At 73.4% G+C, this 53365-nt stretch carries 21 protein-coding genes (1 of these 21 running past the window's edge); 11 read left to right on the top strand and 10 right to left on the bottom strand.

The window, feature by feature from the left end; all coding sequences use genetic code 11:
* Positions 1–88 precede the first annotated feature (88 nt).
* The 7 genes from AB0I77_RS34500 to AB0I77_RS34470 all read right to left on the bottom strand — a co-directional run bounded on the left by AB0I77_RS34500 (position 89) and on the right by AB0I77_RS34470 (position 38643).
* Positions 89–568, bottom strand: a complete 480-nt coding sequence (locus AB0I77_RS34500) for a nuclear transport factor 2 family protein (protein ID WP_363286709.1) — start codon at positions 566–568, stop codon at positions 89–91.
* Positions 569–595: 27 nt separating this feature from the next.
* The gene (locus AB0I77_RS34495; RefSeq protein ID WP_363286708.1) at positions 596–1813 is read right to left on the bottom strand and encodes a cytochrome P450; all 1218 of its coding nucleotides are present in this window, start codon (positions 1811–1813) and stop codon (positions 596–598) included.
* A gap of 71 nt (positions 1814–1884) precedes the next feature.
* Positions 1885–8142, bottom strand: a complete 6258-nt coding sequence (locus AB0I77_RS34490; RefSeq protein WP_363286707.1) for a type I polyketide synthase — start codon at positions 8140–8142, stop codon at positions 1885–1887.
* Between the two features lie 36 nt (positions 8143–8178).
* The gene (locus tag AB0I77_RS34485; RefSeq protein ID WP_363286706.1) at positions 8179–13962 is read right to left on the bottom strand and encodes an SDR family NAD(P)-dependent oxidoreductase; all 5784 of its coding nucleotides are present in this window, start codon (positions 13960–13962) and stop codon (positions 8179–8181) included.
* Positions 13959–18743, bottom strand: a complete 4785-nt coding sequence (locus AB0I77_RS34480; protein WP_363286704.1) for an SDR family NAD(P)-dependent oxidoreductase — start codon at positions 18741–18743, stop codon at positions 13959–13961. Before AB0I77_RS34480 ends, AB0I77_RS34485 begins: the two co-directional genes overlap by 4 nt.
* 29 nt (positions 18744–18772) lie before the next feature.
* Positions 18773–30754: an SDR family NAD(P)-dependent oxidoreductase gene (locus AB0I77_RS34475; protein WP_363286703.1), complete on the bottom strand. Its 11982-nt coding sequence runs from the start codon at positions 30752–30754 to the stop codon at positions 18773–18775.
* Between the two features lie 65 nt (positions 30755–30819).
* Positions 30820–38643 (bottom strand): type I polyketide synthase, encoded by a 7824-nt coding sequence (locus AB0I77_RS34470; protein ID WP_363286702.1) that lies wholly within the window; start codon positions 38641–38643, stop codon positions 30820–30822.
* A 381-nt stretch (positions 38644–39024) separates the two neighbouring features.
* On the opposite strand from AB0I77_RS34470, the gene AB0I77_RS34465 reads away from it, so the two are divergent.
* Positions 39025–39870, top strand: coding sequence for a methyltransferase domain-containing protein (locus tag AB0I77_RS34465; RefSeq protein ID WP_363286701.1), 846 nt, complete (start codon positions 39025–39027; stop codon positions 39868–39870).
* A 25-nt stretch (positions 39871–39895) separates the two neighbouring features.
* On the opposite strand, the gene AB0I77_RS34460 is transcribed toward AB0I77_RS34465, so the two are convergent.
* The 3 genes from AB0I77_RS34460 to AB0I77_RS34450 form a co-directional block, all read right to left on the bottom strand.
* Entirely contained in the window at positions 39896–40858 is a 963-nt protein-coding gene (locus AB0I77_RS34460; protein WP_363286700.1) for a LysR family transcriptional regulator, read from the bottom strand.
* A 172-nt stretch (positions 40859–41030) separates the two neighbouring features.
* A complete protein-coding gene (locus tag AB0I77_RS34455; RefSeq protein WP_363286699.1) occupies positions 41031–41687 on the bottom strand; it encodes a hypothetical protein in 657 nt (218 codons plus the stop codon).
* Complete coding sequence (locus AB0I77_RS34450) at positions 41684–42523, bottom strand: TauD/TfdA family dioxygenase (protein WP_363286698.1); 840 nt, start codon at positions 42521–42523, stop codon at positions 41684–41686. The genes AB0I77_RS34455 and AB0I77_RS34450 overlap by 4 nt, the downstream gene beginning before the upstream one ends.
* Before the next feature lie 491 nt (positions 42524–43014).
* Between AB0I77_RS34450 and AB0I77_RS34445 the strand changes: the two genes are divergently transcribed.
* From AB0I77_RS34445 to AB0I77_RS34400, 10 genes are all read left to right on the top strand, one after another.
* Complete coding sequence (locus AB0I77_RS34445; RefSeq protein WP_363286697.1) at positions 43015–44322, top strand: TrpB-like pyridoxal phosphate-dependent enzyme; 1308 nt, start codon at positions 43015–43017, stop codon at positions 44320–44322.
* Positions 44303–45364: a beta-ribofuranosylaminobenzene 5'-phosphate synthase family protein gene (locus tag AB0I77_RS34440; RefSeq protein WP_363286696.1), complete on the top strand. Its 1062-nt coding sequence runs from the start codon at positions 44303–44305 to the stop codon at positions 45362–45364. The genes AB0I77_RS34445 and AB0I77_RS34440 overlap by 20 nt, the downstream gene beginning before the upstream one ends.
* Positions 45365–45374: 10 nt before the next feature.
* The gene (gene hemW / locus AB0I77_RS34435; protein ID WP_363286695.1) at positions 45375–46682 is read left to right on the top strand and encodes a radical SAM family heme chaperone HemW; all 1308 of its coding nucleotides are present in this window, start codon (positions 45375–45377) and stop codon (positions 46680–46682) included.
* Entirely contained in the window at positions 46679–47584 is a 906-nt protein-coding gene (locus AB0I77_RS34430) for a PfkB family carbohydrate kinase (RefSeq protein ID WP_363286694.1), read from the top strand. Before hemW ends, AB0I77_RS34430 begins: the two co-directional genes overlap by 4 nt.
* Positions 47585–47828: 244 nt before the next feature.
* Complete coding sequence (locus AB0I77_RS34425; RefSeq protein ID WP_363286693.1) at positions 47829–48908, top strand: hypothetical protein; 1080 nt, start codon at positions 47829–47831, stop codon at positions 48906–48908.
* 216 nt (positions 48909–49124) lie between these two features.
* The gene (locus AB0I77_RS34420) at positions 49125–49514 is read left to right on the top strand and encodes a hypothetical protein (protein WP_363286692.1); all 390 of its coding nucleotides are present in this window, start codon (positions 49125–49127) and stop codon (positions 49512–49514) included.
* 54 nt (positions 49515–49568) lie between these two features.
* Positions 49569–50579, top strand: a complete 1011-nt coding sequence (locus tag AB0I77_RS34415; protein ID WP_363286691.1) for a beta-ketoacyl-ACP synthase III — start codon at positions 49569–49571, stop codon at positions 50577–50579.
* A gap of 18 nt (positions 50580–50597) precedes the next feature.
* A complete protein-coding gene (locus AB0I77_RS34410) occupies positions 50598–51476 on the top strand; it encodes an AfsA-related hotdog domain-containing protein (protein WP_363286690.1) in 879 nt (292 codons plus the stop codon).
* The gene (locus AB0I77_RS34405) at positions 51473–52153 is read left to right on the top strand and encodes an isoprenylcysteine carboxylmethyltransferase family protein (protein WP_363286689.1); all 681 of its coding nucleotides are present in this window, start codon (positions 51473–51475) and stop codon (positions 52151–52153) included. Before AB0I77_RS34410 ends, AB0I77_RS34405 begins: the two co-directional genes overlap by 4 nt.
* 94 nt (positions 52154–52247) lie before the next feature.
* On the top strand, positions 52248–53365 hold the 5' portion of the coding sequence (locus AB0I77_RS34400) for a PEP/pyruvate-binding domain-containing protein (RefSeq protein WP_363286688.1). 1570 nt of this gene lie beyond the right edge of the window; only the first 1118 of its 2688 coding nucleotides appear in the window; it begins with the start codon at positions 52248–52250; its stop codon lies off the right edge, out of view.

The raw sequence follows: 53365 nt of genomic DNA, 5'->3' as shown, positions 1-53365 counted from the left end.
GTGTGCGGGTGGGGGGGCCGGGGGGGCCGGTCGGGGCTGGGGGGGGGCGGCCGCGGCCGGCGCCCCCCCCCCGCTCCCCTGTGTGCGCTCAGTGCTGTCCTTGCTCCGGCCGGCCGGCCTTCGACTGCCGTTCCGCCGCGAGGTCCAGGATGTTCCGGTTCCCCTCGGTCCAGAGGATGGTCATCGCCAGCTCATTGATGCGCCAGCCGGTGTCGGCGCGCACAAGGTGGAAGCGGTAGGTCCCGCCGATGCGCCACAGGGGGGAGCCCATGGGGTTGTCGAGGCGGTGCGTCGCTTGGAACGAGGTGGTGCAGAGCGCGGTGTCACCCTCGAACGACACCAGATGATTGGTCATCAGGTGGTGGGAGGCGTCGTAGCCGCCGAGCACCGCTTTCCAGGAGTCGACGAGTTCCCCCGCGGTCACCGTGGTCGGTGAGCCGCCGAGCAGACTGGTGTAGTCCAGCAGGACCTTGGGGGTGAACAGGGTGACGGCTTGGTCCCATTCGTGCCGGTCGCTGTGCCATCCCATGCGGTCACAGATCTCGATGACGGCGTTGCGGTCGTCCATACGTGGTTCCTTACCTGTCCAGAGCGGCTACCAGGTGACGGGGAGGTCGTGCAGTCCCTCCAGCGTCATACCGACCTTCATGGAGACCTCGTCCATCGGCACCGCGAGCCGCAGCGTGGGGATCCGCTTGAACAGGGTGCCGAAGAGGATCTCCAGCTCGGCCCTGGCCAGGTTCTCGCCCAGGCACCTGTGCGGTCCGTGGCCGAAGCCCAGGTGGCCCTGGGTGTCCCGGTGGATGTCGAAGGTGTCGGCGTCGTCGAAGACCGCGGCGTCGCGGTTGGCCGCGGCGGTGGACAGGATGACCCCGTCGCCCTCCTTGATGGTCCGGCCCGCCACCTCCACGTCGGCGGTCGCGACCCGCAGCGTCGTCAGGTCGGCGATGGACAGGAACCGCATCAGCTCCTCCACCGCACCGGGCAGCAGCTCCGGGTTCTCGCGTATCTCGGCGAGCTGGTCCGGGTGCTGGAGCAGGGTCAGGGTGCCCAGGCCGATCATGCTGGTGGTCGTCTCCTGGCCGCCGATCAGAAGGGCGACCATGAGCTTCGACACCTCGATCGAGGTCAGCTCACCGGTGTTCAGCCGGTCCGTGATGAGCGTGCTCAGCAGGTCGTCACCCAGGTTCTTCTGCTTGGCGTCCACCACCTGTACCAGGTAGTCGAGCAGTTCCTGGCCGGCCGCCACCGCCTGTTCCAGGTCCGGTGCCTGCATGATGCCCTGGGCGTGCACCTCGAACAGCTCGTGCTCTTCGTAGGAGATGCCGAGCATCCTGCAGATCACTCGCGACGGCAGCGGCCTGCCCAGCACCGCGATCAGGTCGACGGGGGCCTCGAGCTCGAGCAGTTCGTCGATCAGCTCGTCGGCCATCCGCTGGATCATCGGACGTAACCGCTCCACCTGCTTGGCGGTGAAGCGCGGCAGCAGCATGCGGCGGCGCGCCTTGTGGCGATCCCCGTCCAGCCCGAACAGCTCCTGGGTGAACTCCGGGAAGTTCTTCTCCCGTTCGGCGAGAATCGGGAATGCGGGATTGTCGTGGTCGGAGGAGAACATCGCGGCGTCGGCGAACATCGCTCGCGCCTCCGTGTGCTGGGTCACCAGCCACGCGGTGCTGCCGTCGAAGAGCCGCACCTCGGACAGCGGGCCCTGCTCGGCCAGCTCGGCGTACTCGGTCGGCGGGTGGTAGGGGCAGCCTCGCTTCATCGGGTACTCGTGCAGTTCGGGGTTGGTCACGGTCGGTTGTTCGGTCATGTCGGAGAACCTCTCTCGTCTCTTCGGTTGCTGTTGCTGCCTCTGTGGTGACGGTGGTGGGCGGGGCGAGGTCAGTCCAGTGGAGCGGTGGGCCGGGTCGTGAGCCAGTCATGGACGGCCAGCGCGGCTGTGGCGGCGTTGTCCTCCACGATCGTGAAGTGATCGCCGGGTACCTCCCGGACGGCCATCGGGAACGCCGGTTTCCGTTTCCAGGCCTCGGCCGGCACCTCGGGCCCGCCCGGCACGGACGGCAGCGCGGAGGTGGCCTGGACCAGCAGGTGGGGCGCGCGGGTCGGAGCCGGAGCGAACTCGGTGAACAGCCGCAGATAGGCGCCCATCGCGGTCCACCGCACATGGTCGATCCGGCCGAACGCCTCTTCGCGGTCGAACATGCCCCGGGTCAGCGCCGGCTGGATCAGTGGGAGTTGGCTGTCGGCGAAGTACGTGTCCAGCAGCACGACGCCGGCCGGCTGGTGGCCCGTCCGCTCCAGGTGGACCGCTACCGCGTTGGCCAGCCAGCCCCCGGAGGAGTAGCCGACCAGGACGTACGGTTCTCCAGCCGCGTGCCGCAGCACCGTTCGGGCCTGCGACTCCACCATGGCGTCGAAGTCGGCGGGCAGCGGCTCGCCTTCGATGAAGCCCGGCACCTGGAGCGCCGACACTCCGCGGACACCCGTGAGCGCCGTGCCGAAGTGGGCGTACTGGAGCGGGCTCGACGAGGCCCCGACCGTCGGGAAGCAGAGCAGGACGGGGCGTTCGGGGCCGCTCGCCAGCCGCACCGGCTCCCGGTCGGTGTCGTCCCCGGCCGCGAACGTGGGCCGGAGCCGGGAGGCGGCCGACAGGAACGCGTTGCCCTCGTGGATCCGGTCCTGGGCGACGGCCGCCCGGTACAGGACGTCGATCGTGTCCTGCGGCCGAGGCGTGTCGTCGGCCCCGGCGGCCGGGGCTTCATCCAGCAGGTCGTCGAGCCGCTCGGCGAGCCCGGCCGGGGTGCGGCTGTCGAACACCACGGTGGAGGGCAGCCGCAGGCCGATCGCCCCGCCGAGGGCGTTGCGCAGCTCCACGGCGGTCAGCGAGTCGAATCCGGACTCCAGGAACGGTCCCGAGGCGTCCAGGGCCTCGGGGTCGGTGTGCCCCAGGACGCTCGCGGCGTGGGTGAGCACCAGGCCGAGGAGTTCCGTGCGGCGCTCCTCGCCGTGCAGGTCCGCCAGCCGCTGCCGGGCCGGCACGGAGGCGGGAGCGGGCGGTGGAGCGGGCACGAGCCCGGCGAGCAGCGGTGGTACGTCCGTGCGCTCCGCGGCGCCGCGGAGCGCGGCGGTGTCCATCCGCATGAGGACCACCGCGGGCTCGTCGCCGGACCGGGCCGCGTCGAACAGGTCCAGGGCTTCCGCGGCGGAGAACGCGCGCACCCCGTTCCGGGCGAGCCGGGCGAGGCCGTCCGCACCCAGGGCGCCGGTCATGCCGCCGTCGCCGTCCGCCCACGGGCCCCAGGCCAGCGATACGGCCGGCAGTCCGCGGGCGGTGCGGTACCGGGCGAGCGCATCCAGGAAGGCGTTGGCCGCGGCGTAGTTGGCCTGGCCGCCGGCGCCGAGGACCCCGGCCGCGGAGGAGAACAGCACGAATCCGGCGAGGCCGGCGTCCTGGGTCAGCTCGTGCAGGTGCCAGGCCGAATCCAGCTTGGCCCGCAGCACGATGTCCACCTGCTCCGGGGTGATCGACGTCAGCACGCCGTCGTCGATCACCCCGGCCGCGTGCACGACCAGGGTCAGCGGATGCGCGGCGGGGAGGCCGGCGAGGAGTTTCGCCAGCGCCTGCCGGTCGCCCACGTCACAGGCGGCCACGGTGGCCTCCGCGCCCAGCTCGCGCAACTCCTTGACCAGTTCGGCGCTGCCTTCGGCGGCCGGGCCGCGGCGGCTGACCAGAAGCAGACGGCTGGCGCCGTGCCGCTCCGCCAACCGGCGGGCGACCTGCCGCCCGAGGCCGCCGGTGCCGCCGGTGATCAGCACGGTTCCCCGCGGGTCGAACGCGGGCTCCGGATCCGTGCGGAGGGCCGGCATCCGGGCGAGCCGGGGCACGAGGAGCCGACCGGCGCGGACCGCCAACTGCGGTTCGCCGGTGGCGAGCGCGGCGGCCAGGACGTCCGCGGAGGCGTCGAGGCCGTCCAGATCGATGAGCGCGAACCGGTCCGGATGCTCCGTCTGCGCGGATCGGACCAGGCCCCACACAGCGGCGTGAGCCGGACTCGGCACGTCGTCCGCCGCCTGCGCGGCCACCGCCCCCGTGGTCACGAACACCAGCCGTGCCCCCACTGCCCGGGGCTCACCGAGCCACCGCCGCATCGCATCCAGCGTGGTGTGCACGGCCTGGTGACTCGCCTCCACGACGGTCCCGCGGTGCGGGTCCACGAGGACGACGACCGTGTCCGGCGCCGACCCGTCAGCCAGGTCGCCGTCGGCCCCGTTCCCGTCGGCGGCTCCGGTCTGTGTGGTCACGGTGAGGGGGCCCGCCAGGAGGGCCTCCACCGGGTCCGGGTGGTGGCTCACCCGGTGGCCCTGGGATTTCAGAGCCGTGGTGAGGCCGGTGGGGATCGGGCCGACCAGCGCGCAGTGCCGGACCGGTGCCGTCCGGCGCGCGGCGAGTTCCGTCCAGTCGACACGGAGGACGGCGTCGTGCCGGGCCCCTTGCGCCGCCCGGATCTGCTCGCGGGAGATGGGCCGCAGCGCCAGGTCACGGACGGCGACGACCGGGCGGCCGTCCGGGTCCCAGGCGGTCACCGCCAGACTGCCGGCGCCGGCCGGGGCCAGCCGGACCCGCAGGGCCCGCGCCCCGGTGGCGCGCAGCGTCACGCCGCTCCAGGAGAACGGTACGACCGCCCCGTCCCCGCTCTCCGTCGGCCCACCAGCACCAGCACCGGCGCTGTGCAGTGCCGCGTCGAGCAGCGCCGGATGCAGCCCGAACCGGACGGGCCCGTCGATGTGTTCCTCGGGCAAGGACACCTCGGCGAACACGTCAGCGCCGTCCCGCCAGGCCCTCCGCACGCCCCGGAACACCGGCCCGTAGCCCAGGCCGGCGGCGCCGAGCGCCTCGTAGAGACCGGCCACCGGGACGTCGACCGCGCCCGCGGGCGGCCACACCGCCGGTGACTGAGGCTGCTCGTCGCCGGCGGCCGTGAGGAGCCCGGTGGCATGCCGGGTCCAGGGGGCCGCCGCGGACGCGTCCTCCGGCCGCGAGTGAATGCTCACCGGCCGGCGCGCGGTGTTGTCCGGCGCGCCCACCACCACCCCGACCTGCACGGCACCGTCTCCTGGCAACACCAGTGGCGCCTCCAGGGTGAGTTCCTCGATGTCGGGCCGGTCCGTCTCGCGGCCCGCCGTCAGTGCCAGCTCCACCAGCGCCGCGCCCGGCAGCACGGGGGCGCCGAGCACCGTGTGGTCGGCGAGCCAGGGCAGCTCCGCCGTCGACAGCCGGCCGGTGAACAGGGTTCCTTCGCCCGTCGGCAGCTCCGCGGCGGCGCCCAGCACCGGGTGTGTCACGGCCCGCTGGCCGGCCAGGTGCGGCTGTCCCGCCCCTCCCTCGGCGGTCGGGTCGAGCCAGAAGCGGCGGCGCTGGAAGGGATAGGTGGGCAGGTCGACCAGGTGTGGTCCGGGGTCCGGCAGACACTCCCCCCAGTCCACCGGCACACCCCGCACGTACAGCCGGGACACGGCCGTGACGAGCGTCTCCTCCTCCGGCCGTCCCGCCCGGACCGTCGAGGTCACCGTCCCGCCGTCGTTCTCGGGGAGGCAGCCGTCCACCATGGGGGCGAGCGCCGCGTCCGGTCCCACCTCCAGGAACGTGTCGACGCCGCGGTCCCGGAGGGTGCGGACGGCGTCGAGGAACCGCACCGCGTGCCGCGCGTGCCGCGTCCAGTAGTCCGGGGAGCGCAACTCCTGTGCCGTGACCTCCTGCCCGGACAGGGTGGACACCACCGGGATGCGCGGCGCCCGGAAATCCAGCCCCCCGGCGACCTCGCGGAACTCCGCCAGCATCCCGTCCATATGAGGGGAGTGGAACGCGTGGCTCACTCGCAGCCGCCGGGTCTTGCGCCCCCGCCCCGCCAGCTCGTCGGCGATCAGGAGGACCTCCTCCTCGTCACCACTGACCACCACCGCCGACGGCCCGTTGACCGCGGCGAGGGCGGCCCGGCCGTCGAGGTTCGCCAGGAGCGGCAGCACTTCCTCCTCGCTCGCCTGCACCGCCACCATTGCCCCGCCAGGGGGCAGTTGCTGCATCAGCCGGCCGCGCTCGGTCACCAGCTGCGCGGCGTCCGCCAGCGACAGGACCCCGGCGACATGGACAGCGGCCAGCTCGCCGATCGAGTGGCCGGCGACGAAGTCCGGCCGCACACCCCATCGCTCCAGCAACCGGAACAGCGCCACCTCGAAAGCGAACAGCGCCGGCTGGGCGTACCCGGTCCGGTCCAGCAGCCCGTCCGGCCCGGAGCCGCCCAGCATGAGTTCCTTCAGCGGCCGATCAAGACGTGCGTCCAGCTGCTCGGCGACCGTGTCCAGGGCGTCGGCGAACGCCGGGAACGCCTCGTAGAGAGCCTGTCCCATCTCCTGGCGCTGGCTGCCCTGGCCGGTGAAGACGAAGGCGAGCTTCGGCCGGCCGGCCACGCCTCGCACCAGACCGGGCGCGGTGCCCTCGTCGGCCAGTGCGGCCAGTGTCCGGCGCAGCGTGGCCCTGTCCCGGGCCGCCACCACGGCGCGGTGGCCGAGCGAGGGGCGCCGGCTCAGCGAGTGGGCGGTGTCGGCGAGTGGGACGTCGGTCCGCTCGTCGAGGTGCGTCAGCAGGTCGCGGGCGCGTGCTCGCAGCGCCTCGGCGCTCCTGGCGGAGAGCGCCCACGGTGTCACGGCGCCCGTGTCGAGGACCTCCGCGGCGTCGGCGGGACGCCGCTCGGTGACGGGTGGCGGCCCCTCCAGGATGACGTGGGCGTTGGTGCCGCTCACGCCGAAGGACGAGACGCCCGCGCGGCGTGGCCGGCCGAGGTCGGGCCAGCTCCGGTTCTCGGTGAGCAGTTGGACGGCGCCGGCCGTCCAGTCCACGTGCGGGGTCGGTTCGTCGACGTGCAGGGTGCGCGGCAGCACGCCGTGCCGCATCGCCATCACCATCTTGATCACCCCGGCGACGCCGGCGGCGGCCTGGGTGTGCCCGATGCTGGACTTCACCGAGCCCAGCCAGAGCGGGTGGTCCGCGGGCCGGTCCTGGCCGTACGTCGCGAGGAGGGCCTGCGCCTCGATCGGGTCGCCGAGCCGGGTCCCGGTGCCGTGCGCCTCGACGGCGTCCACGTCGGACGGCGCCAGCCGGGCCCGGGTCAGCGCCTCGCGGATCACCCGCTGCTGCGAGGGTCCGTTCGGCGCGGTCAGCCCGCTGCTGGCACCGTCCTGGTTGACCGCGGAGCCGCGGATCACCGCGAGCACCGGGTGACCTTCGCGCTGTGCGTCCGAGAGCCGCTCCAGGACCAGCATCCCGGCACCTTCGCCCCAGCCGGTGCCGTCGGCCGCCGCGGCGAACGACTTGCACCGGCCGTCCGCGGCCAGACCGCCCTGCCGACTGAACTCCACGAACACCCCGGGTGTCGACATCACCGTCACCCCGCCCGCCAGTGCCAGCGAACTCTCGCCCGAGCGCAGCGAGTTGGCTGCCAGGTGGAGTGCGACCAGCGATGACGAGCAGGCGGTGTCCACCGTCACCGCGGGTCCTTCGAGGCCGAAGGTGTAGGACAGCCGCCCGGACGCCACGCTGCCCGCGCTGCCGTTGCCGAGATAACCCTCCAGCTCCGGCGGCGCCTCCCGCAGCCGGCCGCCGTAGTCGCTGTACATCACCCCGACGAACACTCCGGTACGGCTGCCGCGCAGTGCCTCGGGGTCGAGGTGTGCCCGCTCGAAACCCTCCCAGGCCAGCTCCAGCAGCAGCCGCTGCTGCGGGTCCATCGCGAGTGCCTCGCGCGGGCTGATCCCGAAGAACTCGGGGTCGAATTCGGCGCAGTCGTCAAGGAACCCGCCTACCCCGGAGTGCGATTTGCCCGGCTGGCCGGTGCCAGTGCCCAGCAGCCGGTCGATGTCCCAGCCCCGGTCGGACGGCAGCGCGGACAGGGGGTCGCGGCCGTCGGTGACCAGCCGCCACAGCTTTTCCGGGCTGTCCGAACCGCCGGGGTACCGGCAGGCCATGCCGACCACCGCGATCGGTTCCCTGGCCTTCGCCTCCACCTCCTCCAGGCGCAGTTGCGTCTGCTGCCCCTCCGAGATCGCCCGCTTGAGGTACTCACGCAGCCTGGTCTCGTTCGTCATGGGTTCCGCTCCTTCCGCACGATCGGCCCGCCGGGTTCACTTCGCATGCAGGAAGCGGTTGTCGACCAGGTCGAAGAGTTCGTCGTCGGTCGCGCTCTCCAGGCCCGGGTCCGGGGCGGGCCCCGACCCGCCGGTCAGTTCGGCCAGCAGTTCCGTCAGCCGGGTCACCGCCTGGTCGCGTACCTCGTCCCGCAGATCGGTGCCGCGCAGCTGGCCGGTGAGCCGGTCCAGTCCGGCGGTGACGGCCTCCTCGGCGCGCTCCTCGTCTCCGCCGAGCAGCGTGTCCAGTTGGCCGGCGACGGCACGCGGCGTGGGGTGGTCGAAGACGAGGGTGGTCGGCAGCCGCAGCCCGCAGACGGCGGCGAGCCGGTTGCGCAGTTCCACCGCGGCCAGCGAGTCGAAGCCCATCTCCAGGAAGCCGCGGGTCTCCGGGACGTCGTCCGCCGACCGGTGTCCCAGCACCGCCGCCGCCGTGCCGCACACCAGATCCAGCAGGACCCGTTCGCGCTCGTGGCCGGAGAGACTGTCCAGACCGTCGAGCACGGCCGCCGGTCCGGAGTCGCCCCGCGGCCCCGTCAGGGCTGTCGGGCGCGTACCGGGGCCGGCCAGCGACCGCAGCAGCGGCGGTACGACGCCTGAGGCGGCCTGGGCGCGAAGCGCCGCCGTGCTGACCCGCATGGGCGCCAGGACCGCCGTCCCGTCCGCCAGTGCCGCGTCGAAGAGCGTCAGGCCCTCCTCCGGGGTGAGTGGCCGCATCCCGGACCGGGCGATCCGCGCGAGGTCCGCCTCGCCCAGATGACCGGTCATCGCGCTCTGCTGTTCCCAGAAGCCCCAGGCCAGCGAGAGCGCGGGCAGGCCGCTCGCCCGGCGGCGCTCCGCCAGCGCGTCCAGGGCTGCGTTCGCCGCGGCGTACGCGCCCTGCCCGGCCGTGCCGAGCAGCCCCGACGCCGAGGAGAACAGCACGAACGCGGAGAGGTCCAGGTGCCTGGTCAGGGCGTCGAGGTGCTCTGCCGCGTCCGTCTTCGGGCGCAGCACCCGCTCCAACCGGTCGGAGGTGACCGAGGTCAGCACCGCGTCGTCCAGTACACCGGCGGTGTGCACCACCGCGGTCAGCGGGGCGTTCGCGGGGATCTGCGCCAGCTGCGTCGCCAGGGCGTTCCGGTCGCCGACGTCGCAGGCGGCCACCTCCACGTCGGCACCGAGTGCGGACAGGTCCGGCACCAGCTCGGCGGCGCCCGCGGCGGCCGGGCCCTGACGGCTCAGCAGCAGCAGGCGTCGGGCTCCGTGGACGGTGACCAGATGACGGGCGAGCAGTGTGCCGAGCATGCCGGTGCCGCCGGTGATCAGCACGGTGCCGTCGGCGAACGGCCGCCGGTCCCGCGCCCCTTCCGGCTCCGCCGAACTGTCGGGGCGTGCGAGGCCGGGGTGCAGGACCGTGTCGGCGCGCACCGCGGTTTGGGGCTCCCCGGTGGCCAGCGTCGCGGCCAGCTGTTCGGGGGAGAGGCGACCAGTGTCGGTGTCGACCAGGACGAACCGGCCGGGGTGCTCGGTCTGGGCGGTCCGGACCAGGCCCCAGACCGCCGCCTGCGCGTCGTCCGGGACGTCGCCCGGCCGCGCCGCCACCGCGCCGTGGGTCAGCAGTACCAGCCTGGACGCGCCGAGCCGCTCGTCCGCGAGGTACGCCTGGAGCAGGCCCAGAGAGTGCTCCAGCGTCGTACGGACGGAGGGGGCGTCGGAGCCGGCGGGGGTGGCGGAGCCGGCGGGGGTGGCGGAGCACGCGGCGGCGATGGCGGCTGGGGTGCAGGACGCCACCACCGTGTGGGGCACCGGGCCGCTGGAACGGACGTGGTCGCTCAGAGCGGCGAGGTCGTCGTACCGGGGTGTCACGTTCTGCCGGTCGGCCTTGTCCTGCCGGTCTGTCCCGTCGTCCGCGCGGATGCCGTCGGGCTCGTCGAGGCCGGGGACCGGCCCCAGCAGGGCGTGCCCGCCGTGCGGTGCCGGCCGCCCCGCGGGCGCGGCCGTCCACGCCAGCCGGAACAGTCCCTCACTTGCCGTGCGGGCGGCGGAGAAATGCGCGGGGTCGACGGGACGAAGGGCCAGCGAGCCCACCGAAGCCACTGGATGCCCGGACGGGTCGGTGAGCGTGAGTGACACCGCGTCCGCCCCGGCGGGCGACAGCCGGACGCGCACCGTCGACGCCCCAGTCGCGTGCAGTGAGACATCGCTCCACGAGAACGGCAGCCGGGCCGCAGGCCCGTCCGTCGGTTCGGCGCCGTCCTCCGGGCCGGTCAGCGCGACGCTCTGCGCGGCGGCGTCCAGCAGAGCGGGATGCAGGCCGAACGATGTGGCTCCGGCGAGCAGTTCCTCGTCCAGCCCTACCTCGGCGAGGACCGTGTCCCCGAGCCGCCAGGCCGCCCGGAGCCCCTGGAAGGCCGGCCCGTACACATAGCCCTGGCCGGCCAGCCGGGCGTAGTGGTCGCCAAGGTCGACCGCGACCGCGCCGTCGGGCGGCCAGGCTCCGTCCTGCGGCACAGCCGCGGTCGGCTCGTCGTCGAGGACACCGGTCGCGTGCCGGATCCAGGGCTCGTCGTCCCCGGTCCGGGAGTGCACGCTGACGGCCCAGCCCTCGTCCTGGCTCTCCGCCACCACCTGGAAGGTCGTCTCGCCCGCCGCGGACAGAGCCAGTGGCGCCTGCACGGTCAGCTCCCGTACCCGCTCCGCGCCCAGCAGCCGGCCGGCGTGCGAGGCGAGTTCGAGGAAGCCCGTGCCGGGGAACAGCATCGTGTCGTGCACGGTGTGGTCGGCGAGCCACGGCTGAGCGCGGACCGATAGCCGCCCGCTCAGCACCAGACCGTTTCCGGTTGCCGTGGCGACGATCGCCCTGACCAGGGGATGGTTGCCCGGCGCGAGCCCAGTGGCCGCGACGTCCAGGTCCCCCTCGCCGTCGGCCAGCCAGTAGCCGCGACGCTGGAAGGCGTACGTCGGAAGGTCCAGCCGGCGGGCGCCCCGGCCCGCGAACAGCCGCTCCCAGTCCAGGCGGACACCCTGGGTGTACAGCCGGCCCGCCGCCCGCAGGAATCCCTCCATGCCGTTGTCGTCACGGCGCAGCGACCCGGTGACCAGGACTGCGTCGGCCCCGGCGTCCTCCACGGTCTCCTGAACCGGCACCGTCAGCACCGGATGCGGGCTGATCTCCAGGAAGACGTCGTAGCCGCCGTCGGCCAGCTCCCGGGTGACCTCGGCGAGCCGGACAGGCTGACGGAGGTTGCGGTACCAGTACTCGGACCGGTGTTCACCGGCGTCCAGCAGGGTCCCGGTGACCGTGGAGAGGAACGCCGTGCGCGGGGAGTCCGTCGTGATCCCGGAGAGCGCGCCGAGCAGTTCGTCGCGTACCTCCTCGACCTGCGCGGAGTGCGAGGCGTAGTCCACCGGGATCCGGCGTGTCCGCACCCCTTCCGCGACGCACAGGTCGGTCAGCTCGGCCAGTGCGGCCACGTCGCCGGACACCACGACCGAGGAGGGGCTGTTGACCGCGGCCACCGAGAGCCGCGCACCCCAGGGCGCCACCAGGGCGGCGGCCTCGGTCTCGCCCAGCGCGACCGTGACCATCCCGCCCCCGCCTGCCAGCGCGCGCAGCGCCCGGCTGCGGACGGCCACCACCCGGGCCGCGTCGTCCAGCGAGAGGGCACCCGCTACGCAGGCAGCGGCGATCTCGCCCTGGGAGTGGCCCACCACCACGTCCGGGGTGACGCCCACCGAGCGCCACAGCGCGGCCAGGGACACCATCACCGCGAAGAGCGCGGGCTGGACCACATCCACCCGCTCCAGCCAGCTCGCGTCACTCCCGCGCAGCACGTCCAGCAGCGACCAGTCCACGTACGGCGCGAGCGCCGCCGCGCACTCCTCCATGGTCTCCCGGAAGAGCGGGGAGGTGTCCAGCAGACCAGTGGCCATGCCGGCGAACTGCGCGCCCTGGCCCGGGAAGACGAACACGATCCGGCGCCGGGCGGCGGTGTCCGCCTCCACCGCGCCGGACCCCGCCCCGGCCGTGACGACCGCCGGCGACTCCTCGCCCCGGGACAGTGCCTCCAGCGCCTCCACCAGCCGGGTCCGCTCGGAGCCGACCGCGACCGCCCGGAACGGGAGGGCGGACCGGGTCGTGACAAGGGAGTGGCCGATGTCCGCTGCGGTCGACTCCGGGTTTGCACCGGCGTAGGCGGCCAGCCGCGCCGCCTGGTCCCGCAGCGCCTGCGCGCTGCCGGCGGACACCACCCACGGCGTCGCGGACACCGGCGTCGCGGGCACGGCCGCGACCGCGGCGGTGCCCGGACTGTCGCCGTCTGTGCCGTCGGAGTCGCCCGTGCCGTCTGCGGCAGGCAGGCCGCCTGCGGTATCGGGCGCGTCGGTGGGTGGCTCGTCCGCCGTGTCGGGAGCCTGCTCCAGGATGACGTGGGCGTTGGTGCCGCTCACGCCGAAGGAGGAGACGCCCGCACGGCGCGGGCGGCCTTCGTCGGGCCATGCGCGCTCCTCGGTGAGCAGTCGCACCGCGCCGGCCGTCCAGTCCACGTGCGGGGTCGGTTCGTCGACGTGCAGGGTGCGCGGCAGCACGCCGTGCCGCATCGCCATCACCATCTTGATCACCCCGGCGACCCCGGAGGCGGCCTGGGTGTGCGCGATGTTGGACTTCACCGAGCCCAGCCAGAGAGGGCGGTCCGCCGGCCGGTCCCGACCATATGCCGCCAACAGCGCGCGGGCCTCGATCGGGTCGCCCAACGTGGTCCCGGTGCCGTGTGCCTCGACCGCGTCGACTTCGGAGGGCGACAGCCGGGCGGCGGCCAGCGCCGCCTCGATCAGCCGCTCCTGCGACGGACCGTTGGGCGCGGTCAGGCCGTTGCCGGCACCGCCGTGGTTGACCGCGGAACCGCGGATCACCGCAAGCACCGGGTGCCCTGCGCGCCGCGCGTCCGCCAGCCGCTCCAGCACCAGGACGCCGGCGCCCTCGCCCCAGCCGGTGCCGTCGGCCGCCGCGGCGAAGGACTTGCACCGGCCGTCCACCGCCAGGCCGCGCTGCCGGCTGAACTCCACGAAGGCGTTGGGCGTCGCCATCACGGTCACCCCGCCCGCCAGTGCGAGCGAACTCTCGCCGGAACGGAGTGAGTTGACCGCCTGGTGCAGGGCGACCAGGGAGGAGGAACAGGCGGTGTCCACGGTCACCGCGGGGCCGGTCAGACCGAGGACGTACGAGGTCCGTCCGGCCGCCACCGCCGCGGTGCTCCCGGTGAGCCGGTACCCGGCCACCTCGTCGCCCGGGCTCACCCGCGCGGGGAACGCGTACCCCTGGTGCGTCAGTCCGACGAAGACCCCGGACCGGCTGCCTCGCAGGGACGCCGGCTTGATGCCGGCCCGCTCCAGCGCCTCCCAGGTCACCTCCAGCAGCAGCCGCTGCTGCGGGTCCATCGCCAGGGCCTCGCGCGGGTTGATCCCGAAGAACTCGGCGTCGAACCCCGACGCGTCGTCGAGGAAGGCTCCGGTGCGCACATAGCTCTTACCGGGGCGGCCCGGCTCCGGGTCGTAGAGGTCCGCCGCGTCCCAGCCGCGGTCCTCGGGCAGGTCGCCGACCGCGTCGGCCCCGTCGGCGACCAGGCGCCACAGGTCCTCCGGGGACGCGACCTGCCCGGGAAAGCGGCACCCCATGCCGACGATCGCGACGGGTTCGTGGTCCCGCTGCTCGACGGCGTCGAGGCGGGTGCGGGTCTGCCGCAGTTCGGAGGTGACGAGTTTCAAGTACTCGCGCAGTTTGTGCTCAACAGGGCTGGTCATGAGATTCCGAGCTCCTTGTTGACGATGTCGAACATCTCGTCGTCGGTCGCCAGCAACAGGGCGTCGCCGTCGGCTGCTTGGTCGGTGGGGCCGGGCCGGTCCCACTTCCACAGCAAGGTCCGCAGGCGGGCGACGACCCGGGCGCGTGCTTCGTCGTCGGGGGACAGCGCGTCGACCGCGCTCTCCAGCCCGTCCAGTCCTGCCAGGACCGAGCCGTCGGCCGCGCCGTCGGGGCGGACGGCCGTCTGCAGGTGCTGGGCGAGGGCGGCCGGAGTGGCGTGGTCGAAGACCACGGTGGTGGGCAGGGCGAGACCGGTGGCCTCGTTGAGCCGGTTCCGCAGCGTCAGGGAGGCCATCGAGTCGAACCCGAGGTCCTTGAACGCCGACGTGGCGCGGACCTTGTCCGCCGAGCGGTGCCCGAGCGCGTCGGCGGCGTGGGTGCGGACCAGGTCGAGCAGGACCTGTGACTGCTCGTCCGCGGGCAGGGCCGCGAGCCGCTCCCGCAGGGCCCCGGTGTCCGTGGGCCCGGCCTCTGTGCGCAGGGCGCGCCGCGCCTCGGGCAGGGCGGCCAGGAGCGCGTGTGAGCGGGTGCCGCCGTAGGCGGGTGCGAACCGCTCCCAGTCGAAGGCGGCGAAGGCCGTCGTGGTCTCGTCGCGGTCGAGTGCCGCCTGAAGACCGGCGAGCGCGGTTTCCGGATCCATCAGGGGGACACCGCGGCGGCGCAGCAGTTCGCCCGCGTCGGCGGCCATGCCCGCGCCGGCCCACGCACCCCAGGCGATCGAGGTCGCGGCTTGTCCGCGGGCCCGGCGGGCGCCGGCCAGGGCGTCGAGGGAGGCGTTGGCCGCCGCGTACGCTGCCTGCCCGGAGTTGCCCCACAGCCCGGCGCCGGAGGAGAACAGTACGAAGGCGTCGGGGGAACGGCCGGGGGCCGACCCGTCGAAGACGGCGTCGAGGTTCCGGGCGCCTGCCAGCTTGCCGGAGAGCATCTCGGCGAAATCGGGGAGACCGTACTCGGACAGCGGCGTCTCCTCATGGACGGTGCCCGCCGCGTGCACGACGGTGCCGACCGGGTGCTCCGGCGGCAGTGCGGCCACGACGCGGCGCAGGGCGTCCTGGTCGGCGAGGTCGCAGGCGGCGATGGTCACCTCGGCGCCCAGCTGGGTGAGTTGGTCCTTCAGCTCAGCGGCGCCGGGGGCGTCGGGCCCGCGGCGGCTGAGCAGCAGCAGGTGCGGCACGCCCTGGGCGGCCAGCCGGCGCGCCACCCGTGCGCCGAGTCCGCCCGTGCCGCCGGTGACGACGGCGATGCCCGTGGGCTGCCAGACCCGCCGCACCGGTGCTTCGGCGAGCGGCGAGCGCACGAGACGGCAGCCGAGCACCCGGTCGGCCCGCACGGCCAGCTGGGTCTCGCCGTCCGGCGCGGCGAGGACTGCCAGGAGCCGGCCGAGTACGTCCTCGTCGACCGTCTCCGGCAAGTCGGCCAGGCCGCCCCAGCGCTCCGGCCATTCGAGCGCGGCCACCCGGCCGAGCCCCCAGACGCCGGCTTGCGCCGGACGCCGCGCCGGGTCGGGGCCGACGGTCACCGCGCCCTGGGTGAGACACCACAGCGGGGCATCGACCCCGGCGTCACCCAGTGCCTGCCCCAGCACCACCGTCGCCGCCAAGCCCCGGTCCAGGCTCCCTGACGGCTTCTCGGGCCGGCTCTCGTTCGGCAGCGGCCGTTCGTCCAGGGCCAACAGGGACACCACACCCGTAGGCAGCCGGTCGGCGGCGAGTTCGCGCAGCCGGCGGGCGAGTGCCGTACGGTCGGTCCCGGTCGCCGCGTCGAGGGTGAGCAGACGGACGTCGTCCGCTCCGGCCCGCCGGCACGCCGTGAGCAGTCCGTCCGCCGTGCCGTCGGCCGCATCGGACGTGACGATCAGCCAGCTGCCGGAGAGCCGGGAGGCGCCGGACACGGTCAGGGGCGTCCACTCGACGCGATACCGGTGCTCGTCCACCCGGGCCGCCGTCCGGTCGTCGCCGGCGGCCTCCAGCCAGTACCGGGTGCGCTGGAAGGGGTAGGTCGGCAGCGGCACAGGCCGACCGCCGCCACCGGCCAGCACGTCCGCCCAGGCCACCCCGGCACCCGGCACGGCGCCCTGGACGTGCAGCTGTCCAAGCGCCGTGAGCAGCGCCTGCTCCTCGGGTTCGTCCCGGCGCAGGGCGGCCGCGAAGACACCGCCCGCGGCGCACTCCTGGGCCATCGCCGCGAGCACCGCGTCCGGGCCCAGCTCCAGGAACGCGGTGACGCCCTCGGCCTCCAGCATCCGGACCGCGTCGAGGAACCGCACAGTCTCCCGGGCGTGCCGCACCCAGTAGTCCGGCGTGCCCAGCACTGAGGCGTCCACCAGGGTCCCGGTGAGCGCGGACACCACCGGGATCCGGAGGGCACTGAAGGAGACACGGCGCACCACGGCGGCGAACTCCTCGGCCATCGCGTCCATGTGGGGCGAGTGGAAGGCATGGCTGACCCGCAGCTGCTTGGTGCGGCGGCCCAGCCCGGCGAAGTACGCCACCACGTCCGCGACCGCGTCCTCGTCCCCGGCGACCACCACCGATGAGGGCCCGTTCACCGCCGCCAGAGCGGCCCGCCCGGACCGCTTCGCCAGCAGCGGCGCCACCTCCTCCTCGGTCGCCTCCACCGAGCTCATCGCGCCGCCTCGCGGCAGCGACTGCATGAGCCGGCCCCGGGCCGCGACCAGCGTGGCGGCGTCCGCGAGCGACAGCCCCCCCGCCACGTGCGCCGCGGCGAGTTCGCCGACGGAGTGACCGGTGACCACATCGGGCCGTACGCCCCATGACTCCACCAGCCGATAGAGCGCGACCTCGACGGCGAACAGCGCGGGCTGCGTCCAGGCCGTCTCGTCGAGCAGCCCTTCGGTCCCCGAGGCGCCCAGGACCACGTCTCGCAGCGGCCGGTCAAGATGCCGGTCCAGCTCGGCGCAGACCGCGTCGAAGGCCTCGGCGTACACCGGATACCGCGCGTACAGCTCCCGCCCCATGCCGGTACGCTGCGCGCCCTGACCGGTGAACAGGAACGCCAGACGGCCCTCGGAGACCGTGCCCCGGGACCCCGTGGCGGGTGCCTCGCCCGCCGCGAGCCTGGACAGCTCCCGTTCCAGTCCGGGCCGGTCGGCCGCGACGACCACCGCCCGGTGTTCGAACGCCGGCCGGGTGACGGCGAGCGAGTACGCCACGTCGGCGAGACGGAGCCCGCCGTCGTCCGCGACGTGCCGACGCAGCCGCTCGGCCTGGTCCCGCAGCGCGCCCTCGTCCCGGCCCGACAGCAGCCACGGCAGCGGGACGCCCCCGTTCTCGGCCTGCTGCTCCCCGGGAACTCCTGCCGGGAGCCCACCGGCCTCCTCGCGGGCAGGCTCCGGGGCTTCCTCCACGATCACATGGGCGTTGGTGCCGCTGATGCCGAAGGACGACACCCCCGCGCGGCGCGGCCGGCCCGGGTCCGGCCACGGCCGGCTCCGCGTCAGCAGCTCCACCGCCCCGGTCGACCAGTCCACCTTGGTCGACGGCTCGTCGACGTGCAGGGTCCCAGGGAGCATCCGGTGCCGCAGCGCCATCACCGTCTTGATGACGCCGGCGACGCCCGCTGCCGCCTGAGTGTGCCCGATGTTCGACTTCACCGAGCCGAGCCAGAGCGGGCGCTGCCGGTCCCGCCCGGCCACTGCGAGGATCGCCTGCGCCTCGATCGGATCGCCGAGCGGGGTGCCGGTGCCGTGTCCCTCGATCGCGTCGACATCCGCGGCGGAGAGCGCCGCGTCGTCCAGTGCCTGTCGGATCACCCGTTGCTGCGCCGGGCCGTTCGGAGCCGTCAGACCGCTGCTCGCGCCGTCCTGGTTGACCGCGCTGCCGCGCACCACGGCCAGGATCCGCCGCCCGTTGCGGCGTGCGTCCGACAGCCGCTCCAGGAGCAGCACGCCGGCTCCCTCGCTCCACCCGGCTCCGTCCGCCGCGTCGGCGAAGGACTTGCAGCGTCCGTCCGGGGCGAGCCCCCGCTGCCGGCTGAACTCCACGAACGTGGACGGTGTCGCCATCACCGTCACACCCGCGGCGAGCGCCAGCGAGCACTCGCCGCGTCGCAGCGCCTGGGCCGCCAGGTGCACGGCGACCAGCGACGACGAGCACGCTGTGTCCACCGTCACAGCAGGGCCCTCCAGGCCCAGCGTGAACGAGATCCGGCCGGAGGCGACGCTGCCCGCGCTGCCCGTGCCCACATACCCCTCGACCTCGTCGGTGACCAGGCCGGGCCGTGAGCCGTAGTCGTGGTACATCACTCCAGCGAAGACCCCGGTCCGGCTGCCGCGCAGCGACAGCGGATCGATGCCGGCCCGCTCCACCGCCTCCCAGGACGTCTCCAGCAGCAGCCGCTGCTGCGGGTCCATGGCGAGGGCCTCGCGCGGCGAGAGACCGAAGAAGCCCGCGTCGAACTCGGCGGCGTCGTGCAGGAACCCGCCCTCGCGGGTGTACGAGGTGCCCGGCTGGTCGGGGTCGTCTGCGAACAGCGACGCCAGGTCCCAGCCGCGGTCGCTCGGGAAGGCGGACACGGCGTCCCGGCCGTCCATGACCAGTTCCCACAGCTCTTCGGGCGAACCGACGCCGGACGGGAACCGACAGCTCATCCCGACGATCGCCATCGGCTCGGTAGCCGCCCGCGCGGCGTCGCGCAGCCGTTCGTTCTCCTTCAGCGCTGCCCGCAGTGCTTCGACCACCGCTTCGGACGATGTGGTCATGATCCTGATCCCTCTCGGTTTCGCATCGGTCAGGACTTCTCTCCGCCGATGGCCGTCCGGACGAGGGCGGCGACGTCCATGTCGTCGATCCCCCGGCCCGTGTCGTTCGCCGGTGCCTCCGTGTCCCCTTCCGCCGCGGCCAGCCCCAGCACCGTCGCCAGCAGGCCGGCCTGCCGGAACCGGGCCATCGGGATCGCGGCCAGGGCCTCCCGGAACTCCTGTTCCTCGGCTTCCGCCTCGGTCAGTTCCCGGGTCTCCGGGAAGAGCAGCTCACGCAGGTGTCGGGCGGTCCGCTCGGGGGTGTTGTGGTCGAAGACCAGCGTCGCCGGCAACCGCAACCCGGTGGCCGTACCGAGCCGGGTGCGCAGCTCGATCGCGGTCAGCGAGTCGAACCCCATCTGGAGGAAGCCCCGGGTGCCCTGGACTGCCTCCGGGGAGGCGAGTCCCAGCACCGTGGCGGCCTTCTGCCGGACCAGCTCCAGGAACGCCCGGTCCCGTTCCTCGGCGGGGAGCGCGGCCACCTGGTCGGCGAAGTGCCTGCTGGACTCCTGTACCGCTCCGCCGCTGCGCCGCGTCACCCGGACCAGCGCGCGCAGCACCGCGGGCACCAGCTCAGGTTCGCCTTCGGAGAGCAGGGGCGCCGGGTCCAGACGCATCGGCACCAGCACCGCGTCCGAGGCGCCGAGCGCCACGTCCAGCAGCTCCAGGCCCTCCTGGGTGGGCAACTGTCCGACCCCGGACCGGACCATCCGCCGCAGATCGGTGTCGGACAGTGCGCCGGTGAGACCACTGCGCTGCTCCCACATCCCCCATGCCAGCGACGTCCCCGGCAGGCCGTCGGCCCGTCGGCGGTGCGCCAGTGCGTCCAAGAACGTGTTGGCCGCGGCGTAGCCGCTCTGCCCGGCGGTGCCCAGCACACCGGCGGCCGAGGAGAACAGCACGAAAGCCGACAGGCCGGCGTCCCGGGTGAGCCGGTGCAGGTGCAGCGCGCCCTCGACCTTGGGCCGCAGCACCTCGTCGATCCGGTCCGGGGTCAGCGAGGTGAGCACGCTGTCGTCCAGCACGCCGGCGGCGTGGAACACCGCGGTCAGCGGCCGGTCGGCGGGGATCTGGGCGAGCAGCCCGGCCAGGTCCTCCCGGTCGGCGACGTCGCAGGCCGCCACCATCACCCGGGCGCCCTGCGCGGCGAGTTCCGCGGTCAGCTCGGCGGCGCCTGCCGCGGCGTCGCCGCTGCGGCTGGTGAGCAGCAGCTCCGTCACGCCGTGCGCCGTCACCAGATGGCGGGCGACCAGCGCGCCGAGGCCGCCGGTCCCACCGGTGATCAGCACCGTGCCGCCGGGCGCGAACCGGAACTCGGTGGCGGGACGGGCGGCATCCGCCGTGACCCGGGCGAGCCGTGGTGCGCGCACCACGCCCCGGCGGACGGTCAGCTGGGGCTCGCCGCAGGACAGCGCGGCCGGCAGCACCGCCGCCGACGTCACGCTGCCGCTCTCACGGTCCCCGGTGCTGTCCAGGGTGTCGACGTCCAGCAGGCCGAAGCGGCCAGGGTGCTCCGACTGCGCCGACCGGATCAGGCCCCACAGCGGGGCGTGCCGGAGGTCGTGCGGCATGTCGTCGTCGGCCGGCACGGCGCCCCGGGTGACGAAGACCAGCCGCGACGCGGCGAACCGCTCGTCGGACAGCCACTTCTGGGCCAGTGCGAGCGCACCGTGCACGGCGGTCCGGGCCGCGTCGGCGAGGTCCGCCGCAGCGTCCGGATCCGCTGTCTGCGGGTCTGCTGTTCCCGGGGCCTGCCGCGGGCCGTCGTCCGGGCAGGGCACGAGGACCACCGCGGGTGGTGCGGCCCCGGTGGCGACGGCGTCGGCCAGGGTGTCCAGGCCGTCGTACCCGTCGTACCGGATGCCGGACGCCTCCGCGGCGGCCCGCAGGCCGAGGCCGTCCCCGAGCACGGCCCAGCCGTCCGCCGCGGGTGTGTCGCCCGCCGGCAGGGCGATGCGCTCGTCGGTGATCCGAAACAGAGAACGGCGCTGCCCGCTGCGGGCGCTCTCGATCCGGCCCGGCGCCACCGGCCGCACCATCAGCGAGCCGACCGAGAGTACCGGGGCGCCGGACGGGTCGGTCGCCGTCAGGGACACCGTGTCCGGGCCCGCGGGCGACAGCCGCACCCGCAGCTCCGCCGCGCCCGTGCTGTACAGGCAGACGTCCTTCCAGGCGTACGGCAGCAGCGGTTCGCCGGCGTGGGCCACCAGGCCGCCCAGGACGACCGCGTGCAGTGCGGCGTCGAAGAGCGCCGGGTGCACCCCGTACTGCCGGGCCTGCCCGGCGTCCGGGAGAGCGACCTCGGCGTACAGGTCCCGGCCGTCCCGCCGCACCGAGCGCAGCCCCTGGAAGGCCGGGCCGTAGCCGAGTCCGCCTGCGGCGAGCACCGCGTACCCGTCGTCCAGCGGCACGTCTTCCGTCTCCGCCGCCGGGGAGGGGCCGGTGGGCGCGTCCGGCGGCGCCGCGTCCCGGGCGGCGAGCACGCCGACGGCGTGCCGCAGCCAGGGCTCGTCGGTGTCCTCCGGTCGCGAGTGCACCTCCACGGCGCGGCGTCCGGCGTCGTCAGGTTCCTCAACCATCACGCGCAGCTGGCTGCCGGTCTCCCGGTCGATGACCAGGGGCTCCAGCAGGGTGAGTTCCTCGACCGTGTCGCAGCCGGTCTCCGCGGCGGCGCGCAGCACCAGTTCGGCCAGTCCCGTGCCCGGGAAGAGCACCGTGTCCAGCACCGTGTGGTCGGCGAGCCACGGATGGGTGCGCGTCGACAGCCGTCCGGTGAGGACCGTGCCGGCCGGTCCGGGCAGCGGCACCACGGCGTTGAGCAGCGGGTGGGAGCTGCGTCCGAGGCCCGCCGCGGCGACGTCCGCCGGCCCGCCGGAGCGCCGGAGCCAGTACCGGTCGCCGCCGAACGGATAGGTCGGCAAGTCGGCTGGGCCCAGAGCGGCACCCCGGACGGCGTCCGACCAGTCCACGGGGACGCCCGCCACGTACAGTTCGGCGGCCGAGGCGAGGAAGCGGGGCAGACCGCCGTCGTCGCGGCGCAGCGAACCCACCGTGACCGCGTGACCGGCTTGCGCGGCCTCCACGGTCTCCTGGATCGCCACGGTCAGCACCGGGTGCGGGCTGGACTCGACGAAGACGTCGAAGCCCTCCGCGACGAGCAGCCGGGTCACCCGCTCCAGATGGACGGTCTGCCGCAGATTGCGGTACCAGTACGCGGCGTCCAGCGTGGTGGCGTCCAGCTCTGTGCCGGTGACCGTGGAGTAGAAGGGTATCTCCGCGGGCTTGGGAGCGACGGGGGCCAGCTCTCGCAGCAGTCGCTCGCGGACCTGTTCGACCTGCGGCGAGTGCGAGGCGTAGTCCACCGGGAGGGTCCGAGTGCGGACGCCCTCGGCCGCGCAGTGCGTCACCAGCTCCGTCAGCGCCGCCGTCTCGCCGGAGACCACCGTGGACGAGACGCCGTTGACCGAGGCGACGGAGAGCCGCCCCGGCCACCGCGCCACCAGCGCGGACGCGGCGTCCTCACCCAACGCCACGGAGACCATGCCGCCCTGCCCGGAGAGCGCGGTCAGCGCCTGGCTGCGCAGCGCCACCGTGCGGGCCGCGTCGTCGAGGGTGAGCGCCCCGGCCACGTACGCGGCGGCGATCTCCCCCTGGCTGTGTCCCATCACCGCGTGCGGCCGGACCCCGAAGGAGTGCCACAGGGCGGCCAGCGACACCATGACCGAGAACAGCGCGGGCTGTACGACGTCCACCCGCTCCAGTGACGGCGCGTCGTCCGCGCCCCGCAGCAGCCCGGTCAGCGACCAGTCCACGTAGGGTGCCAGGGCGGCCTCGCACTCCTCGACGCGGGCGGCGAACACCTCGGAGGCATCGAGCAGTTCCGCGGCCATCCCCACCCACTGCGAGCCCTGACCGGAGAAGACGAACACGGTCTTCCCGCGGCTGCGCGCCTCGCCCCGGACGACCTGGCCGCCGTCATGCTCTTCCGTACGGTCCGCGGCCAGCGCCGCCAGCCCGGCCAGCAGCTCCTGGCGCCCTTCGCCGATCACGACGGCGCGGTGGTCAAGGGCGGCGCGGGTGGTGGCCAGCGCCCGGCCGACGCCCGCGGGGTCGGCCCCGGACCCGTCGCCGAGCCGGTCCAGCAGTCGGCGGGCCTGGGCACGCAGTGCCTCCGCGGTCTTCCCGGAGAGCGTCCAGGGCAGGGCGCCCGCGGGGGCGGGCACTGCCGAGGCTGAGTCGTCCGGCAGCCCGACGGCCGCGGCCGGGGCCTGCTCGATGATCACGTGGGCATTGGTCCCGCTGATGCCGAAGGACGAGACCGCGGCCCGGCGCGGCCGACCGGTTTCCGGCCATGGCTCGGCGGCGGTCAGCAGCGCCAGCCCGCTCCCGGACCACTCGACCTCCGGGGTGGGCCGGTCGACATGGAGCGTCCGGGGCAGCAGCCCGTGCCGCATGGCCGTCACCATCTTGATGACCCCGGCGACCCCCGCGGCGGCCTGGGTGTGCCCGATGTTCGACTTCACTGAGCCCAGCCGCAGCGCCCGGTCCTCCGGCCGCTCCCGCCCGTACGTCGCGGCCAGCGCCTGCGCCTCGATGGGGTCGCCCAGCCGGGTGCCGGTGCCGTGTGCCTCCACGGCGTCCACCTCACCGGCCGACAGCCGCGCGTCGGCCAGCGCCTGCCGGATCACCCGCTGCTGCGAGGGCCCGTTGGGCGCGGTCAGGCCGTTGCTCGCGCCGTCCGAGTTGATCGCGGAGCCCCGTACGATCGCCAGGACGGGGTGATCGTGGCGCCGGGCGTCCGACAGTCGTTCCAGCAGCAGCAGGCCCACCCCCTCACCCCAGCCGGTGCCGTCCGCCGCCGACGCGAACGCCTTGCAACGGCCGTCCGGGGACAGCCCACGCTGCCGGCTGAACTCCAGGAAGATGTCGGGGACCGCCATGACGGCGGCCCCGCCCGCCAGGGCGAGGGAGCATTCCCCTCGCCGGAGCGCCTGTACCGCCGTGTGCAGCGCCACCAGCGAGGACGAGCAGGCGGTGTCGATGGTCAGCGCGGGGCCTTCGACCCCGAAGGCATAGGCGATCCGGCCGGACATGACGCTCGTCGTGCTGCCGGTCAGCAGGTAGCCGCCCAGATCCTCGGGGGCCTGCCGTGGATCGGAGGGGTAGCCCTGCGCGGCGGCCCCGACGAACACGCCCACCGGGCTGCCTTTCAGGGACGTCGGGTCGATCCCGGCCCGCTCCAGTGCTTCCCAGGAGCTCTCAAGCAGCAGCCGCTGCTGAGGGTCCATGGCCAACGCTTCCCGAGGGCTGATACCGAACAGCTCGGCGTCGAACCGGGCGGCGTCGTCGAGGAACCCGCCCACCCGTACGTACGTCGTTCCCGGCCGGGCGGAGTCCGGGTCGTACAAGGCGTCCGTGTCCCAGTCACGGTCGGTGGGGAACGGGGTGACCGAGTCGGCCTCGTCCACGACGAGCCGCCACAGGTCCTCCGGGGATGCGATGCCGCCGGGGTAGCGGCAGCTCATCGACACGATCGCGATCGGGTCGTCGGCGCTGGTGCCGGTCCCGTTCCCGGCGGCCGAGGCGGCGGTTGCGGCCATCCCGGCGTCGCGTGGGCCGGTCCCGAGTCCGGCCCGCAGTTCGTCGTGCAGGTGCCGGGCAAGGGTGGTGGGCGTCGGATGGTCGAAGACCAGGGTGGACGACAGCTGGGTGCCGAGGGCGCCGCCCAGCCGGTTGCGCAGTTCGACAGCGGTCAGCGAGTCGAAGCCCAGCTCCTTGAAGGCGAGCCCCGGGCTGATCAGCGCGAGGTTGGTGTGACCCAGCACCGTCGCGGCGTGGCTGCGCACCAGGTCGAGCAGGATCCGCTCCCGCTCGTCCTCGGACGCCGCGGCCAGCCGGTCCTGCAGCGCGGCGGCCGCGGCCGGCCGCGCCGCCGCGCCGTCAGCCCGCCGCTGCGGCTTCCTGGCGAGCCCGCGCAGCAGGTACGGAACCTCGTCGGCCGCCGTCCGGCGCAGCACCGTGGTGTCCACCCCGGCCGGGATCAGGGCGGCCTCGACCGTCGCGAGGGCGGTGTCGAAGAGGTCCAGGCCCTCTTCGTCCTGGAGCGGCACCAGACCGGTGCGGCCGAGCCGGACCAGGTCCACCTCGCCCAGACCACCGAGCATGCTGCCGGAGTCCTGCCATGGCCCCCAGGCCAGTGAGACGGCGGACAGTCCCGCGGCCCGGCGCCGACTCGCGAGAGAGTCCAGGACGGCGTTGGCCGCGGCGTAGTTGGCCTGCCCGGCGCCGCCGAGCACTGCGGCCGTCGAGGAGAACAGGACGAACGCGGCGAGGTCCGCGTCCTGGGTCAGCTCGTCCAGGAGCAGCGCTCCATCGGTCTTGGGGCGGAGCACGGTGTCGAACCGCTCGGGGGTGAGCGCCGCCAGGACGCCGTCGTCCAGCACCCCGGCCGTGTGCACGACGCCGGTCAGCGGCCGGTCCGCGGGGACCGCGTCCAGCAGCCGGCGGAGCGCGGTCCGGTCGGAGACGTCGCAGGCCGCCACGGTGACCTCGGCGCCCCGCGCGGTGAGGTCGCTCACCAGGGCGTCGGCGCCGGGGGCGGTGGCGCCCCGGCGGTTGGTCAGCAGCAGGTGCCGTATCCCGTGCCGCTCCACCAGACGGCGGGCGACCGCCGAGCCGAGGGCGCCGGTCCCGCCGGTGATCAGTACCGTTCCCGCCGGGTCGAGCTCCGGCGTCACGGTGAGTACCACCTTGCCGATGTGCCGCGCCTGGCTGACGAACCGGAAGGCGTCGGCCGCGTGCCGGACGTCCCAGGTGGTCAGCGGCGGTAGCCGGAGCACTCCGCGCGCGAACAGGGCGAGTACCTCCGTCAGCATCGCCCGGATCGTGTCGGGCCCGGCTTCGACGAGGTCGAATGCCTGGTAGGAGGCCCCGTCGTGGTCCGCCGCCACCGCCGCGGGGTCCCGGATGTCGGTCTTGCCCATCTCCAGGAACCGGCCCCGCGGAGCCAGCAGCCGCAGCGACGCGTCGACGAACGTGCCCGCGAGTGAGTCGAGGACGACGTCCACGCCCCGGCCCGCGCTGGTGCGCCGGAACTTCTCTTCGAACTCCAGCGTCCGCGACGACGCGATGTGCGCGTCGTCCAGACCCGCCGCCCGCAGTGCGTCCCACTTCGCGGGACTGGCGGTCGCGTACACCTCGGCACCCAGGTGCCGGGCCAACTGCACGGCGGCCGTACCGACGCCGCCGGTCCCGGCGTGCACCAGCACCGATGTGCCGGGCCGCAGCTCCGCGAGGGAGGTCAGCGCGTAGTACGCGGTGAGGAAGACCGCGGGCACGGACGCCGCCTGGGCGAAGGACCAGCCGTCCGGGACTTTGGCGAGCAGCCGCTCGTCCGTGACCGCGAGCGGGCCGATCCCGCCGGAGATCAGGCCGAGGACCCGGTCGCCGGGCGCCAGTGCGGTCACCCCGGGGCCGGTCTCCACGATCACTCCGGCACCCTCCACGCCCAGGGGAACGGCCTCGCCCGGGTACATACCGAGGGCATTGAGCGCGTCCCGGAAGTTCAGCCCGGCCGCCCGGACCGCCACCCGCACCTGGCCGTGGGCCAGGGGCGCGGAGGCCTCCGGGCAGGGCAGCAGGGCGAGGCCTTCGAGGGTGCCGTCGCCGCCGGCGGTCAGCCGCCAGGCCGGTGCGGCCGGTACGGGCAACGCGCGGTCCGGGCGCCACCGGGCCACTCGGGGGACGCGGAGGGCGCCGTCGCGCACCGCCAGCTGCGGCTCGCCGGTGGCGACGGCCTCGCCCAGCAGGCCGTAAGCGTCGTCCCGGTCGTCCAGGTCGAGCAGCCCGAACCGGCCGGGGTGCTCGGACTGGGCGGTGCGCAGCAATCCCCAGACGGCGCTGTGCGCCAGGTCGGGGACGTCCTCGGGGGCCACCGCGACGGCCCGCCGCGTGACGAGGACCAGCCGCGACGCGGCGAACCGGTCGTCGGCCAGCCAGCGCTGGACCAGGTCGAGCGTTCGGTGGGCGGTCGAACGCACCGTGTCGGCGTCGGTGCCGGGGGTGACTGCGCCGGGGGAGCACGGCACCAGCACGGTGCCCGGGATCGGGCGCTCCGGGGCCGTGCGTGCCAGAGCGTCCAGGTCCGGGTGGACACCGGCGGGCGCGGTGGCGGCCCACGGACCCGGCTCCGGCCCGCCGTCGCCGACGACCGCCCAGGCCAAGGCCGCGTCCGGGGCAGCGGATCCCGCTGGGTCCGCGGACGCGACGGCGCTCGCCAGCGGGGCGGCGAGGGTCTCCCAGGCCATCTGGAACATGCGGTCGCGGGCGGTGCCGACGGCCGCCTCGACCCGGTCGCGGGAGGCTGGGCGCAGCACCAGCGCGTCGGCCGACAGCACGGGGCTGCCCGTCTCGTCCGCCGCCAGCACCGAGACCGTGTCCGAGCCGGCCGGTGTCAGCCGCGCCCGCAGCCCCGGGGCGCCGACCGCGTGCCGGGCGACCCCGCGCCAGACGAACGGCAGCAGGGCCCGGTCCCAGCCGGGGGTGACGACACCCAGGGCGACCCCGTGCAGGGCCGAGTCCAGCAGCGCCGGGTGCGCCCCGAACTCCCCGGCTCCGGCGCCGTCCGGCAGCCCGGCCTCCACGAACAGCTCCCCGTCCCGCCGCCAGGCCGCCCGCAGCCCCTGGAACATCGGCCCGTAGGCCAAGCCGGTCTCCGCCATCAGGGGGTAGAGCCCGGTGACGTCCACCGGCTCCGCGCCCTGCGGGGGCCACACGGACAGGTCCCCGGCCGCGGGGACGGCGGCGCGCGCGAGCACTCCGGTGGCGTGCGTGGTCCACGGCTCGTCATCCGCCGCGCCGTCCGGCCGGGACCGCATGTCCAGCGACCGCCGCCCGGACCCGTCCGGGGCCCCCACTCGCACCTGGAGGGCGGCCGCCGCTCCGTCGGGGAGGACCAGCGGGGTGTGGAACGTCAGTTCCGCGACCTGCTCGTGGCCGGTCCGCTCGCCCGCGTGCAGGGCCAGCTCGAGGAAGGCAGTGCCGGGCAGCAGAGCCTGGCCGAACACCCGGTGGTCGCCGATCCAGCTGTGCACACCGGTCGAGAGCCGCCCGGTGAAGACCAGTTCGTCGTCGGCGAGCGACACCACCGCGCCCAGCAGCGGGTGCCCGGCCGCGACCAGCCCCGCGGAGTGCACGGCGGCCGACGCCGGGACGTCCAGCCAGTGCCGGCGCGACTGGAAGGCATAGGTGGGCAGCGCGGCCGGGCAGGCGCCCGACGCGGCCCAGAACGACGTCCAGTCCACCGGCACGCCCCGGGTGCGCAGCCGGGCGAGCGCGGTGGTGACGGCGAGCTCCTCGTCCCGGTCCGCGCGCAGGGCCGGGACCAGCTCGGCGTCGGCCGCGGTGACGGTGTCTTTGCCCATCGCCGTCAGCACCCCGTCGGGGCCCAGCTCCAGGAAGGTGCGGACGCCGTCGTCCGCCATGGTGCGGACGGCGTCCGCGAACCGTACGGTGCCGCGGGCATGCCGCACCCAGTACTCCGGGTCGCTGATCTCCTCGGCCGTGACCTCCTCGCCGGTGAGAGCTGACACCACCGGGATGGCGGGGGCGTGGAAGGACAGGGTGGCCACCACGCGCCGGAACTCCGGCAGCATGGCGTCGACGAGCGGCGAGTGGAAGGCGTGACTGACCGTCAGCTCCTTGGTCTTGCGACCGGCCGCGGCGAAGTGCGCGGCGACCTCGCGGACCGCCTCCGCCTCTCCGGAGACCACCACTGAGGACGGGCCGTTCACCGCTGCCAGGTCCAGCCGGCCGACGCGCTCCGCCAGCAGCGGCGACACCTCCTCTTCGGTGGCCTGCACGGCGGCCATGGCGCCGCCCTCCGGCAGTGCTTGCATCAGCCGACCGCGTGCCGCCACCAGCGCCGCCGCGTCCGGCAGCGACAGCACACCGGCCACGTGCGCGGCGGCCACCTCGCCGATGGAGTGGCCGGTCACCCGGTCCGGGCGAAGTCCCCAGTGTGCGAACAGCCGGAAGAGCGCGACCTCCAGCGCGAAGAGCGCGGGCTGGGTGTACCCGGTCCGGTCCAGCAGCCCGTCGGCGTCCGCCGCCGTCCCGAACACCACGTCCCGCAGCGGCCGGTCCAGATGCGGGTCCAGCGCCGCGCACACCGCGTCGAACGCCTCCGCGAACACTGGGGAGGAGGCGTGCAGGGCGCGGCCCATGCCCACGCGCTGACTGCCTTGGCCGGTGAAAAGGAACCCGAGCTTCCCGGGGGGCGCCGTGCCGAGCACGACCCGCGGATCGGGGCGGCCCTCGGCGAGTGCTGCCAGTGCCTGCGTCAGCTCCTCGGACAGTTCACCGGGCCGGTCCGGGCCGCCGGCCACGATGACGGCGGCCGTATGCGCGAACGCCGTCCGGCCGGTGGTGAGCGCGTGCCCGATCTCCGCGGCGCCGAGCGGGCCGCGCTCGGCCAGCCAGTCCAGCAGGGCGCGCGCCTGGTCCCGCAGCGCCTTGCCGTCGCGCCCGGACAGCACCCACGGCACCGCCCGCAGCGGCGCGACGGGAGCGGTGGAGCCGGCGTCGGCGGGCGGCGCTTGCTCCAGGATGACGTGGGCGTTGGTGCCGCTGATGCCGAAGGACGATATCCCGGCGCGCCGGGGCCGGCCGGTGTCCGGCCAGTCGGTCGCTCGTGTCAGCAGCTCCAGACTCCCCGACTCCCAGTCGACGTGCGGCGTCGGCGCGTCGACGTGCAGGCTGGCCGGCAGCACCCCGTGCTCCATCGCCAGCACCGTCTTGATGACGCCGACGACGCCGGCCGCCGCCTGGGTGTGCCCGATGTTGGACTTCACCGAGCCCACCAGCAGCGGTTCGGCGCGCTCCTGCCCGTAGGCGGCCAGCAGGGCCTGGGCTTCGATCGGGTCGCCGAGGGTGGTCGCGGTGCCGTGCGCCTCCACCGCGTCGACGTCATGGGGGGCGAGCCGGGCGTCGGCCAGCGCCTGCCGGATCACCCTCTCCTGGGACGGGCCGTTCGGCGCGGCGAGGCCGTTGCTCGCCCCGTCCTGGTTGGTCGCGCTGCCACGGACCACGGCCAGCACCCGGTGGCCGAGCCGCTGTGCGTCGGACAGCCGCTCCAGCAGTACCACCCCGACGCCCTCGGAGAGGCCGGTGCCATCCGCTGCGGCGGCGAAGGAACGGCACCGGCCGTCCACGGACAGCCCGCGCTGCCGGCTGAAGCCCTGTAGTTGGGCGGGTGTGGTCATGAGGGTGATACCGCCGGCCAGCGCCAGCGAGCACTCGTCCCGGCGCAGCGCCTGGCAGGCCCCGTGCAGCGCCACCAGCGACGCCGAGCAGGCGGTGTCGTAGGTGACCGCGGGGCCCTCCAGGCCGAGCGTGTACGAGATCCGGCCGGAGAGCACGCTCGCCGCACCCGCGGTGAGGAAGTACCCTTCGTACTCGCCGAGTTCGGTCGGTCGGACCCGGGTCGCGTAGTCCTGGAACGCGGTTCCCATGTACACGCCGGTACGGCTGCCGTGCAGGGTCGTCGGGTCGATGCCGGCCCGCTCGATCGTCTCCCACGCGGTGTGCAGCAGCATCCGCTGCTGCGGGTCCATGGCCACCGCCTCGCGCGGGCTGATCCCGAAGAACTCGGCGTCGAACCCGGCCACATCGGTGAGGAACCCGCCGTTGCGGGTGTACACGGTGCCGGGGTTGTCCGGGTCCGGGTCGAAGAGCGCGTCGAGGTCCCAGCCCCGGTCGGTCGGGAACCCGGCCACCGCGTCGCCGCCTGCCGCCAGGAGCTGCCAGAACTGCTCCGGGCCGTGGATGTCGCCCGGGAGGTGGCAGCCCATGGCGACGATCGCGATCGGCTCGTGCCGGACAGCGGCCAGCTCCTCGTTCTCTCGCCGTAGCCGCTCTGTCTCCTTCATGGAGGTGCGCAGGGCGTCGACGATCCTGTCCGGCGAAGTGGCCATGATCCCTCACAGATCGGTTTCCAGGGGAAAGGGGGGACGTTCCGAGTGCGGCTGCTCCGCCGTGGCTATTCCTCGCCGAGCATGAGTCGCACCAGGTCGTCGACGGGCATGTCGTTGATCTGCTGTTCCGCGTCGTGCGTTTTCCGGGCCTGCTCCCGCTCCCGTGCGCCGGCCGGGTCCGCGGCCTTCGCCCGCTCGCCGGCGTCCTGGGGGAAGGCCAGGTCCAGCAGGAAGTCCGTCAGCTTTGTCAGCGACGGATGGTCGAAGACCACGGTCACCGGCAGGCTCAGCCCGGTGCGGTCCCGGAGGCGGTTGCGCAGCTCGACCGCGATCACCGAGTCGACGCCGAGTTCCTTGAACGGAGCACGGTCGCCGATCTGGCTGTCGTCGGCGTGGCCCAGGACGGCCGCCACCTGGGCGCGGACGAGCGCGGAGACCGTCTCCCGGCGCCTGGCCGGCTCCGCCCCGGCCAGTTCCCGCACCGTGGTCGCGGCGGTGGCCGCGTCCTCGGTGCGCGGGCGGGCGCTGCTCAGCAGCCTGCGCACCTCGGGCACCTCGGCGAAGAGCCGGCTCGGTGTCGTCGCTGAGAAGCCCGGGAAGAATTTCTCCCAGTCGACGTCGGCGACGACCGGTGTGGGGCCGTCGGCGAGGCAGTGCCGCAGATTCTCGACCGCCTCTTCGGGCTCCAGGAGCCGGATGCCCTGCCGGGCCACCGCCACGCCCAGGTTGTCGCGCGCCGTCATGCCGCCGCCTTCCCACGGGCCCCAGACCACGGAGCTCGCCGTCAGGCCCTGCGCCCTGCGGTACGCGGCCAGGCCGTCCAGGAAGGCGTTGGCCGCCGCGTACCCGGCGTGGCCGGCACTGCCCCACAGCGCCGACACCGAGGAGAACAGCACGAACGCCGCCAGCTCCCGGTCGCGGGTGAGGTCGTGCAGGTGCTGGGCGGCGTCGGCCTTCGCCCGCAGCAGCCCGGCGAGGTCGTCCGGGGCGAGCGTGTCGAGCGGGACGCTCTCGATCGCCCCGGCCGCGTGCACCACCGCGCCGACCGGTGTGCCGTCCGCGTCCAGCGTCCGCAGCAGCCCGGCGAGTGCCTCCCGGTCGGCGACGTCGCAGGCGGCGACGGTGACCCGGACACCGAGCCCGGCCAGCTCGGCTTCCAGCTCGGCGGCGCCCGCCGCCCGCGGCCCGCCGCGGCTGACCAGCACCAGGTGCGCGGCCCCGTTCCTGGCCAGCCAGCGTGCCGCGTGCGCGCCGAGCGCTCCGGTACCGCCGGTGACGAGCACAGTGCCGCTCGGGGTCCACGGCCGTCCGCCGGAGGCCTCCGGCCGCGGGGCGCGCACCAGCCGGCAGGCGAACGTGCCCGAGGCGCGCAGCGCCAGCTGGTTCTCGCCGGCCGGGGCGGTCAGCGCGGCCGGCAGCCGGCCCAGGATCCGTGCGTCCGGCTCCGGGGGCAGATCGACAAGACCGCCCCAGCGCTCGGGAAGCTCCACCGCGGCGACCCTGCCGAGCCCCCAGAGCTGCGACTGCGCGGGCGTGGTCACCGGGTCCCCGGCGTCGGCCGTCACCGCGCCCCGGGTCACGCACCACATCCGAGCGGCGAGCCCGGACTCGCCGAGCGCCTGAAGCAACGTCAGGAAGAGGGTGCCGTACCCGGACGCGGAGGGGAGCACCGGTTCCGTCTCCGGCGCGGGCAGGACCAGCACACCGGCCGGCTCCGGCCCCTCGGCGGCCACCGACCGCAGGAGCCTGGCCAGTTCGCGCCGTCCGGTCCCCGGCGCCACCGTCAGCGGCACCACCTGCGCCCCGTTCCTGCCCAGCACGTCCACGACCGACACCGGCAGCTGCCCGGGCCCGGCTTCCTCCGCGGCGACCACGATCCACCGGCCGTTCAGCACCGCGGCCGGCGTCTCGGACACGGGCTGCCAGGCGATCCGGTACCGCCGGTCGGCGGCAGCGTCTGAGGCGCGCTGCCGTCGGCGCCAGGCACCGAGCGTAGGCAGCAGAGCGCGCAGAGCGTCCGATTCGCCGCCGCCGACCTCGGCGACCAGCCCCGCGGCGTCGCCCCGCTCCACCGCCTCCCAAAACCGCTGCTCCGGACCGTCGCTCCTACCGTGCTCCGGCTCGGCAACGGGCGCCTCCGGCCAGAACCGGCGTCGCTGGAAGGCATAGGTCGGCAGGTCGACGCGGGCCGCGCCGGACCCGGCGAACACCGTCCGCCAATCCACCGACGCCCCAAGGACGTACGCCTGCGCGAGCGAGGTCGTGAACCGCTCGGGGCCGCCGTCCCCGCGGCGCAGCGAGCCCACGAACGCGCCCGAACCGCCGAAGGTCTCGATGGCGTCCAGCGCCCCCATGTTCAGCACCGGGTGCGGGCTCATCTCGATCAGGAGGGCGTGTCCCTTGGCCAGCACTGTCCCCATCGTTCGCTCGAAGTGGACCGGTTCCCGCAGGTTGCGGTACCAGTACTCGGCGTCCAACGCACGGGTGTCCAAGAGTTCCGAGGTCACCGTCGAGTAGAACGGGATGTCGCCGGCGCGGGGCTCGACCTCGCGCAGCGCTTCGAGCAGCTGTTCGCGGATCGCCTCGACCTGCGCGGAGTGCGCCGCGTAGCTCACCGGGATCTGCTTGGTCCGGACGCCCTCGGCAGCGCACTGCTCCAGCAGCTCCTCCAGCGCCTGCTGCTCACCGGAGACCACCACCGACGACGGTCCGTTGATCACCGCGAGGTCCAGCCGCCCGTCCCAGCACGGCAACTGGCGCACCCGCTCGGCCGGCAGTGACACGGACACCATGCCGCCCAAGCCGGAGATCGCGGTCAGCGCCCGGCTGCGCAGCGCGACGATCCGCGCGGCGTCAGCCAGCGACAGCCCGCCCGCCACACAGGCCGCGGCGATCTCGCCCTGGCTGTGCCCGAGCACCGCGGTGGGGCGCACGCCGTGCGACTCCCAGAGCCGGGCGAGCGACACCATCACCGCGAACAGCACCGGCTGCACGACGTCGACCCGCTCCAGCGTCGGCGCGCCCGCCACGCCCTGGAGCACGTCCAGGAGCGACCAGTCCACGACCGGTTCGAGCGCCGTCGCACACTCCTGGATCCGCTCCCGGAACACCTCGGAGGTGTCCAGCAGCTCCTTCGCCATCCCGGCCCACTGGGCCCCCTGGCCGGGGAAGACGAACACGGTCTCGGCGCCGCCCACCGCGGTGCCTCGCACCACCCGGTCCGAGGGGGTGTCCCGCACCAGCGCGTCCAGCGCGGCGCGCAGCTCCGGCTCGTCGGCGCCGATCAGCACGGCGCGGTGCTCCAACGCGGCCCGCGTGGTAGCCAGCGAGAACCCGACGTCGGCGGCGGTGGCGTCGGCCCGTTCGGGGCTGTTGAGGTGGGCCCGCATGCCGGCCGCCTGCGCGCGCAGGGCCTCGGAGGTCTTCGCCGACAGCGTCCACGGCAGCACCGCCGAGGCAGCACCGGTCCGCCGGCCCGGGCCGGCGGACTCCGGCTCCCCGCTGCCGACGGGAGCCCGGTCGTCCGGGGCCTCTTCGAGGATGGCGTGCACATTGGTGCCGCTGATCCCGAACGAGGAGACGCCCGCCCGGCGCACCCGGCCCTCCGCCGGCCAGGGCACCGGCTCCCGCAGCAGCGCCACCGCGCCCGCGCTCCAGTCCACGTGCGGGGTCGGCTCGCCGATGTGCAGGCTCCGCGGCAGTACACCGTGGTGCATCGCCATCACCGTCTTGATCACCGCGGCGACCCCGGCGGCCGCCTGGGTGTGTCCGATGTTCGACTTCACCGAGCCGAGCCGGAGCGGCCCGCGGTCCGCGCGGTCCTGCCCGTACGTCGCCACCAGCGCCTGCGCCTCGATCGGATCGCCGAGCCTCGTGCCGGTGCCGTGCGCCTCCACCGCGTCGACATCCCGCGGGGCGAGCCCGGCGTCGGCCAGCGCCTGCCGGATCACCCGCTCCTGCGACGGGCCGTTCGGCGCCGTCAGGCCGTTGGTCGCGCCGTCCTGGTTGACGGCCGAGCCTCTCACCAGCGCCAGCACCCGGTGGCCGTGCCGCCGGGCGTCCGACAGCCGCTCCAGCACCAGCATGCCCACGCCTTCGCTCCAGCCGGTGCCGTCGGCCGCCGCCGCGAAGGGCTTGCAGCGGCCGTCGGGCGCCAGCCCCCGCTGCTGGGCGAACTCCACGAACATCCCGGGCGTCGCCATCACTGTCACGCCGCCGGCCAGCGCCAGCGCGCACTCACCGCTCTGGAGCGACCGGCGCGCCAGATGCAGCGCCGTGAGCGAGGCCGAACAGGCGGTGTCCACGGTGACCGCCGGGCCTTCCAGACCGAGTGCGTACGCGACCCGGCCCGAGATGACGCTCGCTGTGTTTCCGGTCAGCGCGAACCCCTGGCCGCCCTCGGCCGGTTCGCCCAGCCGGGGCCCGTAGTCCTGAGCCATTGCCCCCGCGAACACCCCGACCTGGGAGCCCCGCAGAGACAGCGGGTCGATCCCGGCCCGCTCCAGTGCTTCCCAGGAGGTCTCCAGCATCAGGCGCTGCTGCGGGTCCATGGCGAGCGCCTCGCGCGGGCTGATCCCGAAGAACGCGTTGTCGAAGGCGGTCGCGTCGTAGAGGAATCCGCCCTCCCGGGCATATCGGACCTCCGGGTTCTCCGGATCACGCAACTCGTCGGTGCTCCAGCCCCGGTCGGCCGGGAAGACCGAGACGGCGTCCCTGCCCTCCGCGACCAGCTGCCACAGGTCCTCGGGTGAGCGCACATCGCCCGGGTACCGGCAGCCCATGCCGACGATGGCGACCGGCTCGTCGAAACCCGCGGTCACCGCCACCGGGCTTGCGGCGGCCGGACGTTCGCCCGACAGCTCGGCCCTCAGGAACTCCACCAGCTCACCGGGCGTGGGGTGGTTGTAGATCAGAGTGGGGGCCAGGTGCGCCAGCCCGGTCGCCTCGGCGACCTTGTCGCGGAACTCCACCGCGGTAAGCGAGTCGAAGCCCAGTTCCTTGAAGGTCCGGCCGCTGTCGACCGTCTGGGACGAGAGATGCCCGAGGACCGCCGCCACACAGGCCCGGACCAGCTCCGGTACGGCGGCGAGCGGGGTGGCGGCGGTGGCCGTGGCGGCAGGCTCCTGGGGCGGCGCGGTGTCGATGCTGCCGTCGGGCGTGGCGTCGACGGCCGGTGCCCCGTCCGGCCGGGCCGTCGTGGTGAGCCAGAAGGAGCGCCGCTGGAAGGCGTAGCTGGGCAGGTCGGTCCGGGCGCCGCCGGCCCAGCCGATGAGTGGCTCCCAGTCCACTCGCGTGCCGCGCACGAACGCCTCGGCCAGCGCGGCGGGGACCGTACGGTCCTCCGGCTGCCCCGCGCGCAGCAGCGGCACGACCGCGGCCCCGGTCGGCGCACCCCCGTCGGCGAGGCTTTCGCGGGTCATGGCTGTCAGCCCGCCGGGACCGAGTTCCAGGTAGCTGGTGACGCCGGCCGAGCGCAGCGCGCGGACGCCGTCGTAGAAGCGCACGGAGCTGCGGATGTGCCGGGTCCAGTACTCCGGCGACGTCAGCTCGTCCGCGGTGGCCGGGCGTCCGGTGACATTGGAGACGACCGGGATCCGGGGGGCGTGGTACTCCAGTTCCGCGGCGAGCGTGCGGAACTCGTCCAGCACCCCGTCCATGTGCGGGGAGTGGAACGCGTGGCTCACCCTGAGCCGCTTGGTCCTGCGCCCACGGGCCGCGAACCGTGCGGCGACGTCCTCGACGCCGTCAAGGTCACCGGAGACGACGGTAGCCCGTGGTCCGTTGACCGCCGCCACCGAGACCCGCCGCACCAGGCCCCGGTCCGACAGCTCCGCGGCGACCTCTGCCTCGTCGGCCTCCAGCGCGGCCATGGCGCCGCCCTCGGCGGCCTGCTCCATCAGCCGTCCACGGGCGGCGACCAGCGCGCAGGCGTCGTTCAGCGGGAGCACCCCCGCGACGTGGGCCGCGGCCAGTTCGCCGACGGAGTGGCCGAGCAGGTGATCAGGGTGCACCCCGCACCGCTGGAGCAGCCGGGCCAGCGCGACCTCCAGCGCGAACAGTGCGGCCTGGGCGGCGTCTGTCCGGTCCAGCGCCGCCGCCTCCGGGCTGCCGGGCTCCGCGAAGAGCAGGTCCTTGACGGCCCAGGGTGTGAAGGTGTCCAGGCAGGCGCAGATCTCGTCGAGGGCCTCGGCGAACGCGGGCACCGCCGCGTGCAGCTGACGTCCCATTCCGGGGCGTTGGCTGCCCTGACCGGTGAAGAGGAACGCCGTCCCGCCCGCGCCGCGTGCTGAGCCCCGCACCAGGTTCGCGGCGGGCACCCCGCGGGCCAGCGCGTCCAGGCCGCTCAGGAAGTCACCGCGGTCGCCGCCCAGGACCACCGCGCGTTCCTCGAACGCGGTGCGGTGCATGGCGAGCGAGCGACCCACGGCTGCCGTGTCCAGCCCGGGGTTCGCGGTGACCTGTGCGGCGAGCCGCTCCGCCTGGGAACGGAGCGCGTCCTGGGACCGCCCTGACACCACCCAGGGCAGCGGCGAGTGGGTCTTGGCGGACCGCTCGCGCAGCGTTTCGCCGTCGTCGCCGCTCACCTCGTGCGCCCCGCCGTCACCGGTGAGTGCGAGATGGCGGTCGGAGAGCACCACGTGGCAGTTGGTGCCGCCCATGCCGAAGGAGCTGACACCCGCGATGAACGGGCCGTCCGGGTCCGGCCGGCCGGTCAGTGAGACCGGGACGCGCAGATTCCAGGCGTCGAAGGCTATCTCCGGGCGGGGCGTCACGAAGTTGAGGCTCGGGGGGACCTTCTGATGCCTGATGGCCAGGGCCGTCTTGATGAGACCGGCGATTCCGGCGGCCGCCTCGAGGTGGCCGATGTTCGTCTTCACCGACCCCACCAGCAGCCGGGTGCCGGGCCGCCGGGCCGCTCCGAGCACCGCGCCGAGCGCGGCGGCCTCGATCGGGTCGCCCTTCTTCGTGCCGGTGCCGTGGAGTTCGACGTACTGCACGTCGGCGGGGTCGACGCCGGCGCTCCGGTAGGCGGTGCGCAGCACCTCCTCCTGGGCCCGCGCCGTGGGCACGGTGAGTCCTTCGCCGGCGCCGTCGTTGTTGGCCGCGGTGGCTTCCACGACACAGTAGACGCGGTCGCCGTCGGCGACCGCGCGGGAGAGCGGCTTGAGTACGACGAACCCGGCTCCCTCGCCCCGCACATAGCCGTTGGCGCGGGCGTCGAAGGTGTGGCACCGGCCGTCCGGAGAGAGCCCGCCGAACTTCTCGGAGTGCTGGGTGCTCTCCGGTGCCAGCACAAGGTTCACCCCGCCCGCCAGCGCAAGCCCCACCTCGCCCCGGCGCAGGCTCTCGGCGGCCATGTGCACGGCGAGCAGGGACGACGCCTGCCCGGCGTCGAGCACCATGCTGGGCCCGCGCAGATCCAGGGCGTGGGAGACCCGGTTGGCGATGATGCTGCGGTGCAGGCCGGTCATGCTGTGCCGGGTGTCCGCCCCGAGACGGTGCTGAAGGGTGGAGTAGTCGTCCCACATGGCGCCCACGAAGACGCCGGTGCTTCGGGCCCGCGGATCGGCCGGCACGATACCGGCGTCCTCGAACGCCTCCCAGCACAGCTCCAGGGCGAGCCGCTGCTGCGGGTCCATGGCGGCGGCCTCGCGGGGCGAGATGTCGAAGAAGTCCGGGTCGAACTCGTCGACGTGGTCGAGAAAGCCGCCGGTGCCGAGACCACCGGTGCCGAAGGAGCCGCGGCGTCCCGGCGGAACTCCGGTGACGGCGCTGCGGCCGTCGCGGATCAGGGCCCAGTAGGCAGCGGGATCCGGGGCACCGGGGAAACGACAGGCCAGGCCCACGACGGCGATCGGATCGGCGGGTGCGGAAGTGTCTTCGGGCACGAACGCCTGGCCGGAACGCATAGAACTCCCAACAACCGACGGCGGGCCAATGTCAAGTGAAGGTCTCGGACCTGAATTCCGGCCGCCCCCGACAGGGACCGGGTAATGCGACGTGAGCTGCTCACGACTGCATTTTTGGAGAACCCGGCGAGATCACTGAAGTCAGTAGACCTGGCGCGCTCATGTGCTGTCCAATAACTTGGCACATGGGGCCGATAAATAAGGCTATGAGCTTGTGGAAAGCAGCCGGAACAATGGAAGCGGAGGGCTGTACTGGGTGGCGGAAGACGCGTTGACAAACGAGCTTGACGGTTTGTAGTTTCCTGTCCGGCCGGGGGTGGAGTGGACGCGCCGGCAGTCGAACTGGAGAGGTGTCTCGAATTGACCGAGCAGTACGCACCCACCGCGGCGGACGTGGGAACGATGTACGACCAGTCGACCGATCTCCTCTCCGAAGTGATGGGAGGAAACATCCATCTGGGCTACTGGCGGGACGACGAGGACGACGCCACCGTCGAGCAGGCCACCGACGCGCTGACCGACATGGTCGGCACCCGGCTCGCGCTCTCGCCGGGCGACCAGGTCCTGGACATCGGCTGTGGCAGCGGCAAGCCCGCCACTCGGATCGCGCACACCTGGGGCGTGCACGTCACGGGCGTCACCATCAGCGCCCAGCAGGCGGAGATCGCCGCCGCCCGGCCGGAGGTCGGGACCGGCCAGGTGTCCTTCCGGCAGGCCGACGGCATGGCCCTGCCCTTCCCTGACGCGCACTTCGACAATGCGTACGCGATCGAAAGTTTCCTGCACATGTCCGACCGGGCCACTGCTATCACCGAAGTGGCGCGCGTGTTACGTCCAGGTGGCATTCTGGTGACGGCCAACCCATATCAGCAGGGTGAACTTGACGCTCGTGAGGCCGAGATAGTCGCGGACAACCGGAAGCTGTTCCAGATTCCGCCGATCGGGAATGTCGACGAATACGTCGCCCATATGCGCAAGGCTGGTCTCGAGGTTTTGGAGACACTGGACATCGGCGAGAACGTACGCCGCAGTCACACCATCGCGGCGGACCTCATCCGTGGGGTGGACAAACCGAGCGACGGCGCACTGAGCGAGGAACTCAACCGGGCGGCCGACATCATCGAACATTTCGGTGAACTCCCGCAGATCGGCTACGGACTGATCGTCGCCCGGCGGCCCTGCCACCCCGCCGGTCCCGCTGCCTGAAGTCCCCGCTGCCAGAAGTCCCCGCTCAGGTCCAGCCGCGGCCGTGCTTGAGGAGCCGGCTGTGCGCGGTGGCCACCTGCGGACGCGTCGCGGTGCCGTCACGGGTGGCGAGGTACGTCGTCGTGATCGGCGGTATCTCGGGTCTGAGCAGGGGCACCAGCGTGCCCCGGGCGATGCCGTCGGCACACAGGTACGTGGGCAGCACGGCGATGCCGACCGAGGCCTCAACGGCGGCCAGCACGGCCCGGTGGTCGGGGACCACCGCAGGCGTCGCGGCCGCCGCGGTGTGGAAGACCGACCACCAGTAGTGGTCGACCAGCGGCAGATACTCCGAGCAGGTCACCAGCCGTTGGCCGTCCGGCGCAGGGGTGTCGCCCGGCGCCCGATCCTGCGGGATCGCGCGCGCGACCTCGGGCGAGGCGACCAGGCAGCACTCCTCGTCGTAGAGGGGCAGCGCGCTGATGCCCTTGGTGCGGGGGCGCGTCCGGGCGACGACGATGTCGAGTTCGCCCTCGGCCAGCTGCGTGAGCAGTGTGTCGGACAGCTCCGAAGTGATGCGCAGGCGCACCGGATCGCGGAGCATGTCGGCCACCACCGGCAGGATCCGGTCGCTGATCAGGTCGCTCGGGGCGCCCAGCCGCAGCGGGCGGGCCGGGACGCCGCCGGCCGAATAGCGCCGTACCACGAAGTCGAGGGCATTGACCGGGCCTTCGGCGTCCCGGGCGAGCGAGTCGGCGGCCGAGGTGGGCCTGGACCCGGTGGCCTGGCGGATGAACAGCCGTGTCCCGAACCGCTCTTCCAGCATCCGGATCTGATGGGTCACGGCGGGCTGGGAGATGTGCAGCCGGCGGGACGCTCGGCCGAAGGAGCCCGTCCGGTAGACCTCCAGGAAGGTACGCAACAAACCCGGGTTGAGCGGTTCCGTCTCCGACCCGGCCGCCGGGACCTGCGGATCTTTCTGGGTCTTGTCCTGGGGGCGCGGTCGCATGCGGGGTGTCGTATCGGATCCGGGTAATCGGGGGGAGGACATCAGGGCAGGCTCCATAAGTACGGCCGGCGGACGTGGGGGAGGGGGAGAGGGAGAGGGAGAGACGTGGAGCAGATCCCGGGCTGCGCAGTCCCGGGACGGATCCCGGCAGTGCGGATCTGGACCGCGTACCTCAGGACTTCGGCAGGTGCGGTACAAGCTCCTCGAAGGTGCGGCGCTGCCCCAGCGCGGTGTCCAGGAGCAGGCCGTTGTTGCTCAGCGCCAGTCGGCGGAAGGCCGCCACCCGGTGCTCGTACACGTCGAGTGCCAGCGGGTCGTCCCGCTCGGCGGCCCGGCTGCGCACCCGGGCGCTGGCCACGCCCGCCGGTACGGTCGTGAACACCGAGAGGTCCGGCGCGGGGAAGCAGCCGATCAGTGGTTCCACCACGGCGCGTGTCCCGGCCGGCACTCCGTGCATGAGCAGCTCGCCCAGCGGCGTGAAGAGATAGCGGTCGACCACGACGACTCGGCCCGCCCGCAGCGCGGGCAGGATGCGCGCCCGCACGGTCATCAGCCGGTCCCCGAGCACGGCGCAGCACATGGCGAGTGGGTCGACCTCGCCGGTCCGCACGGCGCCGAAGGGATCGGCGCTGTACTCCTTGAACCAGCGGCTCGCCTTCAGCTCACGGGAGGGCAGTTTGAAGCCGCGGACAGTGTGGCCGCGCGCCCGCAGAAAGGCCCGGGTCGTCCGGGTGGTGGTGGTCTTGCCGCTGCCGTCGACGCCGTCGAAGGCGATGAGCGTGCCGGGCAGTCCGTGAGGCCGGACCGGCAGCCGCCACTCCGGGATCACAGAGCCCGTCCGGTGTACCGGGCGGTCGTCCGGTGGACCAGACGGCGCATCCCGGCCGGAACGCCCTCGCCGCGGTGGAGAAGCGAGGGGTTGTCCCAGACCAGCAGGTCACCCGGGCGCCAGGCGTGTGCGTACTGCCACCGCGGCCGCACGGTGTGCGCGTACAACTCCTCGAGCAGGTTCCGGCTCTCGGCCTCGGGCAGGCCCTCGATCCGGTCCAGGCACATCTCGTTGAGGTACAGGGCCGGTTCGCCGGTGACCGGGTGCGGGCGCACCAGCGGGTGCGTCACCGGCGGGAAGGCCGCGCGCTCGGTGGCCGCCTCCGCCTGTGACACCCGCGACGAGGCCTGCCGCAGCGGGAAGTTCCGTCCGAAGTCGTGCACGGCGCGCAGTCCGGCGACCCGCTCCCTGAGCGTCCGCGGCAGTTCCGCGAGAGGGCCGAGGGCGTCGTTGAACTGGGTGCGGCCACCCTCCGCGGGCGCCACCACCCCGTACAGCAGCGTGGCGTCGGTGGGTTCCGGCAGGAATGAGGCGTCGCTGTGCCAGTGCTCGGCGGGCTCCTTGTGAGCGCGGGGCAGCGTCGACTCGAAAACCTCGGCGTAGGGACTGTCGGAATGCCCGTGCGTGGGGTTCCAGGGGAGCGTCGGCCGGCCGAAGAGCGAGGTGACCCGTAACTGGGCCTCGACGGTGAGCCGTTGGCCGGAGAAGAGCAGCAGCCGGTGCCGGTGCAGGGCCTGGACGAGTTCCTCCGCGTGTGCCTCGGCCTCCGCGGTGTCGAGTGCGACGCCGAATACCTCGGCGCCGAACGAAGCGTTCAGGGGTTTGTACATGAGCATCCGCGGGGCTCTCCTTGCCGCCGGTGTCGCTGTCGTCGCTACGGCGGGGGACCGGTCCATGAGCACCGTGACCGCAGGCCGGTGAGGCAGTGCGCAAGACGTGCGCGTATGCGGTGCACGAGGCGGAGTTCGGCCCCTCGGCCAGTTGCGAGCCAAGGACATTACATCGCGGACGCCGCCGGATTTCAGGGATGCATGGATGGGACATTGGTCCTCTTGAGGGAGGTGGGGCGACCTGACAGGCTGGCCCAGCACGAACGCACCGAAGCCGCGCCCTCTCACGGTTCCTTGGTCCGATGGGCGCCACGCCCTCCCACGGAGCGCCGCCTGAGGGGACTCTCGGTGACGGTTGCCGCACGGCCGCGCAGCACCGGTTCCGCAACCAGCGGAACCTGCGGGCGGACGGTGGAGCGGCCTCGGTGTGTGCAGTGGCCGCTTCCCGGTGGCCCCCACCCACCAGATCCGAGAACCGACCTTCTTAGGAGTGAGCGGTGACCATTGCCGAGGAGCGTTCCGCAGCCAACCGCTTCGTCCTGTCCGAGGACGAGGTGCCCCAGCGCTGGTACAACCTCGTCGTCGACCTGCCCTACGACATCGACCCTCCTATGCACTCGACGGAGGACCGGCCCGCGCTCACCGAGGACTACGACTGGCTCTGGCCCACCGAGTGTCTGAAGATCGAGTTCCTGCAGGGCCGGTACGCGACGGACCCGTGGATCGAGGTGCCCGATCCGGTCCTGCGCACCTACCGGCGCTACCGGCCCTCCACCCTGGTCCGGGCCAAGGGCCTGGAGGAGTACCTCGACACCCCGCATCAGATCTTCTACAAGCGTGAGGACCTCAACCCCGGAGGCAGCCACAAGTTCAACACCGCGCTGGCGCAGGCTTACTACGCTGCCCAGGACGGTGTCGAGACGCTTGTCACGGATACCGGCGCCGGCCAGTGGGGCACCGCCCTCGCCCTCGCCTGCGCCGCCTTCGGCATCAAGCTGAAGGTGTTCATGGTCCGCAAGAGCTTCGACGAGAAGCCCTACCGGCGCAACCTCATGCGGATGCTGGGCGCCGAGGTCATCTCCTCGCCGAGCCGCACCACCAAGACCGGCCGCGGCGTGCTGGACAAGGACGCGGACAGCCCTGGCAGCCTCGGTATCGGCATGGCGGAGGCCATCGAGCTGGTCCGCAACGACCCCTCGCACCGGCTGGCACTCGGCTGCATGTCGTACTACGCGGCCATGCACCAGACCGTCATCGGCCTGGAGACCCAGGCACAGCTTGCGCAGGCCGGCGTCGGCGCCGACGTCCTGGTCGGCTGCGTCGGCGGCGGCAGCAACTTCACCGGCTTCGTCGCCCCCTTCGTCACGGGCGCCGACCGGCCGCTGTGCATCGCCGCGGAACCCGCCTCGGTGCCCACACTCACCACCGGCGAGTTCCGCTACGACTGGGCCGACTCCGAGCGGCAGACCCCACGCATCCCGATGTACACCCTCGGCAGCGACTTCGTGCCGCCGCCCATTCACTCCGGCGGTCTGCGCTACCACGGCAAGACCCCGATCCTCTCCAGCCTCGTCAAGCACGGCCTGATCACCCCGCGCTCCTTCGACCAGCAGAAGGTCTTCGAGGCCGGTCAGCTGTTCCTGCGCACCGAGGGCGTGCTGCCCGCGCCGGAGAGCTCCCACGCCATCCTCGCCGCCATCGACGAGGCCAAGCAGGGCGGCAAGCCGCGCACCATCGTCATCTGCCTCAGTGGCCACGGCTACCTGGACCTTCAGGGGTACGCGGATGTCCTCGACCTCGACTGACCCAGCCCCACTCCTGTCCCGTCACCGGGCGGCGTCCGTCCCCGACGCGGTGGAGGTCCGGACGTCGTCCCGGGTGCATGTGACGCTCATCGACATGAACGGGTCGGTCGGCCGCCGCGACGGCAGCGTCGGCTTCGCGGTGGCCGACCCCGGACTGCGCCTCGTCCTGGCCCGCGGCGGACCGCCGCACCAGGACGAGGCCGCCGGAGCAGGGAACGAGCGAGCCGCCGCGGCGGTGCGGCACGCCGCCGCAGCCCTCGGTGTCCCGGCCCCGGCCCGGGTCCGGCTGCGCTCCACGGTCCCGGCCCACAGCGGCCTCGGCTCGGGCACCCAGCTCCGGCTCGCCGCGCTGCGCGGCCTGGCCGAGTTGGAGGGCCTGGACCTGGGCGACCGGGAACTGGTGGCGCTGTCCGGACGCGGCGGCACCTCCGGCATCGGCGTGCACGCCTTCACCCGTGGCGGCTTCCTCGTGGACGGCGGCCACCGCACCCGCGACAAGGAGGCGTTCGCGCCGAGCCGCTTCGCCGAGGGCCTGCCGGTCCCCCCGCTGCTGTACGCCAGGAACCCGCCCGCCCACTGGGGCGTGGTCCTGGCCCTGCCGGAGGGGGTCCACGGTCTGGAGGGCGCGGCCGAACGGGACTTCATGGCCGCGCACACCCCGGTGCCGCTGCCCGCCGTCGAGGCGGTCGCGCACACCGTCCTCATGGGGCTGCTGCCCGCCCTGGAGGAGGGCGACCTGGCCGCTTTCGGTGACGGCCTCACCCGGCTTCAGGACATCGGGTGGAAGCAGGCTCACTGGCAGCGGGCGGAGCTGCGCCGGTGGCGGCCACTGGTCGACCTGATGCGCGCCGAAGGCGCCGTCGGCGGCGGCCTCAGCTCGACCGGGCCGCTGGTGTACGCCGTCTACGACCGGACCCGGCACGACGACGGGGAACTGGCCGGACGGATCCGCGCCGCCGCGGACCGGGCCGGACTGCCGCTTGCCTCACTGACCACCACGACCTTCGGCGGCCCCGCAGCCACCGTACTTCCCGAGGAGTGAGGCGACCCCCATGGACCAGTCGGAGCTGGAGGAGATCGAGCGCGACTACGTGCGCTGGTATCCCGCCCGTATCACCGCGATGAACCCCGAGACCGCGTGGGCGCGGCCCACGATGGGGCTGTACGCCCACATCCCCTACTGCGCCCACCGCTGTCACTTCTGCAAGTACAAGGTGAAGGTCGGCGACGACCTGCACGACGAGATGGACGTCTTCCTCGACGCCCTGGAGAATGAGATCCGCACCGTGCGGGAGCGCGGCCAGGTGGCCGGACGCCCACTGGACGTGATCTTCATCGGCGGCGGCACGCCCTCTCTGCTGGCCACCCGCCAGCTCGATCGCCTGCTGACCGTCATCACCTCGTCGTTCGAGCTGACCGACGACTGCGAATTCAGCATGGAGTGGAGCCCCGCCTCGCTCAGCGGCGAGAAGCTTCGGCTGTTCCGCGCCGCCGGTGGCAACCGGCTCAGCATCGGAGTGCAGTCCTTCAACGACGCCGTGCTCAAGGAGATCGGGCGCGACCACACCGCCGCCGAGGCCCGGGAGGCGCTGCGGCTGGCCCACGAGGCGGGCTTCGACAACATCAACCTCGACCTGATCTACCGGCTGCCCGGCCAGAACGTCGAGGACGTCCGCCGCTCCGTGCGCGACGCGCTCGCCTGCGACCCCGCGCACATCAGCTTCTACCCGCTGTGGATCCGCGAGCAGACCGTGCTCTGGTCCCGGCTTCAGAAGGGCGAACTGGAGATCCCCGGCGAGGACGTCGAGCAGGAGATGTTCGAGGCCGCCCGGGAGATCTTCGAGGAGAACGGCTACGAGCACTACAACGTCTTCGACTTCGTCCGCCGCACCACACCCCGCTGCCGGTACACCGAACTCCAGTGGGAGGACGGCGAATGGGTCGGGGTCGGCCCGAGCGCGGTGACCTACCTCGACGGCCGGCACACCATCAACGCCTACTCGATCGGCGACTACATCGAGCAGGCCCGCACCAACGGCGCCGCCACCACGGCCGGCTCCGTCCTCGACTTACCCGCGCGGATGCGCCGCACCATGATGTTCGGCCTGCGGATGAACCCCTTCGACACCGACCGCTTCCGCCGCCAGTACGGCGTGGACGTCGACACCGTCTTCGGGCCGGAGCTGACCGCCCTCACCGAGAACGGTCTTGTCGTCCGCGACGGCCGGCTGCTGCGGCTCAGCGCCGAGGGCATCCGCAAGGTGAACAACATCGGCAAGCTCTTCTACACGGCACCGGACGACCGCCAGTCCCTGGGCCTGTCCCGGCGCGGTCTGCCCATCGTGGAAGTGGACCGGTGACCGCCGCACCGGGCCGTCGGCCCCGGGTCGTGGGCCTCGGCCTGGTGATGGCGGACGTCCGGGTGGTCTGCCCGGTCCCGCTCGTTCAGGAGCACGACCCCAGCGTCGCGGCGATGGACCTCCGGCTGGGCGGGGCCACCACCAACACGCTGGCCGCGCTGCGGCGGCTCGGCGCCGACACCGCCGTGGCGGGCGTGGTGGGCGACGACTGGATCGGCCGCTTCCTGCTCGGCCAGCTGGACGATCGCGGGGTCGGCCGGGAGCACGTGGTGACGGTGCCCGGATCCAGCCCCTCCTGCCTGGTCCTGGAGTCGCCGCCGAGCCGGACGCTGCTGTGGCACCTGCCCGCATCGCTGGAGCGGGCGGCGGAGACAGCGCTGCGTCCGCTGCTGCCCCGGCTCGTCGAGGACGCGGACGCTGTCCACGTGAACGGCCGCTTCCTGCCGGTCGCCGCCGAACTGTGCGCCCTGGCCCAGGAACGCGGCACCACCGTCTCGCTCAACGCGGGCCGCGGTGACGTCTCCTCCGGGGTCTCCGCGCTGCTGGACCACGCTGACGTACTGGTCGCGGCAGAGCACTGGGCCCTCGAGGAGACCGGCACGAGGACCGGCGGGGAGGCGTGCGAGCGATTGTCCCGGCGCGCTTTTGGGCCTCCCCGGCTGGTCTCCGTGACCTGCGGCGAGCACGGCAGCTGGACCGCGGGCCCCGGGATGCCGGAGGCCGTGCACACTCAGGCCCCGGACGTGCCGTCGGGGCTGCCCACCGCGGGAGCGGGGGACGCCTACCACGCGGGCTTCCTCGCCGCCGCCCTGGCAGGAGCCGCACCGGGACGATGCGCGCAGGCCGGAGCCGACGAGGCCGGCCGCCATCTGTCCGAAGCCGCGGTGGTCCCCGCCGCCTAGAACGCACCGGAAGACACCCTCCGGTGCCCTTCGAACGACAGGAAGGGGGATCCAGAGCCATGAAGTTCGACATCAAGAAGGCCGGCACGTGCAACGGCAACAAGGCGCGGTAACCGTTCGCGCCGAAACGTAACACCCCTCTCGGCGTGGCGGGCACACGTTGATGCCCGTCAAAGTGTCCGCCACGCCGATTCGGCATTTCCCCCCGAAGGACCTGTGCAGACAGACGACGAGGTTGAGAGGATTGAGTAAACAGCACGCCATCGACGACAAATACCTCACGCCCGAGGACACCGCTGAGGCAGTCGACCTCGTCGCCCGGACCTACCCCGACGGATGCCGGGGCGCCTTTGTCGTCGGCAGTCTCTCCGTCGGTCTCGGCCACGCCGAGTCCGACCTCGACATCGTCGCTGTGCACGACACCGCGCAGACGGCCCGCCAGCATGTTGCGGGCGGCCGCCGTCTTGACCTCACCACCCTGCCGCTCGCCGTCTGGGAGGCCCGAGCCGCGTCGATGGCGCGGTACGCCATCACCCGGACCGACCGCTCCCAGGGAGACCTCGACCACGCGGAGATGACCAGGATCGTCCGCTACGCGGTGGCCGGCCGGCTCCCCGTGGGACGCACCGGCGAGGACGCCCCGTCCGGACCCGACCGCGACGTGGTCGCCCAAGTCGTGATCTACCGCAACGCCTTCGTGGTCGCCGGCCTGGCCGAGGACGCCGCGGGGGTCCTTGCCATCGGCGACCCGTACACGGCGCTGCTCGCCGCCCGCGGCGCGGTCGAGGCCGGCCTGGACGCGCTGCTCTCCGCCGAACGAGACCTGTACATCGGGCCGAAGTTCCTGCTGCGCCGCGTCGCCCGGTATCGGCTGCTCGGCCCGAACCTGCCGACCATCTGGGAACTGCTGCACGAGCCAGTGCCGCTCGACGGCCTGACCGGACACGCGGAGGCCGTCGTCCGGCGCCGGCTTACCCTCGCCGTCGCCCTGGTTGGCGTGGCTACCACCCGCGGCGGGAACGGCACCGGGGACATCGCCGAGCTCCGGCTGCCCAGGGGACCCGGCATCGGCCCGACGCAGAGCCCGTACCACAGTCTGCTCCGCTTCACCGACGGCTTCGTGCTGGCCGGACCGAACACGGCCTACGACCTCACCGATCCCATGGCATACCTGTGGAGCCTGTGCACGGGCGCCGGAGCGGCCGATGTGCATACGGAGTTCACCCGCGCCCTCGACGCCGACGTCTCCGAGGAGGAACTGGCCGGTGCGGTGGCCGCTCTCGCGGAGCTGGGCGTCGTCGAGTTGCCGCGGGACGCGCCGTGACCGCCGTCGAAGTCGTCGGTCTGGGCCGTGACTTCGTCTCCTCCGGCCGCCGGGTCACCGCCCTGGACCGGGTGAACCTCACCGTCGCCGAGGGTGAGATCGTGGCCCTGCTCGGGGAGAACGATGCCGGCAAGACGCCCCTGACCAATCGGGGCGAGCGGGGTTCAGCCCCTGGACCGGGAGGAACGCACCCTCGCTCCGCTGCTCGTCGGACGCGTGCCCGTGCTGCGGGTGCTGCTCGCCCGCACCGGGGCGTACGCGGTCATGGCGCTCACCACCCTGTGCGCGGGCGCCGCCGTGGGCGCGCTGGCGCTGCTGGGCCGCTCCGAGCTGCTGTACGGCAACGCCGCGCTCTATCTCATCCTGGTCCTCAGCGGCGCGGTGCCGGCGCCGGCCCTGCCCGGGTGGACCGACACGGTGGCTGGGCTGCTGCCGCTCACCCACGGCATCGAGGCGCTGCACCGCTCCCTGGACGGCGAACCCGTTGCCACGCGGACGGTGGCTGACGGATCTCACATCCATAATGGAATTCCGCGCCCGTCGAATCAATGGGGCAAACGTCCTGGCCTTTCATTCATTGACATTTTCGGATCGCAGCCCTTTTGATGAATAGGAAGCTGGATGTGACGGCTCGTACGTGATGGCCCGCGAGTGGGACGGATGAAATCGATGACACAAGGAATTCGACCCTCGTCCAGCCGGTTCTCGCGGATCCTGGGAGTGGGCTCGTACCGCCCGGGGAACGTGGTCGGTAATAGGGAAATCTGCGAACTCATCGATTCCGATCCGGAATGGATCGAGAAGCGCTCCGGAATCAGGACCCGACATTTTGCCGACGGCGACGAGACCATACCCGTGATGGGGGCGCGAGCCGCGGAAAAGGCGCTGAGTGCGGCCGGTCTGACCCCCTCCGACGTCTCCTGCGTCATCCTCTGCACCATGTCCTACCTGCACCAGGCGCCGCCCGCGGCGGCGGCCTGCGTCGCCGAACTGGGGGCGCGCGGTGCCGCCGCCTTCGACCTCGGCGCAGCCTGTGCCGGGTTCTCGCACAGCCTGGCGGTCGCCCGGGACCTGGTGGCCTGCGGGCAGTCGGAGCACGTACTGGTGGTGGGGGCAGAGCGGATGAGCGACATCGTCGACCCCCGAGACCGCTCGACGGCGTTCATCTTCGGCGATGGCGCGGGCGCCGCGGTGGTCGGACCCGCCGACGAGCCGGGTATCGGGCCCGTGGTGTGGGGGACCGACACCGAGCACCTGGGTGCCATCCGGCAGAGCCGCTCCTTCGCCGAGGTGCGGAGCGACCCGCTGGTGCGCTGGCCGTTCCTGGAGATGGCCGGACCGGAGGTGTTCCGCTGGGCCATCGGGGCCGTTGCCGATGTGTGCGGACAGGCCCTGGCCGCGTCCGGGGTGACGGTGCAGGACATCGAGACGTTCGTGCCGCACCAGGCCAATGTGCGGATCGTGGATGCGGCGGTGAAGGCGCTGAGGCTGCCCGCGTCGGTTGAGGTGGCGCGCACGGTCCGGGAGGACGGCAACGTCTCCGGCGCCTCGATTCCGCTCGCCCTCGACACTCTGACCGCCGCCGGCCGCGTCCGGCCCGGGGCACTCGTCCTGACCGCAGGCTTCGGCTCGGGCCTCAGCTACTCGGCGCAGGTTGTCGTCGCTCCCTGACCAACCCTTGGAGACGCAATGACGGTAAGCACGCGGGCGCCTTCGGCGCGCGACACGTTACGGAGCCCGGGACACGGCGCGGAACTCGTCGTCGACGAGGGCGACCCGTTCTTCTTCGACCACCCCCTCGACCACGTCCCGGCGATGCTGCTGCTGGATGGCGCGGTGCGCGCCGCGCGAGCGCTCGACGGACCGCTCGCGGACCGGCCGGAAGTGACGCGCCTGTGGATGCAGTTCGACCGCTTCTGTGAGAAGGACCGCCCCGTCCGGCTCCGGCTGGGCGCCGCCGCGGACCCCGGCCACCCGGTCTCCATCCGTGTCGTCCAGGACGGTACGGACGTCTGCCTGGGCGGCCTGGCCTGCACGCCGGGTGCCGTCCACGCCCCGCTGCCGGCCTCGTCGCCGGCCGGCGGGCGCCCCCCGCACGCCGCCCCTGCCCTCGTGCACAAGCGGGCGGTCGCCCAGATCCTTGTCGGCCCGCTGCACCGGACCGGCCCGGAGACCCTTGTCACCCCGGTGCTGGAGCCGGCGCCGGGCGCCGAGACCGCCGCCGTGCACCCCCTCACCGTGCTGGTCGAGGCGTGCCGGCAGGCGTCCATAATGATCCTGCACGCAGTCCATGACGTACCACTGGACCATCAGTTCATCCTGTCTCGGCTGGATGTCGACCTGTCGCCGGGCCCGGCCTGGGCCGGGCCGCCCGTGCTCTGCTGCCGCCCCCGGCGGGTCGGTCGTGACCACACCGTGGTGTGCGAACTCCTCGACGGTGAGGAGCGCCGGGGAACGGTCACCTGCACCGGACGGACCGTGCCGGCCGCTGTATACCGCAGGCTGCGCGAGGCTACCCGGAAGCGGCCCGCGGCCACGGGTCCCGGACCGCGGGGGGCCGCACGATGAGCCCGGAGGGTACTGCCGGGACCCGAAACGGACCGACCCGCACCGGACGGTTTCCGGCCGTCCTGCTGGTGGCCGGCGCGCTGGCCCTCGTGGGCGCCCTGGTGCGCATCCTGCACTCCGCCCCGGCGGACGTGCGTGCCCCGGCCGCCACCTTGATCACCCTCTATCTGATCTGGGTCGCTCTGGAGACCCGCATCAGCCTGCGCACCGCGGGCGAACCCGCCTCTGAGCAAGACCGCGGCAGCGAACAGCTGTATGGCGCAGCCCGGTTGGCCACCCTCGTCGCCGCCCTGTACGGGCCCCTGCCGCACGGCCCCTGGCAGCCCTGGATGCTCGTGCCGGTCGGACTGCTGACAGCGGGTGCCGCCCTCCGGCTGCTCTCGATCCGCACCCTGGGCCGGTTCTACTCGCACCGCGTCCGCACCGTCCACGATCACCGGATCACCGACACCGGCCCGTACCGCGTGCTTCGCCACCCGGCGTACACCGGAATGCTCCTCGCCCATGTCGGACTGGTGACGTTCTTCCTCAACCCGGTCAGCGTCGCGCTGCTGCTCGGCGCCTTCCTGCCGGCCGTCGTGTACCGCATCCGCACCGAGGAGACGGCGCTCGCCCAAGTCGCCGGATACCGCGAGTTCGCCCGGGACCGCAAGCGTCTCGTGCCCTTCGTGTGGTGAACGTGGCGGACGGACCGGCGGCGAAGCCACCGGCGACCAGGACATGCACGACCAGGACATGCACGATGAGACACGGACGATGAGGTGGCGGCGAATGATCGAGACGCTCGACGACCCGATGGCACCCGAGCACGTGGGCTGGAAGTTCGCCCGGTTGAAGTCCTTGTACGGCGCCGGGGTCACGGTGCCGCCCCTGTTCTGCCTCACCGGCGAGGCGTTCCACCGGGCCGTCGCCCCCGTCGCCGACCGCATCGCCGAGCTGCTGCGTGAGGTCAACCCCGACGACTGGCAGGACGTCTGCCGCGTCAGCGCCGAAGTCCGTCGGCTGGTCGAGGAGACAGCCCTTGACACCTCACTGCACGAGGCGCTGACCGCCGCCGTGGACCGACAGTTTCCGGGGGACGAACTCGTCGCAGTCCGCTCCTCGGTGCTGGCGGAACGGCTGGAACACGCTGAAGACTCGGGCGCGCACGCCTTCGCCGGCATGAGCGACAGCTTCCTCTACGTGCCCCGGGACGGCATCCCAGCCGCAGTGGCGCGCTGCTGGTCGTCGGCGTTCTCGCCCGAGGGCTTGCTGTACCGGCACCGGCTGGGCCTGAGCGCACAGGGCCTTGCCGTCGCCGTCGGCGTGCAGCGGATGGTCCTGGGCGAACGGTCGCTGGTCCTGTTCACCTGCGACCCCGCGACCTATGAGCGCCGGACCGTGATCAGTGCCGGCTGGGGCATCGGCGAGGGCGTCGTCCAGGAGAAGACGGCCACCGACCACTTCTTCGTCGATCGCGCCGGGACCGTGGACCGCGTCGTCACCGGCAAGACGACGATGCTCACTCTCGACACCGGGCAGGGACACGGCCTCCGGGAAGCGGACGTACCCGAAGCGCTGCGACACGTGCCGGTGCTCAGCGACGCCGAAGCCGTGGAGCTGGCCGGACTCGGGCGCCGTATCGAGGAGCTCTTCGGCGCTCCGCAGGACATCGAGGCCACGCTCACCCCCGACGGCCGGGTGCACGTGGTGCAGTCCCGGCCGGTTGTCCTCGAACCGGGCCGGCACCGAGTGTGGAGCAACGCCAACGTGGCCGAGAGCTTCCCAGGAACCACCACACCGATGACGTACTCGGTGGCCCGCCGCTTCTACGGTCTGCTCAACCATGACTACCTGCGCAGGTGCGGGGTGAGCGAGCGCGAACTGCACGGCCTGCGGGAGACGACGGG

It is taken from the genome of Streptomyces sp. NPDC050619, from assembly GCF_040654815.1.
Classification (GTDB): domain Bacteria; phylum Actinomycetota; class Actinomycetes; order Streptomycetales; family Streptomycetaceae; genus Streptomyces.
Note: the sequence above shows the minus strand (reverse complement) of the source record. Positions and strands in the feature narration are given on the sequence as shown.

Coding starts and splice junctions, on each gene's coding strand:
- AB0I77_RS34410 (WP_363286690.1), top strand. CDS start 50,598: ATGACGGTAAGCACGCGGGCGCCTTCGGCGCGCGACACGTTACGGAGC.
- AB0I77_RS34480 (WP_363286704.1), bottom strand. CDS start 18,743: ATGACCACATCGTCCGAAGCGGTGGTCGAAGCACTGCGGGCAGCGCTG.
- AB0I77_RS34440 (WP_363286696.1), top strand. CDS start 44,303: ATGTCCTCGACCTCGACTGACCCAGCCCCACTCCTGTCCCGTCACCGG.
- AB0I77_RS34490 (WP_363286707.1), bottom strand. CDS start 8,142: ATGACGAACGAGACCAGGCTGCGTGAGTACCTCAAGCGGGCGATCTCG.
- AB0I77_RS34500 (WP_363286709.1), bottom strand. CDS start 568: ATGGACGACCGCAACGCCGTCATCGAGATCTGTGACCGCATGGGATGG.
- AB0I77_RS34475 (WP_363286703.1), bottom strand. CDS start 30,754: ATGGCCACTTCGCCGGACAGGATCGTCGACGCCCTGCGCACCTCCATG.
- AB0I77_RS34460 (WP_363286700.1), bottom strand. CDS start 40,858: ATGCGACCGCGCCCCCAGGACAAGACCCAGAAAGATCCGCAGGTCCCG.
- AB0I77_RS34415 (WP_363286691.1), top strand. CDS start 49,569: ATGAAATCGATGACACAAGGAATTCGACCCTCGTCCAGCCGGTTCTCG.
- hemW (WP_363286695.1), top strand. CDS start 45,375: ATGGACCAGTCGGAGCTGGAGGAGATCGAGCGCGACTACGTGCGCTGG.
- AB0I77_RS34485 (WP_363286706.1), bottom strand. CDS start 13,962: ATGACCAGCCCTGTTGAGCACAAACTGCGCGAGTACTTGAAACTCGTC.
- AB0I77_RS34450 (WP_363286698.1), bottom strand. CDS start 42,523: ATGCTCATGTACAAACCCCTGAACGCTTCGTTCGGCGCCGAGGTATTC.
- AB0I77_RS34495 (WP_363286708.1), bottom strand. CDS start 1,813: ATGACCGAACAACCGACCGTGACCAACCCCGAACTGCACGAGTACCCG.
- AB0I77_RS34405 (WP_363286689.1), top strand. CDS start 51,473: ATGAGCCCGGAGGGTACTGCCGGGACCCGAAACGGACCGACCCGCACC.